This window comes from Pikeienuella sp. (genome assembly GCF_046290545.1).
GTDB lineage: Bacteria > Pseudomonadota > Alphaproteobacteria > Rhodobacterales > Rhodobacteraceae > Pikeienuella.
This window is the reverse complement of sequence record NZ_JBKAGV010000007.1, coordinates 1-55,104: the sequence shown is the minus strand read 5'-3', so window position 1 is coordinate 55,104 and position 55,104 is coordinate 1. Positions and strand designations below refer to the sequence as shown.

The following is a 55,104-nucleotide window of genomic DNA, read 5'->3' as shown; positions in this document are numbered from 1 at the left end:
GCCGCCGGCATCCGCCCACGAGCGCGCTCGCCCGCGCGGGCGAATTCGGCCCGAACATGGATTACGGCCCCGCCGAGAGCGACGAGCCGCAATATGACGAGCTGAACGCGGAGCGGATCGTCGCCGAGATGACGCGCGGGGCGGACGGCCGCTTCTGGGCGCTCGGCCTCTTCCGCCCGCATCTGCCCTGCATCGTGCCGCAGCGCTTCTTCGACCTCTATCCGGAGGAAGTCGCGCTGCCGCCCGGCATGCCCGGGCCCTTCGACATGGAGGACGAGCGGGAGCTTGCTTCCGTCCCCGCCGAGGCGCGGCGCTTCATCATCCGCCCCATCGGGCAGAAGATCCATCGCGGGCGGGACTATAACGCCTTCCTCCGCGCCTATCTCGCCTCGATCAGCTATGCGGACTGGCTGGTCGGCCGCCTGCTGGACCGGCTGGAGGATCAGGGCCTCATGGACTCCACGACCATCGTCCTCTGGTCCGACCACGGCTACCAGGTGGGGGAGAAGCTGGCCTTCACCAAGTTCACGCTCTGGGAGCGGGCGCTGCGCATCCCGATGATGGTCGCGGGGCCGGGGATCGTCCCGCGAAGACTCGGCCAGCCCGCGACGAACATGGACCTTTTCCCCACCCTCCTCGCCCTCGCCGGCGCCCGCCCGAAGCAGGAGACGGACGGGAGGGACCTTTCCGCCCTCCTCGCCGGCGGGCCGGAAGACGGCGATGCTGCGGCGTGCGCCGTCTGGGGCCTCTTTCCGCCGCCGAAGGGGAAGGACCTTCTGGCCGTCACGGCGCGCACGCGGCGGCACCGCTTCACCCGCTACTGGAAGGGCGGGGAGGAGCTGTACGACCATGACGCCGACCCGTTCGAGCGGCGGAACCTCCTCGCCGCGCCCTTGCTCGGGCGCGTCGCGCGGGCCGGGCTCCGCGCGCGCCTCGCGGCGACCCTGCCCGCTCCGCTCGCGAAGCCGCTTCCGCTCAAGTCGCGGGAGGAGCGGCTGGCGATGGCCGAGGATTGAGGCGAGGGCCGATCTGACGGAGACGCAGCGCGCCGGTGAGGCCGGCCGACTTGCGAACGGCGCGCGAAGGGCCGCGGCCTCCCATGCAGGAACGAGGCCGCTTCCCGCGCCGGACGCACGGGCCAGGGGCGTGGGGGAGCGCCGCGCTTCCGCCCGGCCATGTCAATGATGACGGCCTCCGCCCGGCCCGGCGTAGAGCCAGTCCAGCCGCCGCGCGAACCAGCCCGGCGCGAGCCGGTGGACCGCCCTGATCCCGAGCCGCGTCACGGGGTCGTCCCGGTGAAACCGCGCGAGGTTGGCCCGCGCCTCCGCCTGAACCCGGCTGACCCGCCCGATCCGCGCGGCGAAATGGGCGCGGAGCGCGGCCGGAATCTCCGTCGCCCCGTCGAGCCGGGCGGCGAGCGCGACCGCGTCCTCCAGCGCCTGCGCCGCGCCCTGCGCGAGGGAGGGCAGCATCGGATGCGCCGCGTCCCCGAGGAGAAGCGCCGCGCCGTCCGACCAGCGCGGCAGCGGCGGCCGGTCGAACAGCGCCCAGCGGAACGGCGCCTCGACCGCTTCGAGAAGGCGCGCGAGCGGCGGCGCCCAGCCGGGGAAGAGCGCGCGGAGCGCCGCCGGGTCGCCGGGCTCCGTCCAGCCCTCATTCCGCCAGTCCTCCCGCACGAGGCCGACGAAATTCAGCAGCCTCCCGCCCCGGAGCGGATAGGTGACGGCGTGCCGCCCCGCCCCGGTCCAGGCCGTGACGCATCGCGGCGCGCCCGGCGCGGCCTCCGCCGGAACCGTCGCCCGCCAGGCGACGAAGCCGGTGAAGCGCGGCGCCTCCGGCCCCAGCATCGCCTCCCGGATGCGGGAGCGGAGCCCGTCCGCCCCGATCACGAGGTCGCCCTCCACAGTCTCGCCGGAGGCGAGGCGGAGCGCGGCGCCGCCCGGCCCCGTCTCGTATCCCGAAGCCTCCGCCCCGGTCCTGACCGCGCCCTGCGGCAGCGCGGCGAGCAGCGCCGCCACAAGATCGGCCCGATGGACGCAGAGATGCGGCGCGCCCCAGCGCGCGCCGAGCGGCACGGCGGCGAGGAGCGCGCCGCCCCTGCCCCGCCGCATCTCGATCGCCGGCGCCGCGAAGGCCCCGGCCTCGACCCGCTCCGCAACCCCGAGCGCGAAAAGCGCCCGCCAGCCGTTCGCGCCGAGCTGGAGCCCGGCGCCGACCTCCCCGATCTCCCCCGCCCGCTCGAAGACCTGCGCCTCCCAGCCCGCGCGATGAAGCGCCAGCGCCGCGGCGAGCCCGCCGACCCCGCCGCCCGCCACCAGAACCCGCCTGCGCCTTCCGCTCATCCCGGCTCCTTCGCATGGCCGCGGGGCGGCGAAAAGCCGGCAGGTCGGGAAGAAACGCCGATGTCGCATTTTGCATTGCGGCGCCCGGCGCTACATTCCACCCCATGAAAGACGCCACCCCGGATTCCCGCATGCCGCTCAAGCGCCTGATGCACGACCCGGAGCGCTATCAGCTCTCCAACGAGCTTCATTCGCGCCCCTTCCCGTCGCTCAGGGCCCCCTGCGGCGCGATCTATCTCGCCATCCGGCCGGAGGAAGCGGACCGGCGCGACCAGGCGACGGACCGGGCGCTCCTCACCTCGCTGATAGACAGGTTCGGCGGCCAGCATCCCGCGCCGGACGCCGCCTTCTATTCCGGGGAGCTTGGCCGCTACCACATGAAGTGGGAGGCGCATACCGAGTTCGTCGCCTACACGCTCTTCCTGCCGGACATCCCCGACGAGCCCTTCTCGGGCGATCCCCTCTCCCATTTCCCGGAGGACTGGCTGACCCAGATCGACGGCCGCGTCATCGCCGCCGCCCAGGTCAGGGTCGAACAGGCGGGGAGCGCGGAGGAATCGGTCGGCATCTACAGCGACCGGCTGCACCGCCATTTCGTCTCCGAAAGCCTCGCCACCGCCTTCGTGGTGGACGGGGAGGCGCTCGTCGCCTCCGATTTCCGCCTGCATGAGGACGGGTTCGCCCGCATCGCCGTCGTGGCGGTGGACGGCGTGGGCCCGCGCCGCCTCGGCCGGATCGTGCAGCGCCTGCTGGAGATCGAGAGCTACAAGTCCTTCGCCCTCCTCACCCTGCCCGTCGCCCGCCGCGTGGCGAAGCGCGTGACGGAGCTGGACGACAAGCTCGTCCTCCTCGCCCGGCAGGCGACGGAGGGCGCCGAGGAGGCGCGGGAGACGCTGGACCAGCTCACCCGCCTCTCCGCCGAGGTCGAGCGCCTCTCGACCGAGACGGCCTACCGCTTCGGCGCCGCCGGCGCCTACGAGGCCATCGTGAACGACCGGATTTCGGCCCTCCGCGAGGAGCGGATGGCCGGCCGCCAGCTTTATTCCGAGTTCATGAAGCGCCGGTTCGACCCGGCGATGCGCACCTGCCGCTCCGCCGAGCGGCGCCTCCACGAGCTTTCGGGCCGGCTCGCCCGCGCCTCCGCGCTCCTCTCCACCCGCGTCAACGTCGCGGTGGAGGCGCAGAACCAGCGCCTTCTCGAATCGATGGACAAGCGGGCCGACCTTCAGCTCCGCCTGCAGCAGACGGTGGAGGGGCTTTCCGTCGTCGCGATCAGCTATTACGCGCTCGGCCTCGCCGCCGCGCTTGTCGGGCCCATCGCCGCGCGTTTCGGCGTCTCGAAGGAAACCGCGACCGCGGCGCTCGCCGTGCCGGTCATCGGCGCCGTCTGGTGGGCCGTTCGGCGCATCCGCGTCCGGTGGGAGCGCGGCGGGCGCTGAAGCCCGCCGCGCCCGCCCTCACTCGGCGTCGAGCGCCTCGATGGCCGCCTCGAGCTCGGCCTTGGTGACCTCCTTGTCGGTCACGCTCGCCAGCTCGATCACGTAGTCGACGACCTTGTCCTCGAAGATCGGCGCGCGCATCTGCTGCATCATCTGCGGGTTCTGGCGCACATATTCGAAGAAGGCGCGCTCCTGCCCCGGCATCCGCTGCGCCTGGCGGAAGATCGCCTGATTCAGCTCGCCCTCGGTGACCTCGACCTTCGCCTTCTTGCCGATCTCGGCGAGCAGCAGCCCGAGCCGCACGCGCCGCTCCGCGAGCTTCAGATGCTCCTCCTTCGGCTCGATCTCCGGATGGTCGTGGCCCTGATGATCCGGGTTTTCCTCGTGCCAGAGCTGGTGGGCGATGGAATTCGCCTCCGCCGTGACGAGCCCCTGCGGCAGGTCGAAGGCGACCGCCGCGTCGAGCTTGTCGAGAAGCTCGCGCTTCAGCACCTGGCGCGCCGCGCCCTTGTACTCTTCCTCGAGCCGCTCGGTCATCTGCTGGCGGAGCGTCGCGAGATCCTCGATCCCGAACTTCTTGGCCAGCTCGTCATCCACCTTCGCGGGAACCGGCTTCGCCACCGCCTTGACCTTGCAGGCGAAAACCGCCGGCTTGCCGGCCAGCTCCTTCACCCCGTAAGCCTCGGGGAAGGTGACCTCGACATCCTTCTCCTCGCCCGCGGAAACGCCCGTGAGCTGGTCCTCGAAGCCGGGGATGAACTGGCCGGAGCCGAGCACGAGCGCGAAATCCTCCGCCGCCCCGCCCTCGAAGAGCTCGCCGTCCACCCGGCCCTCGAAATCGAAGGTGATCTGGTCGCCGGTCTCCGCCGCGCCCTCCTTCGGCTCGAAATTCTCGGCCTGCTCCGCGAGCTTGGAGAGCGCCTCGGCGATCTCCTCCTCGGTCGGCTTCGCGGCGAGCCGCGTGAGCTCGAGCGCCGCGAAATCCGCCTCCGGCACATCCGGCAGGCGCTCGTATTTCACGGTGACGGTGAGATCGTCGCCCTCGTCGAACTTCTCGTTCGTCACGGCGATCTCGGGCTGCTGCGAGGGGAGGTGCCCGGTCTCGTCGAAATGCTTGCGCATCGCCTCGTTCACCGCCTCGTCGAGCACTTCGCCCATGAGGTTCTTCGCGAACATCTTCTTCAGGAGCGCCTTCGGCGCCTTGCCCTTGCGGAAGCCCTTCATCTGGAAGTCGGCGCGCACGGCGTCGAGCTTCGCCTCCATCTTCTCGGCCAGAGCCGCCGCCGGCACGGTCATCGCATATTCGCGCTTGAGGCCATCGGCCAGCGTCTCGGTCACCTGCATGTCGTCCTCATCCTTCCGCGCCCTCGCGCGCCATTCGTTCCGCCCGTTCGTTCAGCCGGGGAGAAGCGGCCTCTGGTGCGGGCGGAGGGACTTGAACCCCCACGCCTTGCGGCGCCAGAACCTAAATCTGGTGCGTCTGCCAGTTTCGCCACGCCCGCATTCCGGCGCAGGCCGCAGCCCGCCCCGGAAAACCGGCGCTTGCTTATCAGAGCGGTTTCTGCCGCGCGAGGGGAAAATGCCGGCGCGCCGCCCCGCCGCCGCCGCAGAACCGGCCGCATAACCCGCCACAGAACCGCCCCGTTCGCGCAGCGTTATGTTTTTCCGGGATATATGGTATCCGGCTCAAGTGGGATCAGGCGCGCGGTAGGGACTGATGGCGAGCTACACGTTCACGAATGCGGTCGTGGTGGAGACCGGGGGCTCGTCCGCCCGCCGCATCATCTGGGATGAGGTGACCGTAACCGTCACTGACGGAGACGCTGACAACAACCTCAACCGGACCAGCGCGGACCCGGGCGGCGACCAGACCTTCGTCTTCACCGGGTTCACGCAGGTCCTCTCCAGCTCCTATGAGCCGATCCCGGAATTCACCTATACCGAGATCGACGGCTCCAGACGCGGAACCGGCACGCTGACGGACGCCAACGGCGCGGAGATCCGGGGCTTCTGGTTCGAGGTGGAGAACGGCTCCAGGGATTTCCGCGTCTTCATCCCGACCGAGCCGAACGCCGGCTTCAACTATACCGGCAACCAGAACGGCATCATCTCGAACACGTCGACGCGCGACTTCAGCTATGGCGAGATCGCGGGGCAGAGCGGCGAGCAGTTCGTCATCTCCGATCCGTCCGAAGGAACCGCCCGCGACTGGAACCTGGGCGGGGGGGACGACCTCGCCCAGTCCAGCGCCGGAAACGACTCGATCAGCGCCGGCGCAGGGAACGACACCGTCTTCGCCGGCGGCGGGCAGGACACCGTTCAGGGCGGCGAGGGGGCGGACAGCATCCTCGGCGAGGGCGGGAATGACAGCCTGCTCGGCCAGGCGGGCGATGACACGATCCGCGGCGGCGACGGGCAGGACACGCTCCTCGGCGGCGCGGGGGCGGACAGCCTCGAAGGCGGCGCCGGGAACGACAGCATCGACGCCGGCGCGGAAGACGCGAGCGCGGACACGCTCTCGGGCGGCGCCGGGAACGACACGCTCTTCGGCCAGGGCGGCGACGATTCCATCGACGGCGGAACGGGCGCCGACTCGATCCTCGCGGGCGAGGGCGCGGACAGCGTCATCGGCGGCGACGGGAACGACACGATCCAGGGCGGCGGCGGAAACGACACGCTGATCGGCGACGGCGGCGCGCTCGACCCGGTCCTCACGCGCCAGTCCTTCGAGTGGGACGACATACCCGACCCGGACAATGGCGGCGGGATAGACGACAACGACGATCTCTCCGGGGGGTTCACCCAGAATACCGGCCTCGTGAACGTCGGCGTCACGTTCCTGAGCGAGTCGGCAAACGCGCAGCTCCGGTTCGAGTCCGACACCCAGGTCGTGACCGGCATCAATCCGGGCGGCTCCGAAGTCCCGACGGCGGACAGCGGCGGGCTGATGCGCGGGTTCGCCGAAGGCGATACGGCGACGCTTCGCTTCGCCTTCTCCGCGACCGGGGCGGGCGTCTCTGACGAGGTGCGGAACGTCACCTTCCGCATCAACGACATCGACGAGGGCGGCTTCAGGGACCTCGTCTCGATCCGCGCCTTCGACGCCGCGGGGAATCCGGTCGACATCCGCCTCTCCGCCGGCTCAAACCTGACGTTGAATGACAGCGACGGCGTCGCCGGAGCGGACCAGGTCTTCACCCGTGACGGCGCCGGCGGCGTCGGCCCGAACGACGCGACAAACTCCGTGCTCGTCACCATCCCCGGTCCGGTCGTCCGGTTCGAGATCGACTATGGCAGCCTCGAGAACAGCCAGCACGCGATCAACATCACGGACATGTTCTTCGACGCGGTGACGATCCCGACGGCGGCGACGACAGGGAACGACTCGATCCTCGGCGGCGAGGGCGACGACAGCATCGAGGGCGGGCTCGGGAACGACACGCTCCTCGGCGAGAACGGGAACGACACGATCCTCGGCGGCGAGGGAGCCGACAGCATCGAGGGCGGCGCCGGAAACGACAGCCTGCTCGGCGGCGCCGGGGCCGACAGGATCACGGATTTCGCCGGCTCGAACGTGATCGACGGCGGGGACGGCGCGGACTCGATCACCGCCACCGGCGCTGGCGGAACCTTCGACTCGATCCTCGGCGGCGCCGGGAACGACACGATCGAGGTCTTCAAGGGCGACGGCTCCTCGACCGTGATCGACGGCGGGGTCGGCGATGATTCCATCACCGTCTTCAACGGCCCGAACTCGGTGAACGCCGTCGCGGGGGGCGACGGGAACGACACGATCCAGACCGGAGACAGCCAGGATTCCGTCACCGGCGGCGACGGGAACGACCGCATCGACGCCGGCGCCAATGACGACGTCGTCTCGGGCGGCGACGGCGACGACACGCTGACCGGCGCCGCCGGCTCCGACACGGTGACGGGCGGAATCGGGAACGATTCCATCACCGATTTCGACGGTTCGAACAGCATCGACGGCGGCGACGGGGCGGACACGATCTTCGTCACGGCCGGGGACGGCGCCGCGAACACGCTCTCGGGCGGCGCGGGCGACGACAACATCGCCTATTTCGCCGGCGCCGGCAGCACCTCCACCATCGACGGCGGCGCGGGCGGGGACGTCATCACCTCCGGCGACAGCCGCGATTCGATCATCGGCGGCGAGGGCGGGGACGACATCTCCGCCGGCGGCGGCGACGACACGATCGTCGGCGGCGCCGGCGACGACGTGCTTTCGGGCGGGACGGGGACGGACCTCTTCCTCCTCTCCGCGGGGGACGGCTCCGACGCCATCGTCGGCGGCGAAGACGGCGACAACGGCGACATCGACCGCATCGTGCTCGCGCCGGGCGGCGGCGGGCGCCGCGTCACCTTCACCAACGACGACCGCACGACCGAGAGCGGGATCATCGAGTTCCTGGACGCCGGCGGGAACGTCATCTCGACCACGACCTTCTCCGAGATCGAGCAGGTGGTGTGTTTCACGGCCGGAACGATGATTCGCACGCCCGGGGGCGAGCGCCCCGTCGAATCACTCCGCCCCGGCGACCTTGTGGAGACGCTGGACAACGGCCCGCAGCCCGTGCGCTGGGCCGGGCGGCGCCTCGTTCCCGCGACCGGGCGCTTCGCCCCCGTCCGCATCCGCGCCGGAGCCTTCGGCGCGCGGCGCGATCTCGTCGTCTCGCAGCAGCACCGGATGCTCGTCTCCGGCCCCCGCGCCGAACTGATGTTCGGGGAGCCCGAGGCCCTCGCCGCAGCGAAGCACCTTGTCGATGGCGGGAGCGTGACGCTGGAGGAAGGCGGCGTCGTCGAATACGTCCACATCCTCTTCGACCGGCACGAGATCGTCTTCGCCGAAGGCGCGGCGGCGGAAAGCCTTCACCCGGGCGCGGCCGCCCTGGCCGGGATCGGCGCCGAGGGGCGGGAGGAGATCTTCGCGCTCTTCCCCGAACTCCGCGACCACCCCGCCGCCGCCGGCCCGGCGGCCCGGACGATCCTCAAGGCTTTCGAGGCCCGCGCCTTCACCCGCGCGGCCTGAGCCGGAAACGAAGCGGCGCGCCGGGGGTCCGGCGCGCCGCTTGAAGGCCCGAGGAGGTACGGCCTTCAGTAGATGTAGCGGATCTGCTCGCTCCAGAAGCGTTCCATCCCCCGCAGGTTCAGGATCATCTCCTTCAGCGCGCCGCCGCCGAAATCCTTGCGCCGGCCCAGAAGCTCGGAATGCTTCTCGAAGAGCGCGCCGACGATTTCCCGCACCTTGCGGCCCTCGTCGGTCAGCTTGATCCGCACCGCGCGGCGGTCGATCTCGCAGCGCTGGTGGTGCATGTAGCCGCCCTCGACCAGCTTCTTGAGGTTGTAGGAGACGTTGGAGCCCTGGTAGTAGCCGCGGCTCTTCAGCTCTCCCGCCGTCACCTCGTTGTCGCCGATATTGTAGAGCAGCAGCGCCTGCACGCTGTTGATGTCCAGCCGGCCGAGCCGCTCGAACTCGTCCTTGATGACGTCGAGCAGAAGCCGGTGCAGCCGCTCTATCAGCGCCAGGGCCTCGACATAGGTGGTAATCGTGGCCGCCGGCTCGACATCGAAACCGGCCGCGTCGACGCGCTCATGGATGCTCATCCGCACTCTCCGTTAGACTTCCTTGGAGGGGAATGTGGCGGGAAAGCCCCAACACCGGGTTAATTCGGCGAAGCTTGTCTCCGAATGCCGTGAAATCCCGCGATGATCGCCACGATATCGGCATGGACCGGGGGAATCCGGGCCGCGCCGCTCACCCAGCGGTAGAGATCCTGGTCATTTTCCTCGAGCAGCGATTCGTAGGCTTCGAGCGCGGCGGCGTCGAGCGCGGAAAGCCCCCGGTCGGCGAAGGGGCCGAGGATGAGGTCCATCTCCTTCATCCCCCGCCGCCAGCTCCGCATCGTGAGCCGCTTCAGCCGGATCTCCGGGCTCTCCATCTCAGGCGGCGAGCGCGGCGCGGAGGCGCGTCTCGAATCGGGCGAAGCGCTGCGCCAGCCGCTGCTGCTCCGACTTCAGGAGCTCCAGCTCTGCGATCAGCTCCCCGGCCGCCGGCGCGGGCGCGCCGCCCGGCCCCTCGCCCTCGCCCGTCATCAGCCAGACGAGCGAGACATTGAGGATGCCGGCGAGCATCTGCATCCGGTTCGCGCGCGGCTCGGCGCGGTCGTCCTCCCAGGTCGCGATGGTGGAGCGGCGGACGCCGAGCCGCCAGGCGAGCTGTTCCGGGGAAAGGCCGAGCGCCTCGCGCGCGGCGGCGAGCCGGTCGCCGAAGGTCGCATGGTCGTCGCCCCATTTCGGGGCGGCGCTTTCCGCCGTCTCCGGCTTCGTTTCGGTGTTGTCGATATCGGTCATGGCGCATACTTACCCGAAGGCGTCGCGGATTTTAACCGCCTGAATGTCGCGCCGCGCAACCGAACGTTGAACCCGGGAGCCTCCGATGCCGCTCGACCTTCTCTACGCCAATGACGGCGAGGGGAGGGACGCGCCCTCATGGTATGCCGCGACCGCCGCGGCGCGGGCCGATCATCCCCGCCTCGAAGGGCGCATCCGCGCCGATATCTGCATCGTCGGCGGCGGCTATACCGGCCTCTCCGCCGCGCTCCATCTCGCCCGGCGCGGCTATGACGTGGTCCTGCTGGACGCGCACCGCGTCGGCTGGGGCGCCTCGGGGCGGAACGGCGGGCAGGTCGGCTCCGGCCAGCGCCTCGGCCAGATCGAGCTGGAGGCGATGCTCGGCGCCGAAAAGGCCCGCCGCCTCTGGGACCTCGCGGAGGAGGCGAAGGCGCTGGTGAAGGCGCTCGTCGCGGAAAACGGGATCGACTGCGCGCTCCGCCCCGGCGTGATCCACGCCGCGCACCGCCGCCGCTTCCTCCCCGATTTCCGCGCCGAGGCCGAGCATCTCGCGAAGGTCTACGGCTACGAGAGCGACTATCTCGAAGGCGAGGCCTTCCGCGCCCTGGTCGGCTCGCCCGCCTATCATGGCGGCGTCATCGACCCCGGCGCCGGGCATCTCCACCCGCTCAACTACGCAATCGGCCTCGCCCGCGCCGCATCGGAAGCCGGCGTCCGCATCTTCGAGCGGAGCGCGGCGACGGCGATAACCCACGCCCCGAAACCCGTGGTCGAGACGGCGAAGGGCGCCGTCGAGGCGGATCATCTGATTCTCGCCTGCAACGGCTATCTCGGCGGCCTCGCGCCGGAAGTCTCCGCCCGCGTCATGCCGATCAACAGCTTCATCATCGCGACCGAACCCCTCGGGCCCGAGCGCGCCCGGAGCCTCATCGCCAACGGCATGGCGGTGAGCGATTCGAAGTTCGTGGTGAACTACTACCGCCTCTCCGCCGATGACCGGCTTCTCTTCGGCGGGCGGGAGAGTTACGGCTACCGCTTCCCATCCGACATCAAGTCCTTCGTCCGCAAGGCGATGCTGGAGATCTACCCCGATCTCTCTGACGCGAAGGTCGAATACGGCTGGGGCGGCACGCTCGCCATCACCATGAACCGCCTCCCCCATCTCGCCCGCCTCGGCCCGGCGACGCTTTCGGCCTCCGGCTATTCCGGCCACGGCGTCGCCCTCGCCACCCTCGCCGGCAAGCTCGCGGCGGAGGCGGTCGCCGGCCAGGCGGAGCGGTGGGACGCGCTCGCCGCCGTCCCCTCGCCCCGTTTCCCCGGCGGCCCGGCGATGCGCTGGCCGCTCCTCGTCCTCGCCATGCTCTGGTATTCGATGCGGGACAGGTTGTGACCCCACCCTGGCTCGACGTGGTGGGGATCGGAGAGGCCGGTCTCGCCGGCCTCTCCCCCGCCGCCCGCGCCGCGCTCGAATCGGCCGGCGTGATCGTGGGCGGCGACCGTTTCCCCGCCCTCCCCGTCGCCGCCCGCCGCCTCCCCTGGCCGAAGGGCATGCCCGCCCTCGCCGCCCTCCTCCGGGCGGAGCGCATGAACCATCCCGTCATGCTCGTGACGGGCGATCCGCTCTGGTATTCCGTCGGCGCGCGCATCCTCTCGGCCCTGCCGGGGGAGGAGATCCGCTTCCACCCCGCCCTCTCCGTCTTCCAGCTTTGCGCCGCGCGGCTCCGCTGGAGCCTCGCGGATCTGGAGACGCTCGCGCTCCTCCGCCGCCCGCCGGAAACGGCGATCCCCTTCTTCGCGCCCGGCGCGCGGCTCCTGATGGTGACGGAGGGCGCGAAGGCGCCGCCCGTCGTCGCCCGGCTGCTGACGGAGGCGGGATACGGCGCGAGCCGCATGGTCGTCCTCTCCGCGCTCGGCGGGAAGGATGAGCGGGTGATCGAGGGGGAGGCGCGAAGCTGGTCCGCCCCCTGCCCCGATTTCCTCACCCTCGCCGTCGAATGCCGCGTCGAGCCGGGCGCGGAACCCCTGCCCCGCATCCTGCCGGACGAGGCCCTCGCCGGGCTCGAAGCCTCGCCGCTGGAGGCGCGGGCCGCCGCGCTCGCCTTCCTCTGGCCGCGCCGCGGCGCGCGGCTCATCGCGGAGGGGCCGGGCGCGGCCGCCCTCGCCATCGACTGGCTCCGCGCCGCGCGGGACGCGGAGGCGACCGTGATCGGCCCCGACGACGAGAGCCTCCGCGCCCGCGCCGCCGCCTTCGGCGCCCCCCGCCTCGCCTTCGCGGAAACCGCGCCGCCGGCCGACGCCGCCTTCTTCGCCGGCCCGGAAGCCGAGGGCCGCGCCCGCCTCGCCGCGCTGAAGCCGGGCGGCCGGCTCCTGATCGAATCGCGGGGCTGGGAGGAGGGCGCGACCGCGCGCATCGTCGTCATGGCGCGGGAGGGAGAGCTTCGCCTCTCCCACTGGCGCCTCACGAAGGGATGGGAGACAACGGGGCCATGACGAAGCCCGTCAATCTCCGCCTCGCCCGCAAGGCGAAGGAACGGGAGGAGGCGCGCCGAAAGGCCGCCGCCAACGCCGCCGCCCATGGCCGCAAGAAGGCGGAGCGGAAGGCGGAGGAGGCGGAAGCCGCCCGCGCCGCCCGCGCGCTCGACGGCAAGAGGATCGAGGACGAATGAAGGTTTCCGAGGCGCTCGCCACCCGCATCTCCTGCCGCGCCTTCCTGCCCGATCCGGTGCCGGAGGCCGTGGTGCGCCGCATCCTCGACCATGCGAAGCAGGCGCCCTCCGGCGGCAACCTCCAGCCGTGGATCGTGCGCGTCCTCGCCGGGGAGGCGCTGGCCGCGCTGAAGGCGGAGGTCGCCGCGGCGATGGAGACCCATCCGATGGGCCGGCCCACGGAATACGCGATCTACCCCGATCCCCTCGTCCAGCCCTTCCACACGCGGCGGAAGGTCTGCGGCGAACAACTCTACGCCACCATCGGCGTCCCGAGGGAGGACAAGGCGGGGCGGCTCCGCCAGTTCCGCCGGAATTTCGAGTTCTTCGGCGCCCCCGTCGGCCTCTTCCTCTTCCTCGACCGGACGATGGGGCCGCCGCAATGGTCCGACGCCGGCATGTTCCTCCAGTCCGTCATGCTCGCGGCGCGGGAGGAAGGGCTCCACAGCTGCGCGCAGGAGGCGTGGGCGATGTGGGCCGAGGAAGTGGAGCGCCACGCCCGCCCGCCCGAAGGCGCGATGCTCTTCTGCGGCATGGGCCTCGGCCAGATGGACGAGGCGCACCCGATCAACGCGCTCCGGACTGAGCGCGAGCCGGTCGAGGGCTTCGCCGAGCTGATCGGCTTCTGAGGCGCCGGGGCCAAGCGCCCCGCCCCCTACCCCCCACCCCGCAGCCCCGGACCCGATCCGGGGCCCTGAAGAACGAAGCGCCCGCCCCCCGCTCCTCGCCCGAATAAGCTGGAGGATGGCGGGGCATGGGGTTCCCGCGCCTGCGGCCCCGATCAGCGGCTTTCCGTTGGAAAGCCGCAGGGGCCGTCCGGCCGGAGCCCCTGCGGAGGCCGGGGGGCGCCAGGCCGCCGCGTCGGTCGAAGATCGGGCCGCGGTACGCCGGGCGGCGAGCGGGAACGCGGTCGCCGGGGGGCGACGGGAGCGGGCCGGTGGACCATGCGGCGGGCGCCCCTCCCCCCGCCCCGCAGCCCGGACCCATCCCGGGCCCGAAGAACGAAGCGCCCGCCCCCGCTCCTCGCCCGAATAAGCTGGAGGATGGCGGGGCATGGGGTTCCCGCGCCTGCGCCGCGATCAGCGGCTTTCCGTTGGAAGGCCGGAGGGGCCGGCCGGAGCCCGGCGGAGGCCGGGGGCGCGCCGCCGCGTCGGTCGAAGATCGGGCCGCGGTCGCCGGGGCGGCGACCGCGGGCCGATCTGACGCGGGTCAGATCGGCCGGGCGCTTCTGGCGCTGTCGGCGGCAATGACGGTAGTGCCACAGGCGCGCCCGAAGACCGCGGCCTTGTTCGCGCGGCGGATCGCCCTGCCCCTCCGGCCTGCGGCAGCGGGCTCCGTGGACCATGCGACGGGCCGCACCGCATCCGCCCCGCAATTCCATGAAAAATCATGCACCACCCCCTCCGCCCCTCCCGCAGCCCCGGACCCGATCCGGGGCCCCGACGAGCAAAGCGCCCGCCCCCAACGCCGCCAAAACCCTTCCCTCCCCACTGAAACAATTCGATCACGACTTTTTTCGTTTGATTTCAACGCCCCGAACCCGATTTCCATGGAAATCCCCCGGAATCGGCCAGAATCGACCCCCGGAGGCCTGCCCCTCCCCCCAAAGCCCGAGGGGAGGGAGCGGGGCCGCCCGCGAAGATTGTTTCAAACGCGATCACGGTTTTTTTCCCACGAAATCAACCCTCCGGACCCGATAACCATGGTTATCCCCTCCCGTCCCCCGCCGCGCCCGCAGGAATCGGGTGGCGCGCCCCACCCCGAAGCCGGAGAAGGCGGCATGACCGGCCAGCCCGCCATCCCCCTCCGCGCCTGGGGCGACCTCGCGCTCCTCGCCCTCCTCTGGGGCGCGATCTTCCTCTTCATCGCCCTCGCCCTCAGGGAGATGACGCCGCTCTGGCTCGTCTTCTTCCGCGTCGCCCCCGCCGCCGCCGCCCTCTGGCTCGTCGCGTGGATGCGGGGGGAGCGGGCGCCCCGCGGCGCCGCCGCCGGGGGCGCCTTCCTCGTCATGGGCCTCCTCAACAACCTCATCCCCTTCGGCCTCATCACCTGGGGGCAGCAGGCGGTGGAGAGCGGCCTCGCCTCGATCCTCAACGGCGCGACCGCCGTCTTCGGCATCCTCGTCGCCGCCGCGCTCCTCCGGGACGAGCGGCTGACGGCGCGGCGGCTCGCCGGCGCCCTCCTCGGCCTCGCCGGCATCGCCGCCATCGTCGGGCCGGAGGCGCTCGCCGGGTTCGATCTCCGCTCGCTCGGCCAGATCGCGATCCTCGGCGCCGCGCTCTCCTACGCCTTCGCCGGGGTCTGGGCGAAGACGCGGATGAAGGGCCTCTCCCCCCTCGTTTCCGCCGCCGGGATGCTCACCGCCTCCTCCTTCCTCGCCCTCCCCGCCGCGCTGCTGCTGGAGGGTCCGCCGCCCGCGCCGGAACGGGCGCTCACCTTCGCCGCCCTCGCCTACATCTCCCTCGCGGGCACGGCCGGGGCCTATCTCCTCTACTACCGCGTCCTCGCGGCGGCGGGCTCCGGCAACCTCATGCTCGTCACCATCGTGATGCCGCCGATCTCCGTCGCCCTCGGCGCGCTCGTCCTCGGCGAACGGCTCGCGCCCGGCGTCCTCCTCGGCGCCGCGCTCATCCTCCTCGGCCTCGCGATCATCGACGGCCGGCTCCTCCGCCTTCTTGGCAAGCGGGCCCGCGCGGCGTAAAGCGGACGGGCCTGAACGGAGCAAAGATCATGGCCTTCCTCGCCGACGCCCTCTCCCGCGTGAAGCCCAGCGCGACCATCGCCGTCACCTCCAAAGCGCGGGAGCTGAAGGCCGCCGGGCGGGACATCATCGGCCTCGGCGCCGGGGAGCCCGACTTCGACACGCCGGAAAACATCCGCGAGGCCGCGAAGCGCGCCATCGACGCGGGCCATACCCGCTACACGGCGGTGGACGGCATCCCCGAGCTGAAGGCCGCGATCTCCGCCAAGTTCAGGCGGGAGAACGGGCTGGACTACAAGCCCAGCCAGATCACCGTCGGCACCGGCGGCAAGCAGACCCTCTTCAACGCCCTGATGGCGACGCTGAACCCCGGCGACGAGGTCATCATCCCCGCGCCCTACTGGGTCAGCTACCCCGACATGGTGCTCCTCTGCGGCGGAACCCCGGTTCCGGTCGTCGCCGGCATCGAGACCGCCTTCAAGATCACCCCGGCCCAGCTCGAAGCCGCGATCACGCCGAAGACGAAGTGGTTCATCTTCAACTCCCCCTCGAACCCGACCGGCGCCGGGTATACGGCGGAGGAGGTCAAGGGCCTGACCGACGTCCTGATGCGCCACCCCCATGTCTGGACGATGACCGACGACATGTACGAGCATCTGGCCTACGACCCGTTCCGCTTCGCCACGATCTGCGAAGTGGAGCCCGGCCTCTATGACCGGACCCTCACCTGCAACGGCGTCTCCAAGGCCTATGCGATGACCGGCTGGCGGATCGGCTACGCCGCAGGGCCGGAAGCGCTGATCAAGGGCATGGCCAACATCCAGAGCCAGTCCACCTCCAACCCCTGCTCCGTCAGCCAGTGGGCGGCGGTCGAGGCGCTGAACGGCCCGCAGGACTATATCTCCTGGAGCCGGGAGAAATTCCGCGCCCGGCGCGACCTCGTCGTCTCCATGCTGAACCAGACAAACGGAATCGAATGCCCGACGCCGGAGGGCGCGTTCTACGTCTATCCTTCGATCCGGGGGCTGATCGGGCGAAAGACGCCGGGCGGCAAGGTTGTCGACAGCGACGAGACCTTCGCCTCCGAACTGCTGGAAGCCGAGGGCGTGGCGGTCGTATTCGGCGCCGCCTTCGGCGTCTCGCCCTGCTTCCGCATCTCCTACGCCACCTCGGACGCGCAGCTCGAAGAAGCCTGCGCCCGCATCCAGCGCTTCTGCGGCGCGCTTTCTTGACGGCTCTGACCGAAGAGAAGGCGGCGCTCCGGACCGCGCTTTTCGCACGGCGGAAGGCGGTCCACGGAGACGCCGCGAGGGATGCGGCGGCGAATGCGCGCCTTCTCGCGATGATCGGCGAAGCGGAGGGCCGCATCGTCTCCGGTTTTCGCCCGATCCGGACCGAGATCGACCCGACCGAGGCGATGACGACGCTGCATGAGGCCGGCGCCCGTCTCTGCGTCCCGGTGATCGAGGCGAAGGGCGCGCCGCTCCGCTTCCGCGAATGGGCGCCGGGGGCGGCTATGGAGCGCGGCGAATTCGGTGCAGAGGTTCCGGCCTCGGGCGCTTGGCTCGAACCGGAGATCCTTGTCGTCCCGCTCCTCGGCTGGGACCGGGCGGGCCGCAGGCTCGGCTACGGCGGCGGCTTCTATGACAGGACGCTCGCGCGGCTCCGCGCCAAGGGCCCGGCGCAGGCCATCGGCTTCGCCTACGCCGCGCAAGAGGTGAGCGCGGTTCCCGCCGGGCCGGAGGATGAACGGCTCGACGCGATCGCGACGGAGACCGAGAGCCTGGAGATCGCGCGGTGAACCTTCTCTTTCTCGGGGATATCGTCGGCCGTTCCGGCCGCGACGCGCTGATCGCCGCCCTGCCCGGCCTTCGCGAGACGCTGAAGCTCGATTTCGTGGTGGTGAACGCGGAGAACGCCGCCTCCGGCTTCGGCCTGACGCCGAAGATCGCGGATGATCTCTTCGCCGCCGGCGCGGATTGCGTGACGCTGGGCGACCACGCCTTCGACCAGAAGGAGATGCTCGCGCATATCGCGGCGGAGCCGCGAATCCTCCGCCCGATCAACTATGCGAAGGGCGCGCCCGGCCTCGGAGCAAGGCTCTTCGAGGCGCCGCGAGGCCGGCGCGTGTTCGTCGCCGTCGCGCTGGGGCGCGTCTTCATGTCCCGCCCGTTCGACGACCCGTTCTCCGCGCTCGAATCGGAACTTCGGAAGTATGCGCTCGGCGCCGGGGCCGACGCCGTGATCCTCGAAATTCACGCCGAGGCGACGTCGGAAAAGATGGCCGTGGGCTGCTATTTCGACGGCAAAGCCTCGCTCGTGGTCGGCACGCACACCCATGTGCCGACGGCGGATGCGATGATCCTTCCGAAGGGAACCGCCTATCAGACCGACGCCGGCATGTGCGGGGACTATGACGGCGTGATCGGCATGGAGAAGACGGAACCGCTCCGCCGGTTCATCACCGGCATGCCAAGCGGGCGGTTCTGTCCCGGCGAGGGGCCGGCCACCATCTCAGGCGTCTTCGTGAAGACCGGGCCTGACGGGCGCGCCCTCGCCGTATCCCCGCTCCGGCTGGGCGGGCGGCTCGCGAACCTTGTGCCGGAGGCCTGAAGCCCCGCTTCCGCCGCCATCCCTTTGCGCCTATCCTGATCGACCGACCCAGACGGAGCGCCCGCATCTTGACGATCCTCTCGCCCGAGTTCCTGCCGGCGCTGATCACGATCGTCGTGCTGGTCGCGATGTTCGCGCTCTTCGTGGCGGAGGTTCATCCACCCGAAGTGACGGCCATTGGCGCGGTCGCGGCGCTCATGCTCGCCGGCGTCCTCGAGCTGGACGACGTGCTCGATGCGGTCGCCAACCCGGCGCCGCTGGCCATCGCGGCGATGTTCATCATTTCGGGCGCGCTGGTGCGGACCGGCGCGCTCGGCGCGGCGACAAGCGCGCTGACGCGCCATGCCGAGACCAGCCCGGCGGCGACTATTCTTGCGCTCGGCGCCTTCGTGATCTTCGCCTCGGCCTTCATGAACAACACGCCCGTCGTCCTCATCATGATCCCGATTGTCACGCAGCTCGCCGCGCGGCTCGGCGTCGCCCCGTCGAAGATGCTGATCCCTCTCTCCTATTGCGCGATTCTCGGCGGCATCTGCACGCTGATCGGCACGTCGACGAACCTCCTTGTGGATGGCGTGGCGCGGGCGCAGGGGCTCGCTCCCTTCTCGCTCTTCGAGGTGACACCCGTCGCCGTCGTGCTCGCCGTGACCGGGCTCGCCTTCATGGCCTTCGCGGCGCCCCGGTTCCTGCCGGAGCGGGCGGCGATGGCCGGGTTCCTGAGCCAGAAGCGGAGCCAGAAGTTCATGACGCAGGTGGCGGTGACAGAGGGCTCCCCTCTCATCGGGGCGAAGCCGCTCGATCACGAGCTTCTGAAGCGACCGGGCATGCGCGTGATGGACGTGATCCGGGGAGACGCCTCGCTCCGACGGGATTTCGAGGCGGTACGGCTGGAGCCGGGCGACATCGTGGTGCTTCGGACCGGGATGGACGAGCTGCTGACCCTCCGGCAGAACCGCTCCGTCGCCATGGTGGACGAGATCGCAAGCGCCGAAAGCGTGACGGTGGAGGCGCTGATTTCCCCGGACTGCACGCTGGTCGGCCGCACGCTCGGCAGGCTCAGGCTGCGGCGGCGCTATGGCGTCTATCCGCTTGCCGTCCATCGCCGCTCCGAACGGGTGCGCCAGAAGCTCGACGACGTGGATGTGCGGGTGGGCGATACGCTCCTCCTCGAAGGCGCACCGGAGGATATCAGGCGACTGGCGGACGACGTGAACCTCGTCGACCTCAACCAGCCCTCCGGCAGACCCTACCGGCGGGACCGGGCGCCCGTCGTCCTCGCCGTGCTGGCGGGGATCGTCGGGCTCTCGGCGCTCGGCGTCGTTCCTATCGCCGTTGCTGCAGTGATCGGCGTGGCCGTCGTGCTCCTTTCGCGCTGCATCGATGCGGACGAAGCCTTCGCAGTGGTGGACGGGCGGCTCCTCGTTCTCATCTTCGCGATGCTCGCGGTCGGCGGGGCGCTCCAGTCCTCCGGCGCGGCGGCGATGGTGGCGGAGGCGCTGGCGGAGCCGCTCGGGCGCGTTCCGCCCTGGGTCGCGCTCTGGCTCGTGTTCATGATCGCGACGACGCTGACCGAGGTGGTGACGAACAACGCCGTCGCCGTCGTCGTCACGCCCGTCGCCATATCGCTCGCAAGTGAGATAGGGGCGGACCCGCGGCCCTTCGTCGTCGCCGTCATGCTCGCCGCCAGCCTGAGCTTCGCGACGCCGATCGGCTACCAGACCAACACGATGGTCTACGGCCCCGGCGGATACCGGTTCACCGACTTCATGCGCCTCGGGATCCCGATGAATCTCGGCCTAGGGCTTTTCGCGTCGCTGCTCATCCCCCTTTTCTGGCCTTTGTGACGGGTCTATAAGCCGCCCGACAGCGAACAGGACCGAGGGTTTCATGGCCGGCCATTCCAAATGGGCGAACATCCAGCATCGCAAGGGGCGGCAGGATGCGGCGCGCTCCAAGCTTTTCTCCAAGTTGGCGAAGGAAATCACCGTCGCCGCGAAGATGGGCGATCCGGATCCGGACAAGAATCCGCGCCTCCGGCTTGCCGTAAAGGAAGCCAAGAGCGTCTCTGTCCCCAAGGACGTTATCGAACGCGCGATCAGAAAATCGCAGGGTGGCGACGCGGAGAACTACGACGAGATCCGCTACGAGGGCTACGGCCCCGGCGGCGTCGCCGTGATCGTCGAGGCGATGACGGACAATCGCAACCGCACCGCCTCCAATGTCCGTTCGATCTTCGCGAAGAACGGCGGCAACCTCGCCGAGACAGGATCGGTGAGCTTCATGTTCGACCGGGTGGGGCAGATCCTCTATCCTTTCTCCGTAGGGTCGGAGGACAAGGTGCTGGAGGCTGCGCTCGAAGCCGGAGCTTCGGATGTCGAGAGCGGACCGGAGGGCCATGCGATCCAGACCGAGGCGGCGGACCTTGCCGAGGTTTCCGCGGCTTTGGAGGAGACGCTCGGCGAAGCCGAGTCGACCAAGCTGATCTGGAAACCGCAGACGCTCACGGAAGTCGACGAGGCGGTCGGGGCCACGCTCTTCAAGCTGATCGCAACCCTTGAGGACGATGACGACGTTCAGAACGTCACCGCCAATTTCGACTTGTCGGACGAGGCCATGGAGCGGCTCGCCGGGTGAGCGCCGCGCTGGAATTCCGCCCTTTCGGGAGCATGAGCGGACGGGAGGTTCATGACCTCCTGAAGCTTCGTTTCGACGTCTTCGTGCTGGAGCAGAAGAGTCTCTATCCGGAGATCGACGGGCTCGACCCGGAGGCGCTTCACGGCCTGCGGCGAGAAGGTTCGGAGATTGTCGGGGCGTGCCGCATGACCGGGCTCGAAGACCATGGGCCGGTGAATCTCGGCCGCATCGCGATAAGGGCGGACCGGCGCGGCGGCGGCGCGGGGCGAACACTGATCCGCGCCGCCCTCGCCGAAGCGGCGACCCGGGCTCCGGGGCGGCGGCTCGAGATCGAGGCGCAGGCGCATCTTCAGCCCTACTATGAAGGTTTCGGCTTCGCCCGCACCCCGCGCGCGGAATTCCTGGACGGCGGCATCCCTCATGTGGAGATGTCGTTGATCCTGCCGAGCGCCGCATGATGGAGACCGCGCGGGAGATCGTGGAGGCGCTCGGCCTCGCGCCGCATCCCGAGGGGGGATGGTATCGAGAGACGTGGCGAGCGCCGGCCGAGCCGGGCGGGCGTGCTGCCGGAACGGCGATATATTATCTTCTCGAGGCGCATCAGTTCTCGCATTGGCACCGGGTGGACGCGGCCGAGATCTGGCTCTGGCATCTCGGCGCGCCGCTCGCGCTGACGCTCTCATCGGACGGCCACGATGCGGAGACGCGGATGTTGGGGCCGGAGCTTGCGCAGGGCCAGCGGCCGCAGCACGTCGTCCCCGCGCGATGGTGGCAGACTGCGGCCTCGCTCGGCCGTTTCACGCTCGTCTCCTGCACCGTCGCTCCGGGTTTCGAATTCTCGGGCTTCGAGATGGCGCCGGCGGACTGGCGCCCGGAGCCACGGAAGGGCGGGTCATGAGCGCCCCCCTCCTGGCCCGGGTGGAGGGTCCGGATGCGCCGCGCGTCTTTGGTCTTCTGCCTCGGGAGCGGCTCGAGCGGCAGGCCGCGAAGGCCGGATTCCGGATCGCGGAGAGGCCGGAGGGCGCCGCGCTTCTCCTCTCAGCCTCCCATGTCTATGGCGGCTCTGTCCTCGCAGCGCTGACGAAGGCCGCTCCCGGCGTCGTGCTCAAGGACGACTCTGGTCTCGTCGCCGGCGCGCGGCTTCCCGCGGCGGCGGAGATCGGCGCGAAGGCGGGGCCGGAAGCCAAGAGCGGGGCGGAACTCGCCGGGCGCTATGACAAGCAGCTCAGGAAGCGCGCCGATCCGATGGTCCGCGCCATCGCCTCCGATCCGCGACCGGCGGAACAGGAGATTTTCGACGCAACCTACAAGGGCGTCACCGACTTCGTGACCAAGCATGTCTGGCCTGTCCCCGCACTGCATGCCGTGCGGTTCTGCGTTCGCTTCGGGCTGACACCGAACCAGGTGACGCTCGCTTCGCTTGCACTTGTTCTCGTCGCGATGTGGCTGTTCTGGACCGGCGACTTCCTCGCCGGCCTCGCCGTCGGCTGGGTGATGACGTTCCTCGATACGGTCGATGGCAAGCTGGCGCGTGCGACGCTGACCTCATCAAGGATCGGCGACGTGCTGGACCACGGGATCGACCTCATCCACCCGCCATTCTGGTGGTGGGCCTGGGGGATAGGCCTCGGCGCGGCGCCAGATGCCGTGGGGCCAGCGCTCGGCGTGATCCTCTTTGGCTACGTGGCGCAGCGGTTGATGGAGGGGCTTTTCATCGCGCGCTTCGGGATAGAGATGCACATCTGGCGGCCGTTCGACAGTTTCTTCCGCAAGATAACGGCGCGGCGGAACCCGAACCTCGTCATCCTGACTGCGGCTACGCTGCTCGGCGCGCCGGATGTCGGCTTCGTGCTGGTGGCGGCGTGGGTCGCGGTAGGGCTCCTTGTGCACGGGGTTCAGATCGTGCAGGGCTTCGCCGCGGCGAGGCGCGCGCCGCTCACTTCCTGGCTGGCGGATCAGAGCCCGAACTGAGCGACAGCGGCGGTGGCGGCCTCCACGTCCTGCGCGAAATCGACCTCGGCCCAGGGCAGCCCCTCGATATCGACGAAGCCGACCGCGCCCGCCTTCGCGATGCGGTCGATGATCGAGAGATACCAGAGCGAGAGGGCTGACTGGTCCGCCAGCACGCTCTCCAGCCTGGCGGCGAAGAGCGCGCCGCCCTCCCCGCGGAACCGGAGCATCCCGATGGACTCGCCGTCCACTGGCGCTGCGAGCGTCTTGCCGATGTCGGAAAGCCGGTCGCCGGACAGGCGCACCTTCATGTCGTCGGAATCGTAGACGCCCTTGCGGTCTATGGTGACGGAGATCGGCGCCGAGGCGCGCTCCAGCACGCGGGCGAGGATGGCGGGGGAGAAAAGCGTGTCGCCGTTGATGAGGACGGTGTCCTCGCCGATCCGCTCCCGCGCCATCCAGCAGGAGCCGGCATTGTCCGCCACCGCGTAAAAGGGGTTGTAGAGATACTCGATGTTCACCGGCAAGGCGGCCGCTTCCAGCGTGGCGCGGATCATAGGGGCGCGAAAGCCTGTGACGATGGTGATGCGCTCGACGCCGTTGGCGAGGAGGGCGCGAACCTGCCATTCCACGATGCTGCGGCCGCCGATCATGACGGTGCATTTCGGCCTGTCTTCGGTCAGCTTGCCGAGGCGTCGGCCTTGCCCGGCGCTGAGGAGAACGGCGTTGGTCAAGAGAAGCCCGCCTGTCTTCGCTGCGTTTCCCGGGCTTTCCCATAGAATGCGCGGGCTTGTCCATGCTTGCCGGCCCCGGGGCGATCGGCTAGGGCGGAGCGAACCTGCTAGGGAGACGGAAATGGGCCAGCCCCGCGTTGCAAGCCGCCTCGGGCGCGTCGCGCTGCGGCTTGGATTTGGCGTCGATCCGCTCGGCGAGGCGATGACGGCGGAGCCCGAGATCATCGAGGCGGGGGAGACGGGCGCCCCGGTGGAAATCTGGGTCGGCACGCATCCGTCCATGCTGCGGTCGACGCGCGTTCTCGTCTGGTCGGCGCTTAGAGCGCTGCCGGCGGGGCGGCGCGTGCGGTTCCACCTCATGTCCAACCTGAAGGGCGTGGCGCGCGAGGGGTGGAACACGGGCTGGCAGGGTTATGCGGCTGAGGCGGAGCGGCGCGCCGGGGGGAAGCGGTCGCTCTATTGCGATGCGACCTTCCTCTTCGAGACTGACCCGGCGGCCCTGTTCGACGCCTCGCTGAACGGGTTTCTGGACCTGACCCGGAGCCCGGCGCAGGGCGCGGAGCCCCTGCCCCGCCCCTTTCCCTGGGAGACGCCGCGCGGCGCCGCCATCCCGGCGGGCGAGGGGACGCGCGCCGCCGCCTGGCGGGCGGCGGAGGCGGCGGCGGATGCGGCGCGGTTCATGCTCTTCACCAAGGCGCGACCGACGAGGGAGTTCGGCGTTCTCATCGGGCTCTATCAGCGCATGCATGAGGAGAATTTCTTCCCCGGCGGGCGGCTCAAGCATCATGTCGAAGGCGTTAAGGCGCTGCTGGGGGAGACGGGGGCGCAGACGATCCTCGATTACGGGGCGGGGAAGGCCGAAGGTTACGACCGGATTCCGGGCGAGCCGGAAAGTTCGCCCTGGCGGGCGATCCCGCTCTGGCCGGGCGTCAAGGTTCGGTGCTTCGACCCGGGCGTGCCAGCCTTCTCCGAGATCGGCGGCGGAACGTTCGGCGGCGTCATCTCGACCGACGTGGTGGAGCATCTCGCGCCCTTCGACGCGCCCTGGGTGCTGGACGAGATGTTCGGGCGGGCGGAGCGCTTCGTCTTCGTGATCGCCGCCTGCTTCCCGGCGATCAAGACCCTGCCGGACGGGCGGAACGCCCATACCGCCGCTATGAACAGCGCCTGGTGGCGCGACGAGATGGCGGCCGCGGGAGCGGGCTATCCGGAGATCGAATGGCGCATCGGCTGCGACGCCAAAGGGCTCTTCGGGAAGAGCACCAAGATCTTCGGCGGCAGGGGCGCGATGGTGAGGGTTTGACCTGTGTGCACACAGTGTGCAGGGTAGTTATCTATCTGAAACCAAAACGTAATCTGAAATAGCGCAAAAATTCCGCCTGGCCCCGGATCAGGTCCGGGGCCGGCGGGCGGTCATGCGGCGGCGGCGGTTCCCGAGACGGCGGAGAGCACGGAATCCACCGACGGCGCGGCGCGGACCTTTTCGAGCGCGTCGTGGCGGACATGGTTCGCCTTCATCTCTCGCCGGATGTCCGCCTCCGTGATCTCGCCCGCGTCGAGGCACTCGGCGAGCCAGGCGAAAAAGAGATTCTCCTGCCGCTTGTCGGGATGGGGCTTGTATCGGCCGGGGAGCCGGATGCCGGCGTTCGGCAGCCATTTGCCGATCAGCGGCACGCGGTTCGTAAAGTCGATGGGGAGGCCCGTCTTCCACGGCTGGGTGCGGCGCTTCGTGTTGTGGAGAAGTCGCGTCTCCGGCGTCAGCCGGTCGAAATGGTTCCAGTGCTCCTCCAGCGGTCCGACCGTGCCGGCGGGCTGGTTGGCGAGGATGATCCAGTCCTCATAGTCGAGCTCGCCACCGAACATCGCCTCGAACTGCTCCGCCATGTTCCAGTGCGTCAGCTTCGCGCAATCCATGAGCATGACAGAAGTCGCCATGTAGTCCGCCCGGCCGTTATGCCCGCCGCGCGGGCGGGCGAGCACAGCCTTGCCGCCCATGTCGCGCCCGAGAAGCGCGCCGATATCGCCAACGGCGAAGATGTCGGGGTCGATCACGACGGCGCGGCCCTGATATCCCATCGTCTCGGGAGGAGCGAAGCGGAGCGGCGTGAAACTCTGGAGGTCGTCGTTCCGCCAGACGCGCCAGCCGCCGGCGCGGAGGAACTTCCGCCCCTCAAAACTCTCGAAGACCGGGAAATCCTCCCGGCTAAGGATGCGGACATCGAAGCTTGCCGGGTCGACCGCCGTGCGCCTCAGGGAGTGGCGGGCGACGATGGCGCCGACCATCTGCTGGGCATTGGTATGGATGAAGACAGCGTTCAAGGTCATCTGCGCTCCTCCGGAGGGGCGGCGGCTCTTGCGAGGCCCGTTGACGCCCATATAACCAACGCCCCGGCGGCTGGCCAGAGCCGCAACTTGAGGAAGGCCGGATGGACCCCCAGCGCGAATCGCCGCAGAGCGGCGGGACAGGCCGCGGCGGCGTCTGGCGCCGGATGAAGCGCAACGCCGGCATGATCCTCGGCGGGCGGGCCGTGTTCGGCCTCGTCAACCTCGCAGCCGCGGCGCTCGCAGTCCGGGCGGTGGGGATCGAGGCCTTCGGCGTCGTGATCCTGCTTCAGGCCTATGTGCGGCTGATCGCCGGGCTCCTCAAGTTCCAGTCCTGGGCCGCGGTGACGAAGTTCGGGGCGGAGGCGCTGGCCGCCGGGCGGGAGGAAGACTTCCGCCGCCTGATCGGCTTTACGATCCGGCTCGACCTGATCGGCCTCGCCGCCTCCATCGGGCTCGGGCTGCTCTGCGCCCCGCTGGTGGGGCGCTGGCTCGGATGGCCGCCGGAGGCCGTGGCGCTCGCGCCCTGGTTCGTACTGACGATTCCCTTCATCACGGCGGCGACGCCGACAGGCGCGCTGCGGCTCTTCGACCGCTTCGCGGTTATGGTGCGGCAGCATGCCTACAACGCGATAGTCCGTTTCGTCGGCGCGGCGCTCGTGCTCTGGCTCGGCGGGGGGCTGGAGTATCTGATCCTCGTCTGGATCCTCGCTTCCTTCCTTTCCGGCTTCCAGCTCATGCTCGCGGCGGCGGGGGAGTTGCGGCGGCGGCGGCTGGCGCCGCGCATGCTTGGCTCCTGGACCGCGCTCTCCGCCGGCTTCCCGCGCATCTGGCGCTTCGTCATCGTGCTGAACGCGACCTCGTTGATGGACACGATCCTGACCCACGCCACCGTGCTCGCCGTCGGCGGAGCGCTCGGGCCGACGGCGGCGGGGCTCTTCGGCGTGGTGCGGCAGATGACGGAGTCGCTAAACCGACTCTCCTCGCTGCTCGGGCCGATCATCTTCCCCGAATTCGCGTGGATGGAGGCGCGCGGGGACAGGCGGGCGATCGCCCGGCTCCTGTGGCGGACGCTGGCGCTGGCGGGGGCCGGGCTCTCCGCCTTCTGCCTCGTTCTCTTCCTCGCCGGGGAGCTTCTGCTCACACTCCTCTTCGGGGCGGAGGCGGCGCCCGCGGCAGGGCTGCTTACCGTCGTCGGGCTTTCGGCGGCGCTGATGGCGCTCGGCTTCGCGATCGAACCGGTGATGCTGACGATCCGGAAGGAGAAGGCGCTGCTCTGGTCCGCCGTCACATCGACTGCGCTCTTTCTCGCCGCGCTCTGGCCCTTCATGGGCTGGTTCGGGCTGATCGGCGCGGGCTTCGCGCTGCTCCTGCGGCAAGGGATCGTTTTCCTGCACCGTCTCTTCATCCTCTACCGCGCCCTTGTCCTGAAACCGCGGCGGGCGGGGTGAGCGCGCCGGTCTGGCTCCTCCTCGGCCGCAACGCCGGGGACAATGCGCAGGTCCGCGCCCTCGGGGCGATGGCGGGGGGCGAGGCGAAGGAGTTCACGCTCTCGCACAATCTGCTGCGGGAGGCGCCGGCGGCCTGGCTCGGCGGCTCGCTCGCATCCTTGCGCGAGAGGCCGGATTTCGGGACGCCATGGCCCGCGCTCGTCATCGGCGCGGGGCGGCGCAATGCGCCGGCGGCGCGCTGGATCGCGGAACAGAGCGGCGCGCGGCTCGTCTGGCTCGGGCGGCCGCGCGCGCCGCTCGACTGGTTCGCGCTGGTGCTGGCGACGCCGCAATACGGCGTGCCGGCGGCGCCGAACGTGCTGCCGCTCACATTGCCGCTGACGGCGGAGACGGAGCGCGTTGCGCCGCAGAGAATGCTGGCGCTGCTCGGCGGCCCCTCATGGTCCGCCCGGATCACGCCGGATTATCTCCTGCGCTTCGCGAAGGCGGCGGCTGAGTTGGCGGAGGTGACAAGGGCGCCGCTCTCCCTCGCCACCTCGCCACGGAGCCCGGCGGGAGCCGCGGCGGAGATGAGGCGGCTTCTGCCGGGGGCGGAGATTCACGAATGGCGAAAGGGAGGCGAGAACCCCTATCGGCGCTGGCTTTCGGAGGCGCGGGAGATCCTCGTCTCGGGCGACAGCGTCTCGCTCCTCGCCGATGCGGCGGCGACGGGGGCGCCGGTCTCGCTCCTGCCGGCTCCGGAGCCGGGCTGGATGCGCGCGGTGCGCGCCACGAGGCCGGGGCGGCGCTGGCTTTCGGGCGCGGGCGCGCATGGTCTCGCCGCGCCGCCGCCGGACCTCGCGGGGCTCCACACGGAGCTACGCGTGCGCGGTTGGGCGGAGCGGCGGGGCGCGCTCCTTCGGCTCGAGGGCGCAGCGGCGCGGATGGCGGCGGAGCGCGCGGAGGCGGCGGCGAGACTGGCGGCGCTTCCCGGCTGACTCAGTCTGGCGGCGGGAGGCGGAGGTCGAGCCCCGCGGACTTCGTCTTGCGCCGCCTGATGCCGGCGGCGACGCGGCGAACAAGCGGCAGCGGCTTGAGGCCGAAGGCGTCAACCGGCGTCTCGACGACGAAGTTGATGTAACGGCGCGTCCAGCTCGTGACGGGTCGCGGGGTGACGCCGTGGATCGCCCTGCCCGAATTGACAAAGGCGACGAAACGGTTGGCTCCGTAGGGGACGGTCACGACCTCGTCCACGTCTGACAGCTCTGCGTAGTGCCCGCCGAACCCCTCCTTCCCCGGCTTGAAGCGGTAGAGGGAGAGGTCGCCGCCCGGCGTCGGGTCCCCGCCTTGCTTCATGTAAAAGAGGCCGCTGAAAATCTTGTTCTTCCGGTCCACATGGGCCGGTCGAACGGAGCTTTCCCTGGTCACCGGCGTGTTGATGACGAAGAGGAGGTCGAGCGAAACCTCCGCCTCGCCCGGCTCCCAGCGCCTCTTGACGCGCCATTCCTCGATCGGGCGGCCGAGGCGCGCCTCGAGCTCGGGGAACTCAGCGCGGATCGAGGCGCCAAAGACGCGGAGAATGTCCCGCCAGAAACCCTCGGATGTGTGCCATTCGAAGAAGGCGCGCCATTCCGGCGAGAAACGGGGGGAGCCGATGACATCCGCCGCCGGGATGCGGACGGCCTGGTTGTTCCTGATCTCAGCCATGTGCGTGAAGAAGAGGTCGTCCGGCGGGAAGGTCTCGGCGAGGCGCGCGTAGAGTTCCGGGCTCAGGGCCCCATCGTTCCTAACATAGGGGTATCGTTCTCTCGCCAAGGCGCTCGGAAGACTGCGGCGCAGGACCGAATAGACGTCGCCGTTAACGACGGAGCCATGTTGCAGTTCATCGATATCGGGCATGGGCAATCTCCCGCGACTAGAAAGGCTGTGAGCCTACCGTCGCCGGCGCGGCTGATCCATGGGCCGAGGGGCAATTGTTCCGAGATGTAACCCTGCGGCGACAGCTTGCTGTCAGAGCGGGCGAAGGCGGCTCCGCGCGAAATCGAGATCGGCGGGCTTGTCCACGTCATGCGCGGCGTTCGGATGGTCCAGAAGCACGATTTCCGTACGGCAGCCGGCCAACCGGCCGATGCGCGTCGCCGCGCTCTTCCGGCTGAGGCGGCCGAGGAGATAGAGGATCGGGGCGGTCAGTCCGATCTTCGCCGCCATGCGCAGCGGGCTCTTCCGGTCCGCCTCGATGTCGAGCCAGAAATCGATCGCGCCACCGCCCCGTTCGTTTGCGATGTAGAAGAGGTTGCAGCCGGAGAGCCAGCCGTCGGAGAAGCGGAGCCACGTGCGCCTCGCAGGATTGCCGGCCATCTCCACGACAGCCTTGAGGCTCGCTGCGGCGGCTGCATCGGCGCCGGAAGCGCGGGCTCCTTTCATGAAGTCCGCAATCATCGCGGGCGTGAGGAGCGGATGATCCGCTGTGGCGATCAGGAGCGGCGCGCCGAGCGCGGCGAGGCCTTCGGCGGCGCTGGTCGCCGGGGTCGGGCCCGAATCCAGCCGCCGCGCCTCGCGCGGGATCGGCGGGGCATCCGGCGCGATGGAGACGGCGATCTCGCCGATCTCCTCCACGCCGCGGAGCGCGGCGACCACATGGTCGATCATCGGCTTGCCGCCAATTTCCGCGAAGGCCTTGGTCGTTACGCCCGCGGCGCGCGAGACCGGGTCTTCAGGCCCGCGATCCCCGGCGAGGATCAGCGCCTTGAGCCTCGCCATGGTCAGAGCGGCCAGGCGGCGCTGAGGCGGGAGAGAAGCGCGGCGCGCTGCGCTTCGTCCGGCGTGACCGCGGAGGCGAGCGCAGGCGGGCCGGGCCAGCCGGCATCCGTCACCTCTATCCCCTTCAGCGCCTTGGCGCCCGGATAGCGCGGCAGGACGTGAAAATGTACATGAGGATCGACCATCATCAGCATGAGCCAGTTTATCTTTTCATACCCAATGGCGGATCGGAGCATCGCTTCCGTCGCCGCGACGACCTCGCCAAACTCGGCAAAGGCAGGCGCGCCGATCGCTCCGAAGGCCGTGGCGTCGCCCTTGAAGGCGACGACGAGGGCGCCAAGCGTCGGCTGGGCGGGTCGAAGCATGACGCCCCAATGATCCGTCTCGGCCACGCGGCTTCCGGGCCAGCCGAAGGTCGCGAAGGTGGCGTTCGGCGCTGCGTCGCTCATTGCTCTCTCCTCCGGCCGCCGACAATATCGCCCGCGTGCGCCGCTGCAAGGAGGAGAGACCGGATGCCGATGCTGACGCCGACCGACCATCACGGCACGATCACCTGGCTGGGCGTGGTGCTCGACCGCGCGGTCACGCTCCGTTCCGAGCCGCGGGATCGGCTCGACTTCGGCTTCGCAGGAGCGCCGGAGGAATGCCACGGGGGGCTCACCCGCCCCTCCTGCTCCCGCGTCAAGCTGCAATACGAGCGGGGAACAGAGATCGCGAATGCGCGACAACTCTCGCTCCTCTCCAAAGAGGAGCTTGGGGACGTGGCGGCGGAGATGGGAATTCCGGGGATCGCTCCCGAATGGACCGGAGCCAATGTCATCCTGTCGGGGATACCCGATTTCTCATCGATCCCGCCCTCCTCCCGCCTGATCTTCGAGTCCGGCGCCAGCGTCGCGATTGACATGGCGAACGGGCCCTGTCGCTTCGTCGCCGAAGAGATCGAGAAGGAGCATCCGGGGCGCGGGCTGCCGTTCCCGACCGTCGCACGGGACCGGCGCGGGGTCACCGCGCGGGTCGAGCGGCCCGGAGCGGTGGAGATCGGAATGCGCGCACGGCTCCATATCCCGGTGCAGAAGTCCTGGGCCCATGGAACCGGGCGCGCCACCGCTCAGTCGTAGATGCTGTGAGCACGCACGGGACGGAGGACGCGGATTGTCGGCCTGTCGGGCAGCGTCATCGCAGAGAGGACGAGTTCATCCGCCGGCTCCGAGACGATGGCGAACTCGTCGGCCATTCCGGCGAGAAACCTCTCCAGCGCGAAATCCGAAAAGATGTGCATCGGGATGACGACCCGCGCCTTCACGCGCTTGAGGACGGTGATCATGTCCGGGATCGACATGGTGTAGCCGCCATCCACCGGCGCCATGACCACGTCGAGCCGTCCGATCTCCGCATAATGCCCTTCATCTAGCAGATGATGCAGATGGCCGAGATGGCCGATGCAGAGCCCCTCGTATTCGAAGATAAAGATCGAGTTCCCGTCCCGCTCCATGGAGCCGCCGGCGCGGATGTCGGTCGTCACGTTACGGATCAGCAGGTTGTCGAGTTGGAGCCAGTGCCGCGCCGGCTCCAGCCCCTCGCCCCAGCCCTTCAGGGGATGGGCGATGGCCGGGTCGGGATTCGGGGTCCAGTGGGTGGAATGGGCATGGTTCATCGTCACCGCGTCCGGCGCGGGGCCTGAGCCGGCGTAACCGAAAAAGTCGGTGACGGCGGCGCGGCCCTCGTCCGTCTCGATCCGGAGAGCGGCGTGGCCAAGGAAGCGGATTCGAACCTCACCGGGCTGGAGCGCGGCGCGCCAGATACGCGCCTCGCCGTCACCGGCGATCTGCTGGCATTGCGAGGCGAAGGCCGGAATGGCGGAAAGGAAAAGCAAGGCGGCGGCGAGACGGAGCATGGGCGGCCTCTCGATCTGTCGGCGTCGAGAGGGAGGATAGCGCGGCGACGGGAAAAAACAGCCCTGCGTCGGCGCTAGGGTTGCGGCGCGACGATCTCCCGCCGCCCCACCACGCGGGCGGGGGATCCGACGGCGATCGACATGGGAGGAATCTCCCCGCGCACGACGGAGCCGGCCCCGATCACCGACCCCGCTCCGATCCGCGCGCCCGGCAGGACGATGACGCGGGCGCCGAGCCAGACATCCTCCCCGATCTCGACATCCGCCTCGTCCATCGGCTGCTTCGTGACGGGCGCGCCGTCATTGAACCGATAGCCGGCGGCGGTGACGATGACCTCCGGCCCGAAGAGCGCGTATCGCCCGATGCGGATGCGGCCATGGGCCGGCCCGGCCCAGATCATGCAGCGGGAGCCGAGGCTCACCCCGTCTCCGATCTCGATCCGCTCCGGGTTCGAAAAGTTGACGTCCGGCGTGATTGAAACGCCGGCGCCGCGGCGGATGGCGCGGAGCGGCGCGACATGGGAATAGTTGTAATAGTTTACGATCTTCACGAGATGCGCCCAGGCGCGCGGATCGAACGCGGAGAGGATGAGGCGCAGAAGTCGCGCCGGCCGCCCGAGTGACTTTTTCTGCGCCGGGCCGCCGGGGGCCGCCGCCTCCCCGAGCGCGATCCGCATCGCTTCCGGCCCAAGGCGCGAGGCCACGGCGGCGGGGGGCGCGAGGCCGAGGCCGCCGCGCAGCGTCGCCATGGCATGGACGGGCGCGCGGCGCGCGAGCAGGAGCCGCGCGGCATAGGCGAGCGTATAGGCATGGGCGATAAGCCGGCCCCGCCCGAACCGGCGCATGAAGCGAAGCCGCGCGCGATGCTTGAAATAGAGCGAGAAGGGCGAGGCGACGCGCGATGTCGTGGGCGAACCGATCGCGGTGCCGCCACGGTGATAGACGACGAATCCCTCGCACCAGAGGATCGGCAGGTCGCCGCGGCGCATCGCCCAGTCCACCTCCTCGTAATAGAGGAAATAGTCCTCCCGCATCGGGCCGACCGCTTCGTAGAAGGCGCGGCTCGCCACCATGCTGGCGCCGGTCACGAAATCCATGCCCGCCGGATCGGGAGGCGGCGAGGCGCTGGCGGACCGGCCCAGATTGACGTTGCCGGTGACGCCCGTCTTCCGGTTCACCGTGCCGCCGTCGATCTGGATCACGTCGGGCCGTTCGAGATAGACGACGCGCCCGCCCAGGAGGCCATAGCGCCCTGCCCCCTCCAGCCGCGCCGCGAGGGCGGGAAGAGAGGCGGGCGGGATCACCCCGTCCGGGTTAAGGACCCAGAAATGCTCGATCTCGGGGAACCGGGCGAGATGGGCGAGGCCGATGTTCACCCCGCCGGCGAAGCCGCCGTTGACGGGGCTCCGGATAAGAGAGACCGGAGCTTCGCCGACGGTTTCCGGCGCAAGGTCCGGCCCGCCCTCGGCAAAGGCGACGGGCTTTTGCAAGGGCGCGGGGGCGAAGGGAAGGTCAGGCGGCGGCGTGTAGGGGGCGGCGCCCGACGCCCAGGCGCGAAGACGATCCACGGTGTCGTCGCCGGAGGCGTTGTCGACGATGACGAGGCGGATGGCGAGGCCCGCGGCGGCGGCGGCGGCGAGGACGCTCTCCGCGCAATCCGCCGCCTCCGCCCCCGAATGGTAGGTGACGACGACGACGCCAAGGCCGGTCTGGCGCACCGGTTCAGGCCCGCGCGAGATCCGGCGGCATCGCCTCGGCGGCGAGCGCGGCGACAGCCTCCTCCAGCGGCAGGATCGTCTGCCCGTTGGAGCCGAGCCGGCGGATCGCGACGCTCCGCGCCTCGACCTCCTTCGCGCCGACGGCGAGGATGGCCGGGACTTTCGCCGCGCTCCACTCCCGCACCTTGTAGTTGATCTTCTCGTTCCGCAGATCCGCCTCCGCACGCAGGCCGGCGGCGGAGAGCGCGGCGGCGACTTCGGCCGCGTAGCCGTCCGCCTCCGAGGTGATCGTGGCGACTACGGCCTGCCGCGGCGCAAGCCAGAGCGGCATGCGGCCGGCGTGGTTCTCGATCAGGATGCCGAGGAACCGCTCGAACGAGCCGAGGATGGCGCGGTGGAGCATGACGGGGCGCGCCTTCTCCCCCTCCGACGTGACATATTCCGCGCCGAGACGTTCAGGAAGAACGAAATCGGCCTGGAAGGTGCCGCACTGCCATTCCCGCCCGATCGCATCCGTAAGCTTGAAATCGAGCTTCGGGCCATAGAAGGCCCCCTCGCCCGGGTCGATCTGGTAAGGGACGCCCGCAGCCTTCACCGCGGCTTCGAGCGCGGCCTCCGCCTTGTCCCAGATCGCGTCAGAGCCGGCGCGGGTTTCGGGGCGGGTGGAGAGCTTGATGTCGAACCCTTCGAAGCCGAGATCAGCGTAGACGGAGGAGAGGAGGGCGATAAAGGCCTTTGTCTCCGCCTCGATCTGGTCTTCGGTGCAGAAAATATGCGCGTCGTCCTGCGTAAAGCCGCGCACGCGCATGAGCCCATGCATGGAGCCCGAGGATTCGTAGCGGTGGCAGGAGCCGAATTCCGCAAGCCGAAGGGGGAGATCACGGTAACTCTTCAGGCCCTGATTGTAGATCTGGACATGGCAGGGGCAGTTCATCGGCTTCAGCGCGTTCACGCGTTTCTCGTTCGCGTGCTCGCCTGCGCCTGTGGATTCGTCGATCTCCGTGATGAACATGTTCTCACGGTAGTTCTCCCAGTGGCCCGAAGCCTCCCATAGCTTGCGGTCCACCACCTGTGGCGTGCGGATCTCGTGATAGCCGGAGGCGTTGAGGCGGCGGCGCATGTAATCCTCGAGCGCGCGGTAGAGCCGCCATCCCATCGGGTGCCAGAACACCATTCCCGGCGCCTCTTCCTGCAGGTGGAAGAGGTCGAGCTCCTTGCCGAGCTTGCGGTGATCCCGCTTCGCGGCCTCCTCCAGCATTGTGAGATGCTGGTCGAGCTCCGCCTTCGAAGCGAAGGCGACGCCGTAGATTCTCTGGAGCATCCTGTTGCGGCTGTCGCCCCGCCAATAGGCGCCGGCGACCTTCATCAGCTTGAACGCGTCCGCCGGGACCTGACCGGTATGGGCGAGATGCGGGCCGCGGCAAAGGTCCTGCCAGTCGCCGTGCCAGTACATGCGGATCGGCTCGTCACCCGGGATCGCCTCGATCAGTTCGACCTTGTAGGGCTCGTTCGTCGACTTGTAGTGGGCGACGGCCCGTGCCCGATCCCAGACTTCCGTGCGCACCGGGTCGCGCGCGGCGATGATCTGGCGCATCCGCTTCTCGATCGAGGCGAAGTCCTCGTCCGAGAAGGGTTCGGCGCGGTCGAAATCGTAGTACCAGCCGTTCTCGACGACCGGGCCGATGGTGACCTTCACATCCGGCCAGAGCTCCTGCACCGCGCGGGCCATGACATGGGCGCAGTCGTGCCGGATGAGGCCCAGAGCCTCCTCCCGGTCCTTCATCGTGACGATGGAGAGCGCCGCGTCCGCCCCGATGGGTTCGGAAAGGTCGGTCAGCCGCCCGTCCACCTTGCAGGCGAGCGCCGCCTTCGCGAGCGAGGGGGAGATCGAGGCGGCGATCTCCGCGCCCGTCACGCCGGCCGTGAACGTGCGCGCCGCTCCGTCAGGGAGGGTTATCGTCACGTTCGGCGCGCCGTCGGCCATGGTCCGCTCCTGTCGTCGGTAAGATGGGCGCGCAAAATCCCCGCCGGGAACCGGGAAGTCAATGCGCTCCCTCAGGGTCCCCTAGCGAGAAACAGACGACGAATTCTTAACCCCGACGCGATCATCTGCATGGCGCATGACACTGAGAGTCGCCGGCCGGGCCATGATCGATCCGAAATCCGTTGTGATCTTCGCGGGCGCTTCGCTCGCCATCGTCCTGCTGCTCGGCCTCGCCATGCGCCGCACCGCGCGGAATGACCCGGCCATCCCTTGGCTCAATGCCGCAAACGGCAGTTATCTCGCCGCCGTCGGCGCGCTGCTGCTGCGAGACGACATCGGCTTCGAGGTCGCTTCACTGCTCGTGATCGCCGGGGCCTATGCGGGAATATGCCTCGGCTTCGCGGCGCTACTGCAGGCCGAGGAGCGGCGGGCGCCGCTGCGCGCCCTAACTCTGATCGGCGCGGCGAGTGTGGGCGCGCAGGCCGCCTTCTCGGGACTCGTGGAAAGCGTCGGACCGCTACTCGTCACCTCGTCGCTCGTGAACAGCTCGCTTACGCTCTGGATGTCGCGCGAGGTCTGGAAGCTGATCCGGCCGCGCGGGCGGGAGATCGCGCTGCTGGTCACGCTGCCCTTCGCGATGATCTTCGCCGGTTATTTTCTGAGACTCCTGAGCCTCGCCTTTTTGTCCATCGATGCGGCTTTGTTTCTGACTGTGGTGATAATCGCGCTCCTCGCTAAATCCTCGTTGATCCTCGCGCTCGCTCTCATCGCGCTCCGAGAGCGGCAGGCGCGGCGGGCGCTAAAGTCGGCCCTCAAGAAGGTCGAGGCGGCCTCCGAGGCGAAGTCCCGCTTCCTCTACGGGGTTAGCCATGAGCTTCGGACCCCGCTAAACGGCGTACTCGGCCTTTCGGAGCTGATGCGACAGGAGGCGCTGGGCTCCATGCCCGACCCCTATCGGCAGTTCACTGGCGAGATTCATCGTAACGGCGAACGGCTGCTGGAGCTGGTTATGGACCTGCTCGACATCGCGGGCATCGAGCAGGGGGGGATGCGGCTCGAAGAGCGGGAGCTCGAGCTTGACGGGATCTTGGCCGAGATCGACGCGCGACACCGCGAGACGGCGGAGGCGCGCGGGCTTTCCTTCACCTGCCGCAGGCTGCCGGGCTCGCCACGCAAGATCCTCGCCGACGGCCCTCGGCTCGGCAAGATGCTTTCACATCTTGTGGGCAACGCCGTGAAGTTCGCGCCGGAGGGCGGTTCCGTCGCAGTTCGTATCCGGGCGACGGAGGAAGGCGGCGCGCGCTTCACGATCAAGGACGACGGGCCGGGGATGTCGGAGCAGGAAATCGCCGTAGCGCTGGAATTGTTCGGGCGGGTCGGCGGCGTGGGCAATCCGGCGAACGGCTCGGGCGTCGGCCTGACGCTTGCGGCGGAGATCGCGAAAGCCCACGGCGGCGCGCTCCGGATCAAGAGCGAAAAGGGATGCGGCGCGGCGGTCTCCGTGCCGCTTCCGGCGGCGCGGACGCAGCCGGAAACGGCGACGGTTCAGCCCGAAAGCGCGGCGTAGGCCATAGCCTGAAGATCGAAGCTGGCGCCTGGCCAGTCGAAATTCTGCGCCATCAGGACGGCGAACATGTCCGTAGCGGGATCTACGGTGAACCAGGTCTCGGCCACGCCGGACCAGCCAAAGGCGCCGGGGCGGCTCACGAGCGGACCGCCGGGCTGACTGACGGCGAAGCCGAGGCCGAAGCCCTGCCCTGCGAGACCGGGATTGATCGATTTCGGGTGAAGCTCGATACGGACCGGCATGCAATGGGCGACGTGGTTGCGTGTCGCATGCTCAAGCACGGCGCGGGAGAGGAGGCGCGGCCGCCCATCGCCGCGCGCGTCGCGGAGGAGCGCGCGAGCGAAGCAGGCGTAATCCTCCAGCGTGGAGAAGAGCCCGTGCCCGCCGCGGGCGAAGGCCGGATCGTCATGCGGATAGCTCTCCGTCATCGCGTCGGGCGAAAGCAGGCCGGAGGACATGCCGCCCTTCAGCGGCGGAATGCGCGACAACGCGGCGGCGCCGGGGCGGAACGAGGTCTCCGCCATGCCGAGCGGGCCGGTCACGCGGCGGGCGACGACCTCCTGCAGCGGCGCGCCCTCCGCCTCCTCGACGAGGGCGGCGAGCACATCCGTCGCCACGGAGTAAAGGAAGCGGGTTCCCGGCTCGAACTGCAGCGGGATTGCGGCGATCTTCCGCGCTTCCTCCCGGAGGGGAGTGGACGCCTTCGCGTGAACGTCCGCCTTCTGCAGCATGTGCGCCGTGGCGTCGGACATGAAGGCGTAGGAGAGGCCGGCGGTGTGGGTGAGAAGGTGATGGATCGTCATCCTAGCTGCGGCGCGGCGAGGACCATCCGGCGTAAAGACAGCGAGTTTCTCGTATTCCGGCAGGATGCGGGAGACCGGGTGGAAGAGTTGAAGGCGACCTTCCTCCAGCAATTGGAGGACGATGACAGAGACGATGGGCTTCGTCATGGAGTAAATGCGGAAGAGTGAGGCCGCGGGGGCAGTCCGGCCCTGATGGACGAGGCCGGAACTGTCTCCGACCGCCCATTCAAGGCGCTCATAATCCCCGCTCTCGACCCGCCCGGCCATGTGCGCGTCGAGCCGTGCGAGGCGTTCCGCGATGAAGCGGCTCATGCGGCGAGCCGGGCCTTTGCGGCGGCGTATTCCGCGGCGAGACGGTCCACCAGCGCGGAAACGGGCTGCACCCGGTCGATCACGCCGACGCCCTGGCCGCAGCCCCAGATGTCCTTCCAAGCCTTTGTCGTACCCGAGCCGAAATTCATCTTGGTCACATCACCCTCCGGCAGATTTTCCGGATCGAGGCCGGCGTTCTCGATGCTCTTACGGAGATAGTTGCCGTGAACGCCGGTGAAGAGGCTGGAATAGACGATGTCCTCGCCCGTCGCCTCGACCACGGCCTGCTTGTACTCCTCCGCCGCGCGGGCCTCGTCCGTCGCGATGAAGGGGGAACCGATATAGGCGAGGTCAGCCCCCATCGCCTGCGCGGCAAGGACGGCGCCGCCGGTCGCGATGGAGCCGGAAAGGAGAAGCGGGCCGTCAAACCACTGCCGGATCGAGGAGATCAGCGCGAAGGGCGATAGCGTGCCGGCGTGGCCGCCCGCGCCCCAGGCGACAGCGATCAGCCCGTCCGCCCCCTTCTCCACGGCCTTCCGTGCGAATTTGTCATTGATGACGTCGTGGAGCGTGATCCCGCCCACCGAATGCATGGCGTCGTTCACCTCCTGCCGCGCCCCGAGCGAGGTGATGGTAATGGGCACGCGGTACTTCACGCACATCTCGATGTCGTGCATCAGACGGTCGTTCGAGCGGTGAACGATCTGGTTGACGGCGTAGGGAGCCGCAGGACTGTCGGGATTCGCCTGGTTGTGCCGGTCCAACTCCTCCGTGATTTCCTTCAGCCACGCCTCCAACTGCTCGGCAGGGCGGGCGTTTAGCGCGGGCATCGAGCCGACGATGCCCGCCTTGCACTGCGCAATCACCGACTTCGGATTGGAGATGATGAAGAGCGGTGCGGCGACGACCGGGATGCGGAGGCCGGAGAGAAGGGGCGGCAGGGCCATGTCGGTTCCTCGGGAAGTTTCTTTGCGCCGGACGCTAGCCAATGGCGCGCGCGGCGGGAAGGGGTGACGCGGCGTTCGCGCTGGCGGGGCGGCGGGGGCTCGGATAGCGTCCCCTCAGAACGGGAGGTGCGGATGCGCATATCGGCGGCGTTGATCCTGGCGGTTCTTTGCGTGGGAGGAGCCGCGGCGGAGCCCGCGAAGACTCTCTTCGGCGGAAAGCCCGGACCGGCCGCCTCTCTCGCCCCCGCGCCGTTCGGCTCGCATGCGCGGGGCTGCCTCGCCGGCGCAGCGAAGCTGCCGGAGACCGGCCCCTCATGGCAGGCCATGAGGCTGGAGCGGAACCGGAACTGGGGGCATCCCGATCTTGTCGCCTTCGTCGAGCGGCTCGGGGCGGCGGCGCAGCAGCTGGGCTGGGAGGGCATCTTTGTCGGCGACCTGAGCCAGCCGCGGGGCGGGCCGATGACGTCCGGCCATTCCTCGCACCAGATCGGGCTCGACGCCGATATCTGGCTGAGGCCGGGGATGGCGCGGGAACTGAGCTTTCGGGAACGGAGCGAGATTTCCTCGTTCATCGTCACCACGCCGGACCACCGCTCCGTGAACGAGCGCTGGACGACGGAGCATATGGCGCTGATCCAGGCGGCGGCGGAGGACGGAGCGGTGGCGCGCATCTTCGTTCACGCCGCGATCAAGGAACGGATGTGCCGCCATGCGGGCGAGAACCGCGCTTGGCTCGGCAAGGTGAGGCCATGGTGGGGGCACAACGCCCATTTCCATGTGCGGCTCGCCTGCCCCGCCGGCGCGGCGGCCTGCGAGGATCAGGCCCCGCCGCCGCCCGGAGACGGCTGCGACGAGACGCTGGCCTGGTGGTTCTCTGACGAGGCGCTGAACCCGAAGCCCGGGCCGGCGCCGAAGCCGAAGCCGAAGCCGCCGCTGACGCTGGCGGACCTGCCCGCAGAATGCGCCACTGTGCTGGAGGCGGAGTGATCCGGGCGCTCCTCGTCGCCGCCGCGCTCGCGTCGCCCGCCTTCGCGGAGGGGTTCACGACGGAGCAGGCGATCCGATCGCAGCCGCTCGACCTGCCTCCGCCTGCATCGGAGGCGCTCGAATTCCGGGGAGCGCTGGTTCTTTCTCCACCCTTCACGGAATTCGGCGGCCTCTCTGGCCTTGTCGTCGAGGCAGGCGGCGCAGCGACCGCGGTGAGCGACCGGGGCCGTTGGTTGCGATTCAGGCTCATCGTCGAAGATGGGCGGCTGATCGGCGCCGAGGGCGCGGCGACGGCGACAATCCTCTATCGCCACGGGCGGCCGCTGCCGGGGGAGGCGGGAGACGCGGAGGGGCTCGCGCGTGATCCCCGCACTGGGCGCTACTTCGTCTCCTTCGAAGGCTGGCACCGGATCCAGCCCTATGACGAGCCGGGCGGCGGGTCCGAACCCTTCTTCCTCGCGGAGGAATGGAGCGGCTTCGCCCGCAACAACGGGATCGAGGCCCTGGCGATGGACGGCGACGGCGCGCTCTGGGCGATTGCCGAGCGGGGCGGAGCAGAGGCGCCGGTCTGGGTCGGCGGGCGGGAGGGCTGGGCGCAGAAGTCGCTGCCACTAGAGGGGCCCTACCTGCCGACCGGAGCGGATTTCGGGCCGGACGGGCGGCTCTATGTCACGGAGCGGGCGTTCTCTCTCGTCGGCGGGTTCCGCTTCCGGCTCCGGCGCTTCGTCTACGGAGACGGAGCCGAGCCCGAGAGCGTCGAGACGCTCCTGCAATACGGCGCGGAGACCCGGATCGACAACATCGAGGCGATCTCGATCTGGCGAGAGGGGGACGAGACGCTGCTGCTGATCGCCTCGGACGACAATTTCCTGCCGCTTCAGGCCAATGTGCTCGCGCTCTTCGCAGTGCGGTGACGCGGTCAGCCCGCTACGAGCGGCTCGGAGAGCAGTTCCTCGATAAAGAGACTCAGGAGTTGCGAGCGGCCGGAGACACCGGCTTTGGCGTATACGGCGGCGGCCTGCGCCTTTACGGTTCCTTCCGCCGTGCCGCGGACGGCGGCCATTTCGGCGGTCGAGAGGCCCTTGATCGTCATCAGGGCCACGTCCCGCTCCGCTCTGGTGAGCGCCCAGCGTTCGAAGTGCTCTTCCAGCAACTCCCCGAAGGCCCCGCCGGCGGCACGCAGGCTGTCCTCTATCCGGGCCTGACGGGTCAGAAGACGTCTCACCTCCAGCGCGCCGAAGACGGTTCCGACCACAAGGCCGCAGACGACGCCGAGTTCGAGAAGGTTGTGGGCCAACGAGCCGCCCGAGAGCGGGTCGCGCCCGAGGTCACCCAGCACGTCAGCGAGGAAGAAGGCCGAACAGATCGCCTGCAGCAGCACGACGCCCGAGAGCAGCGTCGCGCGTCGCGCCTCGGGCCGCGCCCGACTCATGCGCGCCCTCCGCCGCGGTTGCGAAAGGAGCCGACCATCTCGAGGACGAGGTTCCGCCCCGACAGTATGCTTTCGAGGATAACGCCCGAGACATGGAGACCGACGGAGATCATCAGCCAGCCGAACAGCGCCTCATGCGCCTCCTCCACCCAGTCGACGCCGAAGAAGGCGACGCTTTCCATCATAAGCCCGGTCGCGCAGATCGCCAGTAGCGTCGACCAGAGATTGTAGGCCATGAGCGCCCCGAGCGGGTTGTGAGAGGCATGGCGCCGCTCCCGCCCATGCATCACCTCGTCGACATGGAGCCGGGCGGCCGAGAGGCTCGGCGGGAAGCTTGCGAAGCGCGCGCGGGCCGGCCCCACAAGCCCCCAGAGCAGACGGGCGGCGACGAGGCCGAGCACGGCGTAGCCGACCCAGACATGGGCCTGCCCCTCGTCTTCGAGCACAGCGCCGTTCAGAAGGACGAGGAGCGCGACGGACCAGTGGGTCAGGCGAACCAGCGGATCCCAGGTCAGGATCTCGCCGATGCGGCGGGCGCCTTCGCGCCCGCCCGAGCCCTGCGGCTCCATCAGTGCTTCTCCTTCACGCGGGTGACAACGCCGGTCTCGGGATCGACGTAGATTTCGAAGCGGCGGCCTTCGCGGACCGCATAGACTTCGACCTTGCCGTCCTCGCGCTCCGTCTTGCGGACTTCGTATCCGCGTTCGGAGAGCGCAGTGGAGATCGCGCCGATGTCAGTTCCGATGCGGTCGCCCGGCGCCACCTCCTGCGCGATCACGGGGGAGGCGACGAGCGTGAGGGCGAGGGCGAACGGTGCTAGTTTCTTCATGTCAGGTTTCCTTTCGGATGGCGCGGCGACGATCGCCGGGCTGCGGCCGAGATGACGGCGCGCCGGCGGCGGCGCTAGTGGCCACGGGCTTAGCCGGGCCCGCATAAGCCGAAGATTATGCCCCGCAGGCGCCTCGCGCGCCGGACCGGCCCGCGCTAGGGTTTCGCCAAGAGACGGAATCGGAGAGGGAGAGGCATATGGCGGGCAGCGTCAACAAGGTCATCATCGTCGGCAATCTCGGGCGCGACCCGGAAGTGCGGACGTTCCAGAACGGCGGCAAGGTCTGCAACCTCCGCATCGCGACATCGGAGACCTGGCGCGACAAGGCCTCGGGCGAGCGGAAGGAAAGGACGGAATGGCATTCCGTCGCCATCTTCTCCGAGCCGCTGGCGAAGATCGCGGAGCAATATCTGCGCAAGGGCTCAAAGGTCTACATCGAGGGACAGCTCGAAACCCGGAAATGGCAGGACCAGTCGGGCCAGGACCGGTATTCCACGGAGGTCGTGCTCCGCCCCTATCGCGGGGAGCTGACGCTGCTCGACGGGCGGGGCGAAGGCGGCGGCGGCGGGGGCGGCTATGGCGGGCAGCAGATGGAGGACCAGCGCGGCGGAGATGGCGGCGGCGGCGGCCGCAGCTTCGGCTCCGATCTCGATGACGAGATTCCGTTCTGAGCGGGGCCGAGCAGCGGGCGCTCCCCCTGCCCCGCGCCGAGTCCGACGCGCTGATCGCGGACAGTGGCGCCGGCGTCGCCCGCCTTCGCGAGATCATGCGCCGCCTGAGGGACCCGAAAGACGGCTGCCCCTGGGATCTTGAACAGGATTTTCGCTCTATCGCTCCCTACACGATCGAGGAGGCGTACGAGGTCGCCGACGCGATCGAGCGCGGGGCGATGGACGAACTGGCGGACGAACTCGGCGACCTTCTGCTCCAGGTCGCCTATCACGCGCAGATGGCTGAGGAGGCGGGCGCGTTCGGCTGGGACGACGTGGTGGAGGCCATCGTCTCCAAGATGTTGCGGCGGCATCCTCATGTATTCGGCGACTGGGCGCGGGACTCGTTCGTCTCCGGTTCGTGGGAAAAGCTGAAAGCGGCGGAGCGCTCGGCGCAAGGTGCGACGCGGGAAAGCGCGCTCGACGGCGTGCCGGTTTCGCTTCCCGGCCTCACGCGCGCCGTGAAACTGCAGGACAGGGCCGCGCGCGTCGGCTTCGACTGGCCGGAAGTCGGCGGTGTGATCGACAAGATCGTCGAAGAGGCGCGAGAGCTTGCGGAAGTCGCCGACGGCGGGGCGCCCGAAAGGATCGAGGAGGAATATGGCGATCTCCTCTTTGTCGTCGCCAATCTCGGCCGCTGGCTGAAGGTAGACCCAGAGGCGGCGATGCGGCGGGTCAACGCGAAATTCGAGCGCCGGTTCCGCGCCGTCGAGGCCGGACTCGCCGCGGTCGGCCGGGCGCCGGGCGAGACGACGCTGGCCGAAATGGACGCGCTCTGGAATGCGGAGAAGGCGCGCGAGAAAAAAACTGACTGAAGCAATCGGGTATTGAAAAAGCGAAACACTCGGGTATTTCTGACGGCGAACAACGAGGAGGAACCCATCCATGTTCGCACGTCTTGCCGCGCCGCTAACCATCGCCGCGATCGCCGCACCCGCCATGGCCGCAGAGGTCAACGTCTACTCCTATCGCCAGCCCGAACTCATCGCGCCGCTGACCGAAGCCTTCACGAAGGAAACCGGCATCGCGGTCAACACCGTGTTCCTCGATAAGGGCATGGTGGAGCGACTTCAGGCTGAAGGCGATCTCTCCCCCGCCGATCTCATCCTGACCGTCGATATTTCGCGTCTGCTGGAGGCGGTTGACGCCGGCGTGACGCAGGCCGTCGTCACCGATACGCTCACGGCGAATGTGCCTGCGGCTTTCCGCGACGCCGAGGGCCAATGGTATGGACTGACGACGCGTGGACGAATCATCTACGCCTCTAAAGAACGCGTCGCCGAGGGCGAGGTGACGACCTACGAGGATCTTGTCGATCCGAAGTGGAAGGGCCGCATTTGCACGCGGTCAGGCTCTCATCCCTACACGCTCGGCCTTCTTGGCGCAGTCGTTGCGAAGTACGGCGAGGAAACGGCCGAGACCTGGATGCAGGGCGTCAAGGCCAACCTCGCGAAGAAGCCCGAGGGCAACGACCGCGGTCAGGTCAAGTCGATCTGGGCCGGGGAATGCGACATCTCGCTCGGCAACACCTACTACATGGTGGCGATGCTGAAGGATGATGAGCAGAAGGCGTGGGCCGAGTCCGTGAGAATTGACTTTCCCGCCTTCGAGAACGGCGGGACGCACATGAACGTCTCCGGCGTTGCGATGACGAAATCTGCGCCGAACCGTGAGAACGCCATCAGGATGATGGACTGGCTGGTCTCGGATGAGGCGCAGCAGATCTATGCGGAAATCGTGGGCGAATACCCGGTAAAGCCGGGCGTGGAGCCCTCCGACGTCGTCAAGGGCTTCGGCGATTTCACGCCGGATGAGACGCCGCTCTCCGCCATTGGAGAGGCGCGGCCCGCCGCCCTGAAGATCGTGGAGCGGATCGACTTCGACGGCTGAGCCCGGCTACGCGACCGGGCCTACGGGCGCGGCGCTCCTGCGGGGCGCCGCGCTTTCTTGTCCCCACCGCGCGCGCGGGCTATGGCTCGCGCGGAATCCGCCTGAGGGAGCAAGACATGAGCGCCATTGTCGACATCACCGCCCGCGAGATTCTCGACAGCAGGGGCAACCCGACAGTCGAGGTCGACGTGACGCTGGAAGACGGATCGATGGGCCGCGCGGCGGTCCCCTCCGGCGCATCGACCGGCGCGCACGAGGCGGTTGAGCTGCGCGACGGACACCGCGAGCGCTACAAGGGCAAAGGCGTGACGAAGGCCGTCGAGGCGGTCAATGGAGAGATATTCGAGGCGCTGGCAGGGCTGGATGCAACGCGCCAGAGCCTGATCGACGCCGCGATGATCGAAATGGACGGCACGCCGAACAAGGGCCGCCTCGGCGCCAATGCTATTCTAGGCGTCTCGCTGGCAACCGCGAAAGCGGCGGCGGAAAGCGTCAGTCTGCCGCTGTTCCGTTACGTCGGAGGCGTGAACGCGAGATTGCTGCCGACGCCCATGATGAACATCATCAACGGCGGCGCCCATGCCGATAACCCGATCGACATTCAGGAATTCATGATCATGCCCGTCTCCGCGCCGACGCTGCGGGATGCGGTTCGGATCGGCGCGGAAGTGTTCCACACGCTGAAAGGCGAGCTTTCCGCCGCCGGTTTCGGCACCAATGTCGGCGACGAGGGCGGCTTCGCGCCCGACCTTTCATCGACGCGCGAGGCGCTCGACTTCATCATGCGCGCGATCGAGAAATCCGGCTACCGGCCGGGCGAGGACATCTTCCTCGCGCTCGACGCCGCCTCGACGGAGTTCCACCGCGACGGGCGCTATCACCTCGAAGGCGAAGGCAAGACCTTCGACGCCGCGGGAATGACCGAGTATTACGCCGGCCTTATCGCCGCCTACCCGATCATCTCGATCGAGGACGGACTGGCGGAGGATGACTGGGAGGGCTGGGCGCACCTGACGGAGACTCTGGGCGACCGGTGCCAGCTTGTCGGTGACGATCTCTTCGTCACCAATCCGGCGCGGCTTTCCGAGGGGATCGCGCAGGGAGTGGGCAACTCCATCCTCGTGAAGGTCAACCAGATCGGCACGCTGACCGAAACGCTCGAGGCGGTGGAGATGGCGCATCGCGCGGCCTATACCGCCGTCATGTCCCATCGCTCTGGCGAGACGGAGGACGCGACGATTGCCGATCTCGCGGTGGCGACGGGCTGCGGGCAGATCAAGACGGGATCGCTTTCCCGTTCCGACCGGATCGCGAAATACAACCAGCTTATCCGTATCGAGGAAGAACTAGGCGCTTCGGCGCTCTACGCCGGCGCGCGCCTCCTGCGCGGCTGAGCCGCGATGCGGGCGGGCCGGGGCGCCCTGCCCTTCATCTTCGTGACGGTGATGCTCAACTCGATGGGCATCGGGCTCATCATGCCTGTCATGCCGGCGCTGATGGAGGAACTCGGCGGCGGCGGGATCGCCGAGGCCGCAGCCTGGGGCGGCTGGCTCAGCATGAGCTATGCGCTCATGCAGCTTGTCATGAGCCCGACGCTTGGCAACCTTTCCGACGCCTATGGGCGGAAGCCGGTGCTGACCCTTTCGCTCTTCGTCATGGGGATCGACTATATCGCCATGGCCACGGCGCAGAGCCTCTCTCTGCTCTTCGCAGCGCGGATCGTGGCGGGTGCGGCGGCGGCGACCTTTTCCACGGCCAACGCCTTTATCGCCGACGTGACGCCGCCCGAAAAGCGGGCGCAGGCGTTCGGCCTGACGGGAGCCGCCTTCGGGCTCGGTTTCGTCATCGGCCCCGCGCTCGGCGGCGTTCTCGGTGAGTATGGCGCGCGGGCGCCGTTTTGGGCGGCGGCTGCGCTTTCCTTCGGAGCGCTCGGCTTCGGGCTCGTCTTCTTGCCGGAATCCCTTCCGGCGGCCCGGCGCAGGCCGTTTAGCCCGTGGCGCGGCAACGCGCTCGGCGTCATGGTGGTGATGGCGCGACGCCCTGCGACGGCGTGGCTGTTGGTGGCGCTCCTCGTCTACAACATCGCACACTTCGTCTATCCGGCGATCTGGAGCTACTATGCTGTCGCACGGTTCGGATGGTCCGCCGGGGAGATCGGGGCGTCTCTGGCGGCGATCGGGATCGGATTCGTCATCGTGCAAGGCTTCCTGATCGGGAGAATCGTCCCGCGACTTGGGCCGGCGCGTACGGCAGTCATGGCTCTGCTGCTGGACGCCGCCGCCTTTCTCGGTCTCGCCTTCGCGACGGCCGGGTGGATCGTCTACGCGGTGATGCCGCTTGCCGCCTTGGCTGCGGTCTTCAACCCTGCGGTTCAGACGATGCTCGCCAACCGCACGCCCGAGACGGAACAGGGCGAACTGCAGGGGGCGGTCTCCTCACTCTCCTCACTCGCCTTCGTCATCACGCCGGTGATGATGAGCCAGATCTTCTTCACCTTTACGGCGGCGGACGCGCCCGTTTTTTTCCCTGGGGCGCCCTTTCTCGCCGCATTCGCGTTCTCTCTCCTCGCCATTGCGCCGTTAAGGGCGGCGCTCCGGCGCTGATCGAGGTCGACGTTCTTTTCTTTGCAGTAATTCTGGGGCATGATCCGCACGAATGCGCCGTAGAGCGCGGGCAAGAGGCGAAGAGCTGATGAGACGAAGCGGGCTGAGGCCGCGCGCCATCGACATGACGGTCGTGACCCTTGTCGCGGCTGCGGCTCTTTATTTTGCACATCGCGGCGTTCAGGGCGGGCTCGGCCTCCGTGTGGGCTTTACCGCGGCGGAGGAGACGAGGCGGCTCGAAGGGGAGCTTGAGCGACTCCAACAGGAACGCGTGGAACTTGAAACACTCACCGGTCGCCTCGGCGGGGAGACGATCGACCTCGACCTGCTCGATGAGAGGGCGCGCGCGATTCTCGGCCGGGCGCGATCGGACGAGATCGTTGTACGTTGAACTGCTTCACCTCGGGCGGAACGAAAAACCACCCCTGACGCGCCCCGCATGCTTCCGGCCAATTTTTCTCCCTTACGAAGCATGGTGATTGCGCGCTAGAGTCACCGTCAAGGGACGCGGCGAAGGCCGCGCCGGGGGCCCTCGCGCCCCGACAGGCAAGAAGGGGAGGGAGACCCGCATGGCCGCCACGCGCAAGCGGACGAAACCGAACGCCTCGAAAGAGGAGCTTCTGAAGTTCTATCGTGAAATGCTGCTGATCCGCCGTTTCGAGGAGAAGGCCGGGCAACTCTACGGCATGGGCGCGATCGGCGGCTTCTGTCATCTCTATATCGGGCAGGAGGCCGTCGTCGTGGGCATCGAAGCCTGCGCCAAGGAGGGGGACCAGCGCGTCACCTCTTACCGCGATCATGGTCATATGCTCGCCTGCGGCATGGACCCCAAAGGGGTGATGGCGGAACTGACCGGTCGCGAAGGGGGCTATTCCCGCGGCAAGGGCGGTTCCATGCACATGTTCTCCAAGGAGAAAAACTTCTATGGTGGGCATGGCATCGTCGGCGCTCAGGTGCCGATCGGCGTCGGCCTCGCCTTCGCAAACTGGTATCGCGGCAACGACAATGTGAGCTTCGCCTATTTTGGCGACGGCGCGGCGAACCAGGGGCAGATATACGAAGCCATGAACATGGCCAGTCTCTGGAAACTCCCGGCGATCTTCGTCATCGAGAATAACCAGTATGCAATGGGCACGAGCCTGAAACGCGCTTCCTCGACGCCGGCGCTCTACACCCGCGGCGAAGCCTTCGGCATCCCGGGCGAGGCTGTCGACGGGATGGACGTTCTTGCCGTGAAGGCCGCCACCGAGAAAGCAGTCGGTCACTGTCGCGCCGGGAACGGCCCCTACATCCTCGAAATGAACACCTATCGCTATCGCGGGCATTCCATGTCGGACCCGGCGAAATACCGGACGCGCGAGGAAGTTCAGAAGATGCGAGACGAGCGCGACCCGATCGACCACGTTCGCGATCTGCTGCTTATGGGGGGCGAGACGACGGAGGATGACCTCAAGGCGGTAGACAAAGAGATCAAGGCCATCGTCAACGAGTCTGCGAAGTTCGCGCAGGAAAGTCCTGAGCCGGATCCGAAAGAGCTCTGGACCGATATCTACGCCTGAGGGGGGCGCGCCATGACGATCGAGATAAAGATGCCCGCCCTCTCACCCACGATGGAGGAGGGCAACCTCGCCAAGTGGAATGTGAAAGAAGGTGACGAGGTGAAATCCGGCGATGTCATCGCCGAGATAGAAACCGACAAGGCTACCATGGAAGTCGAGGCCGTCGACGAGGGGAAGGTCGGCAAGATCGTGGTTCCCGAGGGAACCGAGGGCGTAAAAGTGAACGCCGTGATTGCGATCTTGCTTGAGGAGGGCGAGGATGCTTCGGCGCTTTCCGAGGGAGGCGCAAAGTCTTCGGCCCCAAAGGCTCCGGCCCCTGCCCCGGCGGCGAAGCCGCCGACCCAAGAACCGGTACGCACAGAACCAAAGGCGTCCGCGAAGGCTGAACCCGAATGGCCCGCCGGAACTCGAATGAAGACCCAGACGGTGCGCGAGGCATTGCGGGATGCGATGGCCGAAGAGATGCGCCGGAACGAGGCCGTCTTCCTGATGGGCGAGGAAGTCGCCGAATATCAGGGCGCCTATAAGATCAGCCAGGGTCTTCTTGACGAGTTTGGACAGAAACGCGTTATCGACACGCCGATCACAGAGCATGGGTTCGCCGGACTTGCAGTAGGCGCCGCTTTCGCCGGGCTGAACCCCATTGTGGAATTCATGACCTTCAACTTCGCCATGCAGGCGATCGACCAGATCATCAACTCGGCAGCGAAAACGCTCTACATGTCCGGCGGGTTGATGGGCTGCCCGATCGTTTTCCGCGGTCCGAACGGCGCTGCGGCGCGCGTGGCGGCGCAGCACAGCCAGGACTATGCGGCTTGGTATGCGCAGATTCCCGGTTTGAAGGTGGTCCAGCCCTATTCGGCATCGGACGCGAAGGGGCTGCTGAAATCAGCCATTCGCGACCCGAACCCTGTCATCGTCCTCGAAAACGAGATTCTCTATGGCCGCAGCTTCGAAGTTCCCGACCTCGAAGACTGGACGGTGCCGATCGGTAAAGCGCGGATCTGGCGGGAAGGGGAGGATGTCACCATCGTCTCCTTCGGCATCGGCATGACATACGCGCTCGCCGCAGCCGAGGCGCTGCAGACTGAGGGGATTTCAGCCGAGGTGATCGACCTGCGCACAATCCGGCCCATGGACACCGCAAGCGTCGTCGCTTCGGTCAAGAAAACGAACCGTTGCGTGACCGTCGAGGAGGGCTGGCCGGTCTGCTCGATCGGAAATCACATCTCCGCCGTGCTGATGCAGGAGGCATTCGACTGGCTGGATGCGCCCGTCATCAACCTCACCGGCAAGGATGTGCCAATGCCATATGCCGCAAACCTCGAGAAGCTGGCGCTGGTGACGACCGAGGAAGTGGTCGCCGCCTGCAAGTCAGTCGCCTATCGCTGAGGGAGGGGATCATGCCGATCAACGTCACGATGCCTGCGCTTTCCCCCACGATGGAGGAGGGCAACCTTGCAAAATGGCATGTGAAGGAGGGTGATAAAGTCTCGTCCGGAGATGTGATCGCGGAGATCGAGACCGATAAGGCGACAATGGAGGTGGAGGCGGTCGACGAGGGTATTGTCGGCCGGATCGTCGTCGTTGAGGGTACGGAAGGCGTGAAGGTGAACGCCGTGATCGCCATTCTTCTTGAAGAAGGGGAAGATGCGGCTTCGCTTGCCTCGGCAGGAGGCGCGCCCAAGTCTGAAGCGTTGACGGAACCCGTCGCGGCAGCGTCGCCCGAGCCTGCAAAAGCGGAGAGCCTTGGGAATACAGTTCCGGTCCACGCTTCGGACGGTGTAGGCCGAGTGTTCGCCTCGCCGCTTGCGCGCCGTATTGCACGGGAAAAGGGGCTCGACCTCGCCGAGGTGAAGGGAACCGGGCCCCGCGGCCGGATTGTCAAGACCGATGTCGAAGCCGCGAAGCCTGTGTCTACCGATGCCGCGAAGCCCGAGGCTGCAAAGGCGGATTCTCCAAAAGCCGCACCTGCTCTTGTTCAGAGCGCCCCTGCAGAACAAGTGAAGAAGCTGTATAGTGACAGGATCTTTGAAGAGGTCTCGCTTGATGGTATGCGCAGGACTATCGCTGCGCGCCTAACCGAAGCCAAGCAGACGATACCGCACTTTTATTTGCGCCGGGACATAGAATTGGACGCTCTTCTTGCGTTTCGTGTAGAGCTTAATAAGGGGCTCGAAGCAAAAGGGGTGAAGCTCTCGGTCAACGACTTCGCTATCAAGGCCTGCGCACTTGCGCTGCAGGATGTGCCGGACTGCAATGCAGCTTGGGCCGGGGACCGCATACTCCGGTTCAAGGCGTCCGATGTCGCTGTTGCTGTGGCGATAGAGGGCGGACTGATCACCCCGGTGATACGGGGCGCAGAGAGCAAGACGATGAGCGCCATCTCACGGGAAATGAAGGATCTCGCCGCCAAGGCGAAGGCGCGAAAACTATCCCCTTCGGACTATCAAGGCGGGAGCTTCGCGATTTCTAACCTCGGAATGATGGGCATTGAGAACTTCGACGCGGTCATCAACCCACCACACGGAGCGATACTTGCTGTTGGAGCCGGTGTTCGGAGGCCAATTGCTAAGGGAGAAGTGGTCGAAATCGCCACAATGATGTCTGTCACGCTATCGGTTGATCACCGGGTCATTGACGGAGCGCTCGGCGCATCCTTCCTCCAGGCGGTAAAGACCTACCTGGAAGAGCCGATGTCGATGTTGGCCTAGACGCTCAACTCGAAGGAACGATGTCGGCAACCATCTGGTCCATGGACGCTGCGGGCCTCGCACAGCCGGCCTCGCCAACAATACGGGCGGGGACCCCGGCCACTGTCTTGCATGGCGGCACATCCTTGAGGACGACCGAACCAGCCGCGATGCGGCTGCAATCGCCAATCCGGATGTTTCCGAGAACTGAAGCGCCCGCGCCTATGAGAACGCCGTTCCCGATCTTCGGGTGACGGTCCTCTTCCGCCTTGCCTGTGCCGCCAAGCGTTACTGAATGCAGCATGGAGACATCGTCGCCCACCACCGCCGTCTCGCCGATGACGATGGAATGGGCGTGGTCGATCATGACGCCGCGCCCGATCCGAGCCGCTGGATGAATGTCCACTCCAAAGACCTCGGAGCTTCGCATCTGGAAGAAATATGAAAGATCCTTCCGACCCTGGCGCCATAGCCAGTGAGCCATCCGATGCGTCTCTATCGCAAGGAAACCCTTGAAGAAAAGCAATGGCTGCACATACCTGTGGCAGGCTGGGTCGCGCTCTTCGACGGCAGCAATATCAGCCCGAATTGCCTCACCGATTTCCGGGTCCGAGGCTTCCGCTTCGTTGCAGATCTGCCTGATCAGCATCTGCGGCATGTCATCCGTCGCGAGCTTCTGCGCCAGTCGATAACTGATCGCAGCTTCAAGGCTACGCGCCTGAAGGACTACAGCATGCACCAGACTGGCCATGAGCGGTTCGGCCGAAACCATCTCCTCGGCCTCACGCCGAATCCGGCTCCAGACCGGATCGAACTTCGCGGAGGTTCTGGCCGTGTTCTGAGCAATCATCGCACATTTCTCCCGCATCGCTTCTTCAATGACTATCGTCATGAGAAATGTCGGTTTCAACCACGCCCACCTATAAATATTCTGTCCCGAGAGACTGGATTTCACGCCAGAGATCACAATTCGAAGGCGCCGCAGGCGAAGCGGCGCCTTCTACTTCGATCGCTTATTTAGGCACGAAGCGACCTCCCGCGACCTTGCCACGATCCTTGGCGTAGCCGACATTCAAGGCGAGCATGTCGATCACCTTGTAGACCCGCGCAACGAAGGAGTCGTCGACCGGCGTAGGCGTGAGTGCGGCGATGGCGGAAGCAGCGGCAACTATTAGGAACGCGACGTCGAAGGCGCGCGGCACATAGTAGGCGATGCACATGGCGAGGTCTGAGCAAGTGCTCATCTAGATCTCCTTTGTAGGAAGTCAGGGGAACGAGGGAGGCGTGAGTTCGAGATAGTGAACGCTGATGCGGATACTGCCGCCAACGAATGCTCCGCCGCCGATAGGTTCGATCCGCAGCGGCGTCGCGGAGTAGTAGGAAACTGGAGCGCCTGTCACACCGACGAGAGAGGATCCGGCCACGAGACCGATAGCGTTGCCGTAGCGGTCCGCAGCGCCGTCGACCCCGATCCGCCAGCCGGTGAGCCCTGGGCCGGTCATGTCGTTCATGACCCTTGCAGTGACGCCGAGCACGATTGCGCGGTCCGGAATCGAAAGCGTCGTCGAGAAACCGAAGCCAGGCACGATCGGCTCATCGGCGGAAGCCAGTGCGCCGGTCGTGGCTGCACCGGAAGAGATCGGCCCGATCGGGGTCGGGCGCCATGTCGTCCCGTCAAAGATCATTCGCTCGGCGCGATCCGCCACCCATGCGGCGTACCCGGCAGGAGGAGAGAAGAAATTCCATCCTCCGTTGAGAAAGAAGGCGACTTGCCCATCGCGAGCCGACCACTCGGCTACGCCAGGGGTGCGAACGGCATATCCGTCACCCTCCGCGGGGGCTGGCGGAGGCGCAGATAACTCCGCACTCTCCAGATGAGCCGAGGTTATCGTATCCAAACGCGCCAAAGCTTCATTTACCGTAACGTGCTTTTGCGCTTGCGCTGCAGAAAGGAGCGGCAGCGCAAGTTTCGCCGTATCAGACATGATAGATCACCTTTGCAGCAGGGCCTTCGCCAAATTGATCAGATAGTTGGGTGACTGAGATCTCGACCGGGCCGATAGCACCCGCGGCGGCCTGGGACGCAGAGGGCCATACGTGACGAGGCGCGACGGTCTCGACATCGACGAACGAACCGATGCGGATTCGGTAAGCCTCTCGCGCCTCGCCAAGCGGAGGCTCCACGTCTGTCCAGTTGTCCCCGCCGATACGTGATCTCCGGATCCAGGACACCTTGAGGTCGCCGGTTCCGATCTCCCGGACGACACGAAGATGCGCCGGCGCGTACGGTCGAAGCCGAGCGCCCCGATCAAAGATCTCCATAGTCGAGTAACTCTCATGACCGTACGGCCGTCTCGCAGGACCAAGTCTCAACATCCGCGGAGAGTTGCGAAGAGCGGAAGGCGCGGATAGTTCAGCCTGGTTGCCGTCGAGAAGCACGAAAGTTGCGCCGGCCGGTGTCGGATCTCCAATGAAGGGCTCGGTTCCTGCTTGCCCGCGAAGCAGCCCGGTCAGCCGCCAGAGATCCGGCCCGGTCAGTTCGGCGCCCACGAACTGAAGCACCTCCCATTCGCCCGAAGGCGACCGAACTGCGGCCCGGTTCGCGCCGTTCAAAACGGCTGCGACCGAACGCGAACTGAGCGAACCGCCATAGAGTCGCACAACCGCTCCAGATCCGCGTGACCAGATATGAGGCCGGCTTGATGGGAGATCTTCGAAGAGGACGCCAACGATTGAAGGGCGCGATATCACCGTCTCAAGGCGGTACTCATCATCTCCGTTCGAAGCGTAAGCTGCAGCGGAGCCGGTCCATGGATGCGAGTACGCCGCGATGACTGGTGAGACGCTGTCGTCGCCCACGAGCGGCAAGTCGAGGAAAACCCCTTCTATCGGGAGCGCCGGAAAGGGCCGCTCGATGAGAGCGACTGGTATGTCCCTTCGGCGCGGCGCAGGGGAGAAGTCCGCGATGCGTGAGAGCGTAGCCTTTCGGGTCGAGTCGTCTTCGAGCGCGTCGACGCGATACCGAGCGCCATCTGCGCGATCCAAGAACGTGACAACGTCCCCAATCTCGATGGGTCCTGACCCGGAGAACTGGTCCGGACCGATTGCGATTTTTCGGGCATGAATCTGGAAACGGAGGAATGCCCAGATGCCCAAGAAACGCTTCACGGATGA

General features: G+C 68.1%; 53 protein-coding genes, 1 tRNA gene and 1 pseudogene (1 of these 55 only partly in view). 32 read left to right on the top strand and 23 right to left on the bottom strand.

All coding sequences use genetic code 11. The features are described 5' to 3' along the window. On the top strand, positions 1 to 1,016 hold the 3' portion of the coding sequence (locus ACE37J_RS05305) for a sulfatase (protein ID WP_409708166.1). 370 nt of this gene lie to the left of the window's left edge; only the last 1,016 of its 1,386 coding nucleotides appear in the window; the start codon falls outside the window, past its left edge; it ends in the stop codon at positions 1,014 to 1,016. A gap of 162 nt (positions 1,017 to 1,178) precedes the next feature. Here the strand turns inward: ACE37J_RS05305 and ACE37J_RS05300 are convergent, their stop codons facing one another. Then, positions 1,179 to 2,342, bottom strand: a complete 1,164-nt coding sequence (locus tag ACE37J_RS05300; RefSeq protein ID WP_409708163.1) for an FAD-dependent monooxygenase — start codon at positions 2,340 to 2,342, stop codon at positions 1,179 to 1,181. A 104-nt stretch (positions 2,343 to 2,446) separates the two neighbouring features. Here ACE37J_RS05300 and ACE37J_RS05295 point away from each other — a divergent pair, with 104 nt between their 5' ends. Continuing rightward, on the top strand, positions 2,447 to 3,781 hold the full coding sequence (locus tag ACE37J_RS05295; protein ID WP_409708160.1) for a DUF3422 family protein: 1,335 nt from the start codon (positions 2,447 to 2,449) through the stop codon (positions 3,779 to 3,781). An 18-nt stretch (positions 3,782 to 3,799) separates the two neighbouring features. Here the strand turns inward: ACE37J_RS05295 and tig are convergent, their stop codons facing one another. Then, on the bottom strand, positions 3,800 to 5,125 hold the full coding sequence (gene tig, locus ACE37J_RS05290) for a trigger factor (protein ID WP_409708157.1): 1,326 nt from the start codon (positions 5,123 to 5,125) through the stop codon (positions 3,800 to 3,802). 73 nt (positions 5,126 to 5,198) lie between these two features. Next, positions 5,199 to 5,283 (bottom strand) — tRNA-Leu (locus ACE37J_RS05285). Between the two features lie 215 nt (positions 5,284 to 5,498). On the opposite strand from ACE37J_RS05285, the gene ACE37J_RS05280 reads away from it, so the two are divergent. Next, on the top strand, positions 5,499 to 8,831 hold the full coding sequence (locus ACE37J_RS05280; protein ID WP_409708154.1) for a Hint domain-containing protein: 3,333 nt from the start codon (positions 5,499 to 5,501) through the stop codon (positions 8,829 to 8,831). 65 nt (positions 8,832 to 8,896) lie between these two features. On the opposite strand, the gene ACE37J_RS05275 is transcribed toward ACE37J_RS05280, so the two are convergent. Genes ACE37J_RS05275 through ACE37J_RS05265 form a run of 3 tightly spaced genes read right to left on the bottom strand, consistent with a single transcriptional unit; the run spans position 8,897 to position 10,153 of the window. Next, positions 8,897 to 9,406, bottom strand: coding sequence for a winged helix DNA-binding protein (locus ACE37J_RS05275; RefSeq protein ID WP_409708151.1), 510 nt, complete (start codon positions 9,404 to 9,406; stop codon positions 8,897 to 8,899). Between the two features lie 59 nt (positions 9,407 to 9,465). Then, positions 9,466 to 9,741, bottom strand: a complete 276-nt coding sequence (locus tag ACE37J_RS05270) for a succinate dehydrogenase assembly factor 2 (protein ID WP_409708148.1) — start codon at positions 9,739 to 9,741, stop codon at positions 9,466 to 9,468. Between the two features lies 1 nt (position 9,742). Next, positions 9,743 to 10,153, bottom strand: a complete 411-nt coding sequence (locus tag ACE37J_RS05265) for a multiprotein-bridging factor 1 family protein (protein ID WP_409708145.1) — start codon at positions 10,151 to 10,153, stop codon at positions 9,743 to 9,745. Positions 10,154 to 10,238: 85 nt separating this feature from the next. Here ACE37J_RS05265 and ACE37J_RS05260 point away from each other — a divergent pair, with 85 nt between their 5' ends. From ACE37J_RS05260 to ACE37J_RS05200, 13 genes are all read left to right on the top strand, one after another. Then, entirely contained in the window at positions 10,239 to 11,543 is a 1,305-nt protein-coding gene (locus ACE37J_RS05260) for an NAD(P)/FAD-dependent oxidoreductase (protein WP_409708142.1), read from the top strand. Beyond that, positions 11,540 to 12,643, top strand: coding sequence for a precorrin-6y C5,15-methyltransferase (decarboxylating) subunit CbiE (cbiE, locus tag ACE37J_RS05255; protein WP_409708139.1), 1,104 nt, complete (start codon positions 11,540 to 11,542; stop codon positions 12,641 to 12,643). The genes ACE37J_RS05260 and cbiE overlap by 4 nt, the downstream gene beginning before the upstream one ends. Continuing rightward, the gene (locus ACE37J_RS05250; RefSeq protein WP_409708136.1) at positions 12,640 to 12,819 is read left to right on the top strand and encodes a DUF4169 family protein; all 180 of its coding nucleotides are present in this window, start codon (positions 12,640 to 12,642) and stop codon (positions 12,817 to 12,819) included. The genes cbiE and ACE37J_RS05250 overlap by 4 nt, the downstream gene beginning before the upstream one ends. Continuing rightward, entirely contained in the window at positions 12,816 to 13,487 is a 672-nt protein-coding gene (locus tag ACE37J_RS05245; protein ID WP_409708133.1) for a nitroreductase, read from the top strand. Before ACE37J_RS05250 ends, ACE37J_RS05245 begins: the two co-directional genes overlap by 4 nt. Positions 13,488 to 14,638: 1,151 nt before the next feature. After that, a complete protein-coding gene (locus ACE37J_RS05240; protein ID WP_409708130.1) occupies positions 14,639 to 15,559 on the top strand; it encodes a DMT family transporter in 921 nt (306 codons plus the stop codon). Positions 15,560 to 15,588: 29 nt separating this feature from the next. Next, positions 15,589 to 16,791: a pyridoxal phosphate-dependent aminotransferase gene (locus ACE37J_RS05235; protein WP_409708127.1), complete on the top strand. Its 1,203-nt coding sequence runs from the start codon at positions 15,589 to 15,591 to the stop codon at positions 16,789 to 16,791. A gap of 5 nt (positions 16,792 to 16,796) precedes the next feature. Next, the gene (locus tag ACE37J_RS05230; protein ID WP_409708693.1) at positions 16,797 to 17,360 is read left to right on the top strand and encodes a 5-formyltetrahydrofolate cyclo-ligase; all 564 of its coding nucleotides are present in this window, start codon (positions 16,797 to 16,799) and stop codon (positions 17,358 to 17,360) included. Continuing rightward, positions 17,357 to 18,172 (top strand): YmdB family metallophosphoesterase, encoded by an 816-nt coding sequence (locus tag ACE37J_RS05225; RefSeq protein WP_409708124.1) that lies wholly within the window; start codon positions 17,357 to 17,359, stop codon positions 18,170 to 18,172. The genes ACE37J_RS05230 and ACE37J_RS05225 overlap by 4 nt, the downstream gene beginning before the upstream one ends. A 68-nt stretch (positions 18,173 to 18,240) precedes the next feature. Then, positions 18,241 to 20,016 (top strand): SLC13 family permease, encoded by a 1,776-nt coding sequence (locus tag ACE37J_RS05220; RefSeq protein WP_409708121.1) that lies wholly within the window; start codon positions 18,241 to 18,243, stop codon positions 20,014 to 20,016. Between the two features lie 43 nt (positions 20,017 to 20,059). After that, positions 20,060 to 20,806, top strand: a complete 747-nt coding sequence (locus ACE37J_RS05215) for a YebC/PmpR family DNA-binding transcriptional regulator (RefSeq protein WP_409708118.1) — start codon at positions 20,060 to 20,062, stop codon at positions 20,804 to 20,806. A gap of 32 nt (positions 20,807 to 20,838) precedes the next feature. After that, positions 20,839 to 21,264, top strand: coding sequence for a GNAT family N-acetyltransferase (locus ACE37J_RS05210; protein ID WP_409708115.1), 426 nt, complete (start codon positions 20,839 to 20,841; stop codon positions 21,262 to 21,264). Then, positions 21,261 to 21,704, top strand: coding sequence for a cupin domain-containing protein (locus ACE37J_RS05205; protein ID WP_409708112.1), 444 nt, complete (start codon positions 21,261 to 21,263; stop codon positions 21,702 to 21,704). The genes ACE37J_RS05210 and ACE37J_RS05205 overlap by 4 nt, the downstream gene beginning before the upstream one ends. Next, the gene (locus ACE37J_RS05200; RefSeq protein ID WP_409708109.1) at positions 21,701 to 22,777 is read left to right on the top strand and encodes a CDP-alcohol phosphatidyltransferase family protein; all 1,077 of its coding nucleotides are present in this window, start codon (positions 21,701 to 21,703) and stop codon (positions 22,775 to 22,777) included. The genes ACE37J_RS05205 and ACE37J_RS05200 overlap by 4 nt, the downstream gene beginning before the upstream one ends. Here ACE37J_RS05200 and ACE37J_RS05195 read toward each other — a convergent pair. Then, a complete protein-coding gene (locus tag ACE37J_RS05195; protein WP_409708106.1) occupies positions 22,762 to 23,490 on the bottom strand; it encodes an NTP transferase domain-containing protein in 729 nt (242 codons plus the stop codon). The two genes, ACE37J_RS05200 and ACE37J_RS05195, sit on opposite strands and share 16 nt — an antisense overlap. 121 nt (positions 23,491 to 23,611) lie before the next feature. Here ACE37J_RS05195 and ACE37J_RS05190 point away from each other — a divergent pair, with 121 nt between their 5' ends. Beyond that, a complete protein-coding gene (locus tag ACE37J_RS05190; RefSeq protein ID WP_409708103.1) occupies positions 23,612 to 24,793 on the top strand; it encodes a hypothetical protein in 1,182 nt (393 codons plus the stop codon). A 110-nt stretch (positions 24,794 to 24,903) separates the two neighbouring features. Here the strand turns inward: ACE37J_RS05190 and ACE37J_RS05185 are convergent, their stop codons facing one another. Continuing rightward, complete coding sequence (locus tag ACE37J_RS05185; RefSeq protein WP_409708100.1) at positions 24,904 to 25,815, bottom strand: hypothetical protein; 912 nt, start codon at positions 25,813 to 25,815, stop codon at positions 24,904 to 24,906. A gap of 101 nt (positions 25,816 to 25,916) precedes the next feature. Between ACE37J_RS05185 and ACE37J_RS05180 the strand changes: the two genes are divergently transcribed. Next, positions 25,917 to 27,263, top strand: a complete 1,347-nt coding sequence (locus tag ACE37J_RS05180; RefSeq protein WP_409708097.1) for a lipopolysaccharide biosynthesis protein — start codon at positions 25,917 to 25,919, stop codon at positions 27,261 to 27,263. Beyond that, positions 27,260 to 28,240: an ELM1/GtrOC1 family putative glycosyltransferase gene (locus ACE37J_RS05175; RefSeq protein ID WP_409708094.1), complete on the top strand. Its 981-nt coding sequence runs from the start codon at positions 27,260 to 27,262 to the stop codon at positions 28,238 to 28,240. The genes ACE37J_RS05180 and ACE37J_RS05175 overlap by 4 nt, the downstream gene beginning before the upstream one ends. A gap of 1 nt (position 28,241) precedes the next feature. On the opposite strand, the gene ACE37J_RS05170 is transcribed toward ACE37J_RS05175, so the two are convergent. From ACE37J_RS05170 to ACE37J_RS05160, 3 genes are all read right to left on the bottom strand, one after another. Then, positions 28,242 to 28,949: a hypothetical protein gene (locus ACE37J_RS05170; RefSeq protein ID WP_409708091.1), complete on the bottom strand. Its 708-nt coding sequence runs from the start codon at positions 28,947 to 28,949 to the stop codon at positions 28,242 to 28,244. A gap of 303 nt (positions 28,950 to 29,252) precedes the next feature. Then, positions 29,253 to 30,002, bottom strand: coding sequence for an NTP transferase domain-containing protein (locus ACE37J_RS05165; RefSeq protein ID WP_409708088.1), 750 nt, complete (start codon positions 30,000 to 30,002; stop codon positions 29,253 to 29,255). A 2-nt stretch (positions 30,003 to 30,004) separates the two neighbouring features. Continuing rightward, positions 30,005 to 30,451, bottom strand: a complete 447-nt coding sequence (locus ACE37J_RS05160) for an HIT family protein (protein WP_409708085.1) — start codon at positions 30,449 to 30,451, stop codon at positions 30,005 to 30,007. A gap of 63 nt (positions 30,452 to 30,514) precedes the next feature. Here ACE37J_RS05160 and ACE37J_RS05155 point away from each other — a divergent pair, with 63 nt between their 5' ends. After that, positions 30,515 to 31,120: an MOSC domain-containing protein gene (locus ACE37J_RS05155; RefSeq protein ID WP_409708082.1), complete on the top strand. Its 606-nt coding sequence runs from the start codon at positions 30,515 to 30,517 to the stop codon at positions 31,118 to 31,120. Here ACE37J_RS05155 and ACE37J_RS05150 read toward each other — a convergent pair. From ACE37J_RS05150 to thrS, 3 genes are all read right to left on the bottom strand, one after another. Then, the gene (locus ACE37J_RS05150) at positions 31,111 to 31,896 is read right to left on the bottom strand and encodes an MBL fold metallo-hydrolase (protein WP_409708079.1); all 786 of its coding nucleotides are present in this window, start codon (positions 31,894 to 31,896) and stop codon (positions 31,111 to 31,113) included. The genes ACE37J_RS05155 and ACE37J_RS05150 overlap by 10 nt on opposite strands. Positions 31,897 to 31,970: 74 nt before the next feature. After that, positions 31,971 to 33,614: a DapH/DapD/GlmU-related protein gene (locus tag ACE37J_RS05145; RefSeq protein WP_409708076.1), complete on the bottom strand. Its 1,644-nt coding sequence runs from the start codon at positions 33,612 to 33,614 to the stop codon at positions 31,971 to 31,973. A gap of 4 nt (positions 33,615 to 33,618) precedes the next feature. Beyond that, the gene (gene thrS, locus ACE37J_RS05140; RefSeq protein ID WP_409708074.1) at positions 33,619 to 35,598 is read right to left on the bottom strand and encodes a threonine--tRNA ligase; all 1,980 of its coding nucleotides are present in this window, start codon (positions 35,596 to 35,598) and stop codon (positions 33,619 to 33,621) included. Between the two features lie 136 nt (positions 35,599 to 35,734). Here thrS and ACE37J_RS05135 point away from each other — a divergent pair, with 136 nt between their 5' ends. Beyond that, entirely contained in the window at positions 35,735 to 37,165 is a 1,431-nt protein-coding gene (locus ACE37J_RS05135) for a sensor histidine kinase (protein WP_409708071.1), read from the top strand. Here the strand turns inward: ACE37J_RS05135 and ACE37J_RS05130 are convergent. Together ACE37J_RS05130 and ACE37J_RS05125 are read right to left on the bottom strand one after the other, a co-directional pair. Further along, on the bottom strand, positions 37,144 to 38,280 hold the full coding sequence (locus ACE37J_RS05130) for a serine hydrolase domain-containing protein (RefSeq protein ID WP_409708068.1): 1,137 nt from the start codon (positions 38,278 to 38,280) through the stop codon (positions 37,144 to 37,146). The two genes, ACE37J_RS05135 and ACE37J_RS05130, sit on opposite strands and share 22 nt — an antisense overlap. Next, entirely contained in the window at positions 38,277 to 39,227 is a 951-nt protein-coding gene (locus ACE37J_RS05125; protein WP_409708065.1) for an NAD(P)H-dependent flavin oxidoreductase, read from the bottom strand. Before ACE37J_RS05125 ends, ACE37J_RS05130 begins: the two co-directional genes overlap by 4 nt. A gap of 132 nt (positions 39,228 to 39,359) precedes the next feature. Between ACE37J_RS05125 and mepA the strand changes: the two genes are divergently transcribed. Beyond that, positions 39,360 to 40,214 (top strand): penicillin-insensitive murein endopeptidase, encoded by an 855-nt coding sequence (mepA, locus tag ACE37J_RS05120; protein ID WP_409708062.1) that lies wholly within the window; start codon positions 39,360 to 39,362, stop codon positions 40,212 to 40,214. Further along, on the top strand, positions 40,211 to 41,128 hold the full coding sequence (locus ACE37J_RS05115) for an esterase-like activity of phytase family protein (RefSeq protein WP_409708059.1): 918 nt from the start codon (positions 40,211 to 40,213) through the stop codon (positions 41,126 to 41,128). The genes mepA and ACE37J_RS05115 overlap by 4 nt, the downstream gene beginning before the upstream one ends. A 5-nt stretch (positions 41,129 to 41,133) precedes the next feature. On the opposite strand, the gene ACE37J_RS05110 is transcribed toward ACE37J_RS05115, so the two are convergent. Genes ACE37J_RS05110 through ACE37J_RS05100 form a run of 3 tightly spaced genes read right to left on the bottom strand, consistent with a single transcriptional unit; the run spans position 41,134 to position 42,475 of the window. Continuing rightward, entirely contained in the window at positions 41,134 to 41,646 is a 513-nt protein-coding gene (locus ACE37J_RS05110; protein ID WP_409708055.1) for a helix-turn-helix transcriptional regulator, read from the bottom strand. Beyond that, positions 41,643 to 42,215 carry a cytochrome b/b6 domain-containing protein gene (locus ACE37J_RS05105; RefSeq protein ID WP_409708052.1) on the bottom strand — a complete coding sequence of 191 codons (573 nt, stop codon included), beginning with the start codon at positions 42,213 to 42,215 and terminating at the stop codon, positions 41,643 to 41,645. Before ACE37J_RS05105 ends, ACE37J_RS05110 begins: the two co-directional genes overlap by 4 nt. Next, the gene (locus ACE37J_RS05100) at positions 42,215 to 42,475 is read right to left on the bottom strand and encodes a PepSY domain-containing protein (RefSeq protein ID WP_409708049.1); all 261 of its coding nucleotides are present in this window, start codon (positions 42,473 to 42,475) and stop codon (positions 42,215 to 42,217) included. Before ACE37J_RS05100 ends, ACE37J_RS05105 begins: the two co-directional genes overlap by 1 nt. 197 nt (positions 42,476 to 42,672) lie before the next feature. Between ACE37J_RS05100 and ssb the strand changes: the two genes are divergently transcribed. The 9 genes from ssb to ACE37J_RS05055 all read left to right on the top strand — a co-directional run bounded on the left by ssb (position 42,673) and on the right by ACE37J_RS05055 (position 51,951). Then, positions 42,673 to 43,146 (top strand): single-stranded DNA-binding protein, encoded by a 474-nt coding sequence (ssb, locus tag ACE37J_RS05095; protein WP_409708046.1) that lies wholly within the window; start codon positions 42,673 to 42,675, stop codon positions 43,144 to 43,146. A gap of 50 nt (positions 43,147 to 43,196) precedes the next feature. Next, entirely contained in the window at positions 43,197 to 44,000 is an 804-nt protein-coding gene (gene mazG / locus ACE37J_RS05090) for a nucleoside triphosphate pyrophosphohydrolase (protein WP_409708690.1), read from the top strand. Positions 44,001 to 44,070: 70 nt separating this feature from the next. After that, positions 44,071 to 45,075: a Fe(3+) ABC transporter substrate-binding protein gene (locus ACE37J_RS05085; RefSeq protein WP_409708043.1), complete on the top strand. Its 1,005-nt coding sequence runs from the start codon at positions 44,071 to 44,073 to the stop codon at positions 45,073 to 45,075. 116 nt (positions 45,076 to 45,191) lie between these two features. Continuing rightward, complete coding sequence (gene eno, locus ACE37J_RS05080) at positions 45,192 to 46,469, top strand: phosphopyruvate hydratase (RefSeq protein ID WP_409708040.1); 1,278 nt, start codon at positions 45,192 to 45,194, stop codon at positions 46,467 to 46,469. A 6-nt stretch (positions 46,470 to 46,475) separates the two neighbouring features. Then, positions 46,476 to 47,678: an MFS transporter gene (locus tag ACE37J_RS05075; RefSeq protein WP_409708037.1), complete on the top strand. Its 1,203-nt coding sequence runs from the start codon at positions 46,476 to 46,478 to the stop codon at positions 47,676 to 47,678. Between the two features lie 88 nt (positions 47,679 to 47,766). Then, the gene (locus ACE37J_RS05070; protein WP_409708034.1) at positions 47,767 to 48,069 is read left to right on the top strand and encodes an FtsB family cell division protein; all 303 of its coding nucleotides are present in this window, start codon (positions 47,767 to 47,769) and stop codon (positions 48,067 to 48,069) included. A gap of 178 nt (positions 48,070 to 48,247) precedes the next feature. After that, positions 48,248 to 49,237 carry a pyruvate dehydrogenase (acetyl-transferring) E1 component subunit alpha gene (gene pdhA / locus ACE37J_RS05065; protein WP_409708031.1) on the top strand — a complete coding sequence of 330 codons (990 nt, stop codon included), beginning with the start codon at positions 48,248 to 48,250 and terminating at the stop codon, positions 49,235 to 49,237. A 12-nt stretch (positions 49,238 to 49,249) separates the two neighbouring features. After that, the gene (locus ACE37J_RS05060; protein ID WP_409708028.1) at positions 49,250 to 50,629 is read left to right on the top strand and encodes a pyruvate dehydrogenase complex E1 component subunit beta; all 1,380 of its coding nucleotides are present in this window, start codon (positions 49,250 to 49,252) and stop codon (positions 50,627 to 50,629) included. An 11-nt stretch (positions 50,630 to 50,640) separates the two neighbouring features. After that, positions 50,641 to 51,951: a pyruvate dehydrogenase complex dihydrolipoamide acetyltransferase gene (locus ACE37J_RS05055; protein ID WP_409708025.1), complete on the top strand. Its 1,311-nt coding sequence runs from the start codon at positions 50,641 to 50,643 to the stop codon at positions 51,949 to 51,951. 4 nt (positions 51,952 to 51,955) lie between these two features. On the opposite strand, the gene cysE is transcribed toward ACE37J_RS05055, so the two are convergent. The 4 genes and pseudogenes from cysE to ACE37J_RS05035 all read right to left on the bottom strand — a co-directional run. Continuing rightward, on the bottom strand, positions 51,956 to 52,780 hold the full coding sequence (gene cysE / locus ACE37J_RS05050; protein WP_409708687.1) for a serine O-acetyltransferase: 825 nt from the start codon (positions 52,778 to 52,780) through the stop codon (positions 51,956 to 51,958). Between the two features lie 163 nt (positions 52,781 to 52,943). After that, positions 52,944 to 53,174, bottom strand: a complete 231-nt coding sequence (locus ACE37J_RS05045) for a hypothetical protein (protein ID WP_409708021.1) — start codon at positions 53,172 to 53,174, stop codon at positions 52,944 to 52,946. Positions 53,175 to 53,195: 21 nt separating this feature from the next. Beyond that, a complete protein-coding gene (locus tag ACE37J_RS05040; RefSeq protein ID WP_409708018.1) occupies positions 53,196 to 53,915 on the bottom strand; it encodes a DUF2793 domain-containing protein in 720 nt (239 codons plus the stop codon). Next, positions 53,908 to 55,104, bottom strand: a pseudogene (locus ACE37J_RS05035) (hypothetical protein); the annotation flags it as partial. The pseudogene ACE37J_RS05035 and the gene ACE37J_RS05040, both read right to left, overlap by 8 nt.

Bases quoted from the DNA above. Each gene is read 5' to 3' on its own strand.
- ACE37J_RS05300 (WP_409708163.1), bottom strand. From the start codon at position 2,342: ATGAGCGGAAGGCGCAGGCGGGTTCTGGTGGCGGGCGGCGGGGTCGGC.
- ACE37J_RS05295 (WP_409708160.1), top strand. From the start codon at position 2,447: ATGAAAGACGCCACCCCGGATTCCCGCATGCCGCTCAAGCGCCTGATG.
- tig (WP_409708157.1), bottom strand. From the start codon at position 5,125: ATGCAGGTGACCGAGACGCTGGCCGATGGCCTCAAGCGCGAATATGCG.
- ACE37J_RS05280 (WP_409708154.1), top strand. From the start codon at position 5,499: ATGGCGAGCTACACGTTCACGAATGCGGTCGTGGTGGAGACCGGGGGC.
- ACE37J_RS05275 (WP_409708151.1), bottom strand. From the start codon at position 9,406: ATGAGCATCCATGAGCGCGTCGACGCGGCCGGTTTCGATGTCGAGCCG.
- ACE37J_RS05270 (WP_409708148.1), bottom strand. From the start codon at position 9,741: ATGGAGAGCCCGGAGATCCGGCTGAAGCGGCTCACGATGCGGAGCTGG.
- ACE37J_RS05265 (WP_409708145.1), bottom strand. From the start codon at position 10,153: ATGACCGATATCGACAACACCGAAACGAAGCCGGAGACGGCGGAAAGC.
- ACE37J_RS05260 (WP_409708142.1), top strand. From the start codon at position 10,239: ATGCCGCTCGACCTTCTCTACGCCAATGACGGCGAGGGGAGGGACGCG.
- ACE37J_RS05250 (WP_409708136.1), top strand. From the start codon at position 12,640: ATGACGAAGCCCGTCAATCTCCGCCTCGCCCGCAAGGCGAAGGAACGG.
- ACE37J_RS05245 (WP_409708133.1), top strand. From the start codon at position 12,816: ATGAAGGTTTCCGAGGCGCTCGCCACCCGCATCTCCTGCCGCGCCTTC.
- ACE37J_RS05240 (WP_409708130.1), top strand. From the start codon at position 14,639: ATGACCGGCCAGCCCGCCATCCCCCTCCGCGCCTGGGGCGACCTCGCG.
- ACE37J_RS05235 (WP_409708127.1), top strand. From the start codon at position 15,589: ATGGCCTTCCTCGCCGACGCCCTCTCCCGCGTGAAGCCCAGCGCGACC.
- ACE37J_RS05215 (WP_409708118.1), top strand. From the start codon at position 20,060: ATGGCCGGCCATTCCAAATGGGCGAACATCCAGCATCGCAAGGGGCGG.
- ACE37J_RS05210 (WP_409708115.1), top strand. From the start codon at position 20,839: ATGAGCGGACGGGAGGTTCATGACCTCCTGAAGCTTCGTTTCGACGTC.
- ACE37J_RS05205 (WP_409708112.1), top strand. From the start codon at position 21,261: ATGATGGAGACCGCGCGGGAGATCGTGGAGGCGCTCGGCCTCGCGCCG.
- ACE37J_RS05200 (WP_409708109.1), top strand. From the start codon at position 21,701: ATGAGCGCCCCCCTCCTGGCCCGGGTGGAGGGTCCGGATGCGCCGCGC.
- ACE37J_RS05190 (WP_409708103.1), top strand. From the start codon at position 23,612: ATGGGCCAGCCCCGCGTTGCAAGCCGCCTCGGGCGCGTCGCGCTGCGG.
- ACE37J_RS05185 (WP_409708100.1), bottom strand. From the start codon at position 25,815: ATGACCTTGAACGCTGTCTTCATCCATACCAATGCCCAGCAGATGGTC.
- ACE37J_RS05180 (WP_409708097.1), top strand. From the start codon at position 25,917: ATGGACCCCCAGCGCGAATCGCCGCAGAGCGGCGGGACAGGCCGCGGC.
- ACE37J_RS05170 (WP_409708091.1), bottom strand. From the start codon at position 28,949: ATGGCTGAGATCAGGAACAACCAGGCCGTCCGCATCCCGGCGGCGGAT.
- ACE37J_RS05165 (WP_409708088.1), bottom strand. From the start codon at position 30,002: ATGGCGAGGCTCAAGGCGCTGATCCTCGCCGGGGATCGCGGGCCTGAA.
- ACE37J_RS05160 (WP_409708085.1), bottom strand. From the start codon at position 30,451: ATGAGCGACGCAGCGCCGAACGCCACCTTCGCGACCTTCGGCTGGCCC.
- ACE37J_RS05155 (WP_409708082.1), top strand. From the start codon at position 30,515: ATGCCGATGCTGACGCCGACCGACCATCACGGCACGATCACCTGGCTG.
- ACE37J_RS05150 (WP_409708079.1), bottom strand. From the start codon at position 31,896: ATGCTCCGTCTCGCCGCCGCCTTGCTTTTCCTTTCCGCCATTCCGGCC.
- thrS (WP_409708074.1), bottom strand. From the start codon at position 35,598: ATGGCCGACGGCGCGCCGAACGTGACGATAACCCTCCCTGACGGAGCG.
- ACE37J_RS05135 (WP_409708071.1), top strand. From the start codon at position 35,735: ATGACACTGAGAGTCGCCGGCCGGGCCATGATCGATCCGAAATCCGTT.
- ACE37J_RS05130 (WP_409708068.1), bottom strand. From the start codon at position 38,280: ATGAGCCGCTTCATCGCGGAACGCCTCGCACGGCTCGACGCGCACATG.
- ACE37J_RS05125 (WP_409708065.1), bottom strand. From the start codon at position 39,227: ATGGCCCTGCCGCCCCTTCTCTCCGGCCTCCGCATCCCGGTCGTCGCC.
- mepA (WP_409708062.1), top strand. From the start codon at position 39,360: ATGCGCATATCGGCGGCGTTGATCCTGGCGGTTCTTTGCGTGGGAGGA.
- ACE37J_RS05110 (WP_409708055.1), bottom strand. From the start codon at position 41,646: ATGAGTCGGGCGCGGCCCGAGGCGCGACGCGCGACGCTGCTCTCGGGC.
- ACE37J_RS05105 (WP_409708052.1), bottom strand. From the start codon at position 42,215: ATGGAGCCGCAGGGCTCGGGCGGGCGCGAAGGCGCCCGCCGCATCGGC.
- ACE37J_RS05100 (WP_409708049.1), bottom strand. From the start codon at position 42,475: ATGAAGAAACTAGCACCGTTCGCCCTCGCCCTCACGCTCGTCGCCTCC.
- ssb (WP_409708046.1), top strand. From the start codon at position 42,673: ATGGCGGGCAGCGTCAACAAGGTCATCATCGTCGGCAATCTCGGGCGC.
- ACE37J_RS05085 (WP_409708043.1), top strand. From the start codon at position 44,071: ATGTTCGCACGTCTTGCCGCGCCGCTAACCATCGCCGCGATCGCCGCA.
- eno (WP_409708040.1), top strand. From the start codon at position 45,192: ATGAGCGCCATTGTCGACATCACCGCCCGCGAGATTCTCGACAGCAGG.
- ACE37J_RS05075 (WP_409708037.1), top strand. From the start codon at position 46,476: ATGCGGGCGGGCCGGGGCGCCCTGCCCTTCATCTTCGTGACGGTGATG.
- ACE37J_RS05070 (WP_409708034.1), top strand. From the start codon at position 47,767: ATGAGACGAAGCGGGCTGAGGCCGCGCGCCATCGACATGACGGTCGTG.
- pdhA (WP_409708031.1), top strand. From the start codon at position 48,248: ATGGCCGCCACGCGCAAGCGGACGAAACCGAACGCCTCGAAAGAGGAG.
- ACE37J_RS05060 (WP_409708028.1), top strand. From the start codon at position 49,250: ATGACGATCGAGATAAAGATGCCCGCCCTCTCACCCACGATGGAGGAG.
- ACE37J_RS05055 (WP_409708025.1), top strand. From the start codon at position 50,641: ATGCCGATCAACGTCACGATGCCTGCGCTTTCCCCCACGATGGAGGAG.
- cysE (WP_409708687.1), bottom strand. From the start codon at position 52,780: ATGATTGCTCAGAACACGGCCAGAACCTCCGCGAAGTTCGATCCGGTC.
- ACE37J_RS05045 (WP_409708021.1), bottom strand. From the start codon at position 53,174: ATGAGCACTTGCTCAGACCTCGCCATGTGCATCGCCTACTATGTGCCG.
- ACE37J_RS05040 (WP_409708018.1), bottom strand. From the start codon at position 53,915: ATGTCTGATACGGCGAAACTTGCGCTGCCGCTCCTTTCTGCAGCGCAA.